This is a genomic window from Mesorhizobium sp. M0894 (assembly GCF_040319725.1).
Classification (GTDB): Bacteria; Pseudomonadota; Alphaproteobacteria; order Rhizobiales; family Rhizobiaceae; genus Mesorhizobium.
Window position 1 is genome coordinate 1 of record NZ_JAMYOG010000030.1, and the last position, 40,928, is coordinate 40,928.

Sequence of the window (40,928 nt, forward strand, 5' to 3'; positions counted from 1 at the left end):
CTCGTATGCCGGCTATGAAGGTGAAGTGATGCGTGGCGCCTTCGCCGGTGTACCGCACGGCCAACTCGAGGCGGCCCGCGCTTTCGGCATGAGCCGTTGGAAAATCTTCGGGCGAATATGGCTCCCGCAGGCGATCAGCCGGGCGCTGCCGACGCTGGCGGGTGAAACCGTTCTCCAGCTGAAAGCAACACCGCTGGTGGCAACGATAACCATGGTCGACATCTATGCCGTAGCCTCGCGGGTGCGCCAGGATCTCTTCGTCACCTACGAACCCTTGCTGCTTCTGGCGTTGGTCTATATGTCCATCACCGGTATCCTGGTGTTCGGCTTCCGCCGGCTCGAGGCACGGATCCCGAGCAAGCTAGGCTAAAGCTGTTAAAGTCGCGAATTCAGGGCAGCTACCATGCAACTCAGTCTCGACCAGGCGACAGGGCTGTGCCGGATGGCCGCACTTGGCGCCGGCGCCAACGAAGAGGCGGCGCAGTCGCTGGCTGCCTCGATCGTCGCGGCCGAGGCTGAAGGACTATCGACCGTCGGGCTGTCGCATTTCATTGATTATCTCGAAGCGCTGGAAGCCGGCCGTATCGACGGCAATGCCGATCCTGTCATCACCAGGCCAGCGCTCGCGGTTTATCTCTCCGATGCCCGCGGCGGACTGGCGCATACCGGTTTCGACCGCACGATCGATGACCTCGCCAAGGCGGCGCGGCTGTTCGGCGTTGCCATCTTTTCGCAGAAGAATGCCTATACGTGCGGCGCGCTCGGCTATTTCACCGGACGGCTGGCCTCGCAGGGATTGGTATCGTTCGCCGCGACCAACGGCCCGGCCGTGCTTGCCGGCTCGGGCTCGGTCAAGCCGGTCTACTGCACCAACCCGATGTCCTTTGCCGCACCGGCCGCGGACGGGGCGCCGCTGGTCATCGACCAGTCGTCGAGCGCCACCGCCTTCGTCAACATCCGCAAGGCGGCCGAGGACGGCAAGAAGATCCCCGAAGGCTGGGCACTGGACGCCAGCGGCAATCCAACCACGGACCCGGCAGCCGCCATGAAAGGCGCCATGCTTGCCTTCGGCGGCCAGCGCGGCGCCAACATCGCGCTGATGGTCGAGGTGCTGGCTGCCGGCCTGTCGGGCGCCAACTGGTCGCTCGATGCGCCATGGTTCGACGGCGGGCAGGACAGTCCGGGGACCGGCCTGTTCGTGCTCGCCGTCGAGCCCAAGCTGCTCGATCCGGACTTCGAGAAACGGATGAAGGACCAGCTCGACCGGTTGCGGCGGCGCTATGGCGTGCATGTGCCGGGGCGTGCCCGGGCCGAGGCCGCGGAGAAGTCGGCGGCGCGCGGCATAAGCGCGCCGAAAGCTGTGGTGCAACGCATTTCCGAATTCGCCGCGCGCTATTCGTCCTGAAGAAATTCGTTTGTCCGATGAGCGGCTGAGGAGGCCGGCCGATCCGGCAGCGCGAGCCTACTTCCCGCAATAATGATCGTTGATGACGTTCGCCGCATTCGCGTCCGGTCCTACCCTGTTGTAGGAGCAGGGTTCGGCGGCTGTCGTGAACAGGTGGTTGTCATAGTAGCGCGGGCCACCGAACAGGAACTCGATGATGTCGCCGTTGGCGGGAACATAGCGTTCGGGTTGAGCTTGGTGGTGATGCCGGTTTCCGGCGAATGCCGAGGCGCCAATGCTGCAGCCTGCTGCTAATGCCAGAGCGAAGATCGCAACGCGTTTTGTCATTGGCAATATCCTTCATTCGGAATCAAACCATACATCTAAAATCGCCGACCGAACAAAGGTTCCTGTTTCGAATGGAGTTACCGCAAAGCCGGGCCTCGGCGGAGTTTTCTGCCGTTTCGAGCGGATCCGGAAAATCATGCTTCAACAATGCCGGGCGACCTATGGTCGCCCTTTGCCTTTGGCGCGAAACGGACTATGAAACGGCTTCAACCAAGCCATCTGGATAGCCCGCCGGAGCCAGCCATGACCGAAATCCTGCAGACCCCAAAGCTCGTCGTCGTGTTCGGCGGCTCCGGCTTTGTCGGTCGTCATGTCGTGCGGGCGCTGGCCAGGCGCGGCTACCGCATCCGGGTCGCCTGCCGTCGGCCCGATCTCGCCGGCCACCTGCAGCCGCTCGGCAATGTCGGGCAGATCCAGCCGGTGCAGGCCAATGTCCGGGTGCGCTGGTCGGTCGACCGCGCCGTGCAAGGCGCGGACCATGTCGTCAATCTGGTGGCGATCGCGCATGAGGCCGGCCGGCAGAAATTCACTGCCGTCCACGAGTTCGGCGCGCGCGCTGTCGCTGAAGCGGCGCGCGCCGTCGGCGCCGGCCTCACCCACATCTCGGCTCTGGGCGCGGATCTCCACGCACAATCGGACTATGCGCGCACCAAGGCGCTTGGCGAAAAGGCCGTTCTTGAGACGGTCCAGGACGCTGTGATCCTGCGGCCATCGATCAATTTCGGGCCGGAGGACGGTTTCTTCAACCGCTTTGCCAACATGGCCCGCTTTTCCCCAGTCCTGCCGCTGATCGGCGGCGGTCAGACGAAATTCCAGCCGGTCTATGTCGGCGACGTCGCCGAAGCGGTGGCGCACTCGGTCGACGGCAAGGTCCAGGGCGGCCATATCTATGAGCTCGGCGGGCCGCAGGTGCTCACTTTCAAGGAATGCATGCAAGAATTGCTTGTTATCATCGAACGCAAGCGGTTTTTGCTGCCTATGCCGTGGTGGCTGGCGAACCTCCAGGCATCAATTCTCGGGCTGCTGCCCAATCCGTTGTTGACCAAGGACCAGGTCCTGCTGTTGCGCCAGCACAATGTCGTGTCGGATGCCGCCGTCAAGGACAACAGGACGCTCGCCGGCCTCGGAATCCAGCCACGGTCGATCGGAACCATCCTGCCCAGCTATCTCTGGCGCTACCGCGCCGCGGGCCAGTTCCAACGCAAGTCCGCCGCATAATACCGGCGCGAATGGACGTTCAGCCGCTTACGAGGCGCGCCGGGTGACTTGCATCGGCAGCCCGCCTTGCGGTTGCGTCGTCAGCTTCTGCACCGGCCAGGGGCGGGTCTCCGCGGTGGTGTCGAAACGGTAGCGCGACAGCATGATCGCCAACGCAATGATCGCCTCCTGCATGGCGAAGCTGGCACCGATGCAGACGCGGGGGCCGGCGCCGAACGGCAAATACTGGAAACGGTCGATCTTTTCGCGATTCCCCGGATGAAAGCGCTCCGGCATGAAAGCGTCCGGCCGGTCCCATAATTTCCTGTGGCGATGGACGACCCACGGCATCACCAGCACCGCGGCGCGTCGCGGTATATAGAGGCCGTTCCAGGTTTCGGGTTCGATCGGTTCGCGGTTGATCGAGGGCGCCGGCGGATAGAGCCTGAGCGCCTCGTCGAAGGCGGCACGGGTCAGCGGCATGGCGTCGAGCCATTTCGTCGGGTCGGGCTCACGCGCCAGCACAGCATCGATCTCGTGCTCGATCTTTTCGCGCTCCCATGGCGCTTCGGCGAGACAGTAGAGCGTCCAGCCGAGCGCCCTGGCTGTAGTCTCGTGGCCGGCGCCGATGAAGGTGATGATGTTGTCCTCGACCTCGGCCCGGGTCAGCCCGCCCGGTCCTTCCGCCTTCAACAGCAGCGTGAGAAAATCCTGCGGCACCGTGTCCGGAGCGCGCCTCAGCCGCGCCTCGCGCATCTGCACCGTGTCGGTGACGATCTTGCGGAAGTAGGCCATGGTCTTGCGGCCGCGGATGCGGGTCAGGCGCGGCAGCCAATCGGGCGCACGCAAAAGGTCGAGCGGATCGACCCGGCCCATCGTCTCGAACAGGCGGTCGATCTCCTTGGCGAAGCTGCCCGGCTCGCCCGATATCTCGCCCGAAAACAGCGTCTCAGCCAGGATGTCGAAGGTGAGCAGCGTCATGTCGTGGGCGATATCCGACGTGCCACCTTGCTCGTAACGGGTGACGAATTCGAGCGTGCGTTTCAGCATCGGCTCGGCGAAGCCGAAAATGTGACGCGGCGTGAATACCGGCGCCATCGCCTTGCGCGAACGCCGCCACACCTCGCCTTCGGCGGTCAGCAGCCCGTCGCGCAGGATCGGCCGCAGGATCTTCTGGCGCACCGTCGCCATCTTGTAGTTCTTGGCGTTGTCGACCAGCACATGGCGGATGAGGCCGGGATCGTTGGCGATGACCAGCGGTCCACCGACGCCGTTCACCGAAATCCAGGGCTCGTTGTAGGTCGCCTCGCCCCACAGTTCGAGCGGATTGCGATAGACGATGCGGATCATCTCCAGCGTCGAAGGCGGCGCGGTGCGCGGCTTCGGCGCCGGCGGGACGAAGGGGACGGGCTGACTGTCCATGGCTTGCTCCGCTGACCCCTCAATGTAGTGGCTGGCAAGGCAAGCGTCCATGTGGCCGGACGACAAGGCGAAGCATCCGCTCTCTGGAATGTGACCGGGGCACCGGAAAGTGCCTGCTTGCTGTGTCCGGCTGTGTGTCTTAGGTGGCAGCACCACAGATGCCACTAACCGGCGGGAGCCTGCCTTGAAGCACCAGTTGAACGTCATCATCGGCAGCACGCGGCCGGGCCGCGCCGGACCCGTTTTCGCAAGGTGGTTGGAAAGTTTTGCGCGCGAACACGGCAAATTCGAGCCATTGCTCACCGATATCGCCGCCTTCAACCTGCCGGTGCTGGACGAGCCGCATCATCCTAGACTCGGCAGATACGAAAACAGCCACACGAAAGCCTGGTCGAAAGCAATCGACGCCGCCGACGCGTTCGTCTTCGTAGCGCCGGAATACAATTATTTCGCAGCCCCCGCGATCGTCAACGCGGTCGACTACCTGCTCAGGGAATGGCGATACAAGCCGGCCGCCATCCTCAGCTACGGCGGTGTCTCCGGTGGCTTACGAGCGGCGCAGGCGGTCAAACCGTTGCTGACCGCGGTCGGCGTCATGCCGATTCCGGAAGGCGTGCCGCTCCCGATGTACCAGAAGCTGCTCGACGAGACCGGCGCCTTCCTGCCCAGCGAGCAGGTGCTCGGCGGAGCCAAGACCATGCTGGACGAGCTGTCCCGCTGGAGCGAAGCGCTGAGGCCGATGCGCGCCAGCTAACAACGCGAACGGCCGGGCTTGCCGATGCCATAACTTGCTCATGCCATAAAGAGATGGAATGCTCCGGGAAATGACCGGGCCGGGGCGGTTCGATTTGCGTCTTCTGTTTGCTGTGCTGCTGATCCTCTCGACGGCCTCCGGTGCCATGGCGGAGCGGCGCGTTGCGCTGGTCATCGCCGAGAACGACTACCGGCTGATCCGGCCGCTCGCCAATCCCGTCAATGACGGCGAGGTCATGGAAACGGTGCTGAGGAAGCTCGGTTTCGAGGTCTTCCTCGAAACCAACCGCGACCTGCGGCGCATGCGCCGGGCGCTCGACGATTTCCGCGAGGATGCTAAAGGCGCCGACGTGGCACTGGTGTTCTTCTCCGGCCACGGCGTCGAGATCGCCGGCGAGAATCGGCTCCTGCCGGTGGATGCAGACGCGTCGTCGCTCGCTACGCTGGAAGGGACCAGCCTGCCGCTGGAGGAGATCCGCGCGGCCGTCGCCGCCACCAGCAAGGTCGGACTGATCGTGCTCGATGCCTGCCGCAGCGATCCGTTTGCTGCCACGGGCGGCGAAGGCCGCGGCGCAACGGCGCTGGTAAAAGAGGTCAGCGACAAGGTCCGGCCGGGTCTTGGCCGCATCGGGCGGGCAGAAAACATCCTGTTTGCCTTCTCGGCGGCGCCCGGCGAGACCGCCTCGGATGGGACCGGCCAGAATTCGCCGTTCACCGCGGCGCTGACGAAATACCTCGGCACCGAGGGTCTTGAGATCCGCTCCGTGCTGACGCTCGTGCAGCAGGAGGTCTACGATCTCTCGCGCGGCAGGCAATTGCCCTATGTCGAGAGCGGCCTGCCGCAGTTGTTCTTTGCCACGACAGCCAAGGAGAAACTGCCGGAGCGCGAACGCTTGTTGCTGGCCATGGCCGAGGTGACGCCCGCGATGCGTGGCGAGGTGGAAAAGATCGCCAGCGACGCCGACATGCCGCTGGCACCGCTCTATGGCGCGTTGATCAGTTCCGATGCCGGCCGCCTCTCCGCGGACAGTCTGAACGCCAGGCTGCGTGAGGCAGCCGACGCCTTCGTCAAGGTGCGGAGCGAAATGCAGACGCTTTCCTCCGACGATCTCAGAGTGGCAGCGTTGCGCCGGCAGGCGGAAGAGCAGCTTTCGCTGGGAGCGTTCGATGCCGCGCGGAAAAAGCTTGCCGAAGCAGCCGAGATCGACAATATCTCGCGCAACGCGCTGAAGGCCAATTTCGTCAGTCGCACGCTTTCCGAAGCCGCGACGCGCTATTTGTCCGGCGGGGCAGCGCGCGCCGACCTCGACTACGCAACAGCCATCAAGGATTATGAATCCGTGCTCACGCTTTATGGCGAAGCCGGACAGGTGGTGCTGTCGCTCGACGACGCCGACCGCTTGATCCGCACGCTGGATGAGCTCGGCAAGCTCTATACCACGGTCGGCAACATCGATGCTGCTGGCCGCGCCTTCGAGGCGCTGCAAGCCGATCTCGAGCGGCGGTCGCGCCACGAAACCGATCCCAACGTGAAGCGCGACTTCGCCGTCAGCCACGTCAAGCTCGGCAACGTGCGGATGGCGCAAGGCAATCTGCCGGCAGCGCTGCAAAACTATGAAACGGCCAAGACCATTCTGCAGGACCTGACCGAGGCAGAGCCGGACAATCTGGAGTGGTTCGGCGACCTCGCCATGACCGACGACAAGATCGGTAACGTGCTGGCGACGCAAGGTGATCTGGCCGGCGCCGCACAGGTCTATCAGGAAAGCCTGTCGATCAAGAAACAGCTCGCTGCCGAAGAGCCCGACCGTGCCGAACTGCAGCGCGACCTGACCATCACCTATGATGAGATCGGCCACCTTGCCCATGTCGCAGGTCAACTGGACAACGCACAGGCGGCCTATCAAGAGAGCCTGAAGGTGCGGCTGGCGCTGGCGGCGGACAGACCGGGAGACGCCGATCGGCAGCGTGACGTCTCGGTCAGCCACGATACGATAGGCGACCTGCTGCGCGAACGCGGCGACGCCGCTGGGGCGCTGACGGCCTACAAGGAAGGCCTGGCGATCGTCAAGCAACTGGCGAAACGCGATCCGGACGACACCGAGCTGAAACGCGACCTGTCCGTCGGCAACGCCAAGGTCGGCAACGCGCTGAGCGACCAGCAGAATTGGCCGGCGGCACTTTCGGCTTATCGTCAGGCACTCTCGCAAGCCAGCGCGCTCGCCGCCGGCGACCCGAACAACACCGATTGGCAGCGCGACCTGTCCGTGTGCCTCGAGAAGGTCGCCGGCGTCCTGGCGATACAGGGCGACCACAAAGGCGCACTGAAAGCCTATCTGGACAGCTACGCGATTGCGGAGAGGCTGGCGAAGCTCGATTCCGCCAATTCCGACTGGCAGCGGGACTTGTCGATAACGCTGTCCGAAGTCGCCACGCTCCGCCTCAGGCAGCGCGACGTCAGGGGAGCCCGGCAAGCCCTTCAGGACAGCCTTGCCATTCGCGAGAAACTTGCCCAGTCAGATCCGGACAACGCCACCTGGCAGCGCGACCTGGTGGTTGCCTATATCGACTACGCCCAAGTCGCAAAGGACCCGAAAGCCATCCTTTCCAAGGCACTCGACATGACGCTGGAGCTCGACCGGACCGGTCGGCTGGCGCCGCGATACAAGTTCATGATCAAGTTTTTGCGTGAGCGGCTGGCCAGGATCGAAGCCAGGCGCCGGTAGCGGGTTCACGCGACGGTCATTCCGTTCGGAAATGCCTGCAAACCTTGGAAAAACCGCCTTTTGCGCCTATATCTACGACATTAGGAATGCGCGATTCGACGCCGATTTTTCGCGCTCTGCACACGGCACCAATCAGACAGGTTTTCATGAGCGACCAGACCGACATCGCCAACGGCGTTGAAGCCGAATACGGCGCCGATTCCATCAAGGTTTTGAAGGGCTTGGACGCCGTTCGCAAGCGGCCGGGCATGTATATCGGCGACACCGACGACGGCTCGGGCCTGCACCACATGGTTTATGAGGTGGTCGACAACGCCATCGACGAAGCACTGGCGGGCCATGCCGACCTGGTGACGGTGACGCTCAATCCGGACGGCTCGGTGACGGTCATCGACAATGGCCGCGGCATTCCGACCGATATCCACACCGGCGAAGGCATTTCGGCGGCCGAAGTGATCATGACGCAGCTGCATGCCGGCGGCAAGTTCGACCAGAACTCCTACAAGGTGTCGGGCGGCCTGCACGGCGTCGGCGTGTCGGTCGTCAACGCACTGTCGGCCTGGCTGAAACTGAAGATCCGCCGCAACGGCCAGATCTACGAGATGAGCTTCACGCATGGCGACGCCGACGCACCGCTGCGCATCACCGGCAGTTATGAACAAGACAAGGTCCCCGGCACCTATGAAGGGCGCAGCGGCAGCGAAATCACGTTCTTGCCGTCGTCCGAGACCTTCACCATGGTCGAGTTCGACTATGGTACGCTGGAGCACCGGCTGCGCGAGCTCGCCTTCCTGAACTCCGGCGTGCGCATCGTTTTGACCGATGCCCGCCATGCCGACATCGTGCGCCATGAACTGCACTATGATGGCGGGCTGGAAGAGTTCGTCCGATATCTCGACCGAACGAAGAAGCCGTTGCTCGACAAGCCGATTTCGATCCGCGCCGAGCGCGACGGCATCACCGTCGAAGTCGCCATGTGGTGGAACGACAGCTACCACGAGAACGTGCTGGCCTTCACCAACAACATCCCGCAACGTGACGGCGGCACGCATCTCGCCGGTTTCCGGGGTGCGCTGACACGCCAGATAACCGGCTATGGCGACTCCTCGGGCCTGACCAAGAAGGAAAAAGTGGCGCTGATCGGCGACGATTGCCGCGAAGGGCTGACCGCGGTGCTGTCGGTCAAGGTTCCCGACCCGAAATTCTCCTCGCAGACCAAGGACAAGCTGGTGTCGTCCGAGGTTCGCCCGGTGGTCGAAGGGCTCGTCAACGAGGCGCTCGGCACCTGGCTCGAGGAGCACCCGACCGAGGGCAAGGCGGTCATCGAGAAGGTCATCCAGGCCGCTGCCGCGCGTGAAGCCGCGCGCAAGGCACGCGACATCACCCGCAAGAGCTCGCTCGGCGTCACCTCGCTGCCCGGCAAGCTGGCCGATTGCCAGGAGCGCGATCCGGCGAAATCCGAGATCTTCATCGTCGAGGGCGACAGCGCCGGCGGCTCGGCCAAGGGCGGCCGTTCGCGCCAGAACCAGGCCATTCTTCCGCTGCGCGGCAAGATCCTCAATGTCGAGCGCGCCCGCTTCGACCGCATGCTCGGCTCCGACATGATCGGCACGCTGATCACTGCGCTCGGCACCTCGATCGGCAAGGACGAGTTCAATGCCGACAAGCTGCGCTACCACAAGATCATCCTGATGACCGACGCCGATGTCGACGGCGCCCACATCCGCACCTTGCTGCTGACCTTCTTCTTCCGGCAGATGCCGGAACTGATCGAACGCGGTCATCTCTACATCGCGCAGCCGCCGCTCTATAAGGTGACGCGCGGGAAGAGCTCGCAATACATCAAGGACGAAGCCGCCTTCGAGGAATTCCTGATCGGCTCCGGGCTGGAAGAAGCGTCGCTTGCGCTCAGCACGGGCGAGGTGCGCGCCGGGCAGGATCTGCGCAGCGCCATCGACGATGCCTTGGCTGTCCGCCAGCTCATCAACGGATTGCATACCCGCTATAACAGAGGCGTGGTCGAGCAGGCGGCGATCGCCGGTGCGCTCAACCCGGAGATCTTTAGCGACCTCGGCCGCGCCAACGCGATGGCCGAACGTGTTGCCCGCCGTCTCGACATCATCGCCGAGGACACCGAGCGCGGCTGGACCGGCCGCATGTCGACCTCGAACGAGGGCATCGGCGGCTATGTCTTCGAGCGCACGGTGCGCAGCGTCAAGGAGTTCGCGCATCTCGATCTGGCACTGATCAATTCGGCCGACGCACGTCAGCTCGACCGCTATGCGCCGCGCCTATCGGAAATCTATGGCGAGCCGCCGGTGCTGCGCCGCAAGGATGTCTCAGAAACCATCTCGGGGCCGCTGGCACTGCTCAATGCCGTGTTTGCCACCGGCCGCAAGGGTCTGACCATGCAGCGCTACAAGGGCCTTGGCGAAATGAACGCCGAGCAGCTCTGGGAAACGACGCTCGACCCGAATGTGCGCTCGCTCTTACAGGTCAAGGTCAATGACGCGACTGACGCGGACTCACTGTTTTCGCGACTGATGGGCGACGAGGTTGAGCCAAGGCGCGAATTCATCCAGGAAAACGCGCTGTCGGTCGCCAATCTGGACATCTGAGCCGCCATCCAGAATACCCAGCCTGCAGGCATGAAGTGCATTGGTGCATCTTGGCGCACCGACGCCGACTGCTGCACCGCAACAAAGATCACCGAGGATCTCCCGGAACGGAAAGTCTTTCAAGGCATTGTAGTTGATCACAATCGCCGCAGGAGGCATTCATGGGACGTGGCATTTTGCTCTGGCTTCTCGGAGTCCCGATTCCGATCATTATTCTGATTCTGCTTTTTGCAAGGTAGGAGGCTTCCATGCCGTCCACCCTAACGACTACCGAGGTTTCCGCACCGACGGAATCCTCATCCCCCGCCGTCAGCTGGGGACCAATCGTCGCCGGCGCCTTTGCTGCGTCGACGCTTACCTTCATCTTGATGCTGCTCGGCTCCGGGCTTGGACTTAGCATGGTGTCGCCATGGTCCGGCTCGGGTGCGTCAGTCACAACTTTCGCCGTTTCCACCGCCGTCTGGCTGATCGTCGTGCAGTGGCTGTCGTCGGCCCTCGGCGGCTACCTCGCCGGACGCCTGCGCACCAAATGGGTCGGCATCCACACCGATGAAGTCTTCTTCCGCGATACCGCTCACGGCTTCCTGGCCTGGGCGCTGGCGACGCTGCTCGTCGCCGGCGTGCTCGGCACGGCGCTTTCGGCCGCGATAGGTACCGGTGTCCAGGCCGCTTCGACTGTGGCATCCGGCGCGGCAATGGGCGCTTCGGCAGGTGCTGCTGCAAACGCTGGTGGCGCCTCGACTGACAACGCCACATCGTATTTCGTCGATACGCTGTTCCGCCCGGCCGATCCGGCAAGGCTCGCTGCCGCCAATCCGGAGAGCGACGCCGCGGCAACGGCGCAGGCATCGCGCATTCTGATCGCGAGTGCCGCAGCAGGCGAAATATCGGCCGACGACAAGACCTATCTGTCGCGGCTGGTGGCCGCCCGCACAGGCCTGTCCGAAGCCGATGCCACCGCTCGCGTCGATGCGGTAATCGCCAAAGCGCAGGAGGCCAAGGTCAAGGCCCAGCAGGCGGCCGACACCGCCAGAAAGGCAGGCGCCACCTTCTCACTGATTGGCGCGCTGTCGCTGGTCGTCGGGGCTTTCATTGCCAGTGCGGCTGCAGCACTTGGCGGCAGGCAGCGCGACGACGAGGAAGCGATTTTCCTGACCAATCGTTGATCGGCGCCTAAGCGAACTCGGTCCGCTTCGAAGATTACCCCGAAGCGGACCTTGCTTTGAGCTGTCGGCGCAGCATTGTCGTGCGTTGCTCGCCACCGACAGCTCAGTCACCCAGCTTGCGGCCGAGATCGACCGCATCGCGCAGCACGGCAAGGTGCGAGCGCGGCACGCCGGACGGTGCGTTGGCCTCGACGCCGCTCGCCGTCAATGACCAGTAGAGAGTGTGCGTGAAGACGCGGCCGAGCGAGCCGCGCAGCTCGACCTGGATGTTTTCCACGCCCGGACCAAAGTTCTCCGTCATCGGCCCGGAGATCGGGTCGCCGGTCAACCAGCCATTGCCTCTGTCGAAAATGTTGGTCCAGCGCATCGCGGCAAACATCGCGCCATGATGCACCGCCCGCTGTGGCTTGCCCGAATGGCTGCGGCCTTCCTGATAGAGCATAGTCCCGCCCGCCGCCCTGTCGGCGATCGGCGGGCATGCCGAGAACAGCCGCTCGGCGATGCCGCGCCTGAACTCGGCAAGATTGTAGGTCACCAGAAACTCGCTGTGGGTCAGTGGACTGCCCAGCGTGACGAAATCGCTGATCTTCCACGGCAGCGGATGATCGGCGTCACTGTCGCGAAGCTGCCGGTAGAGTTCCCATTGGCCGCGCCGGAATGCGGGGAGGTCATCGAGGCGGTCGGGCCAGGCGGAAGCATCGGCGGCCAGCGTCGCCTTATCGACGGCGTGGATCGCCTTCAGCCTCGCTCTGTCGCGAATGGCTTCCAGCTTTCGAGGCCTGAAATCGGCCCATAATATCTGCAACAGATCATAGGCTATGATCGACCCCAGGCTGTGCGAGACCAGCACGATGCGGTCGTAGGCGTCGTCCACCATAAGGCGCTTCAGCAGCTTGAGGCCACGCTCGCGGACCAGCGCGCGCTTCTCGACCGTCGCCGCTTCGGCCCGCACATAGGCGGCGACATCGCCGAAATAGGGCAGGCCAAACTGGTCCACCGACCAGATAACGAACGACGCCAGGACGGTGACAAGCACGCCGGTCGTCCAGGAGATATAGCCTTGCCAGGCCGACGTTGCGAGCGCCAGCGCCGCGCCAAGGACGACGATGGTGGCCAAAAGCGTGACGACATAGAGTTTGCGCACATCGCGCGGAATATCGGCGGGCTTGCGCCAGAGCAGGGTCGTCACCCAGGCAGCAAGGCGGCTCCGGGTCGTGCCCTGGGTGATGTCGGCCCAGTAAAGCTCGTAGAAATCGGTGCGGCGGCCATCGACATCATACGGTGTGGTGATCCGGCGAAGCTCGTGCGAATTGGTCCGGCTGTCGGGCGTGATCCAGCTCTGGTTGATCTTCGCACCCATTGGGTCGGCCGGATCAGCGACATGGGCATAGAACGGAGCACGGGCCGGATCGTGGCTCCAAACGGCCTGGACAAATCCCCTCAACGTGTCCATGGGCCGCTGTTCGCCCATACCGTGCACGACCACCACCGCCTGGCTGCGCTTGCGCGGCACCTTCTCTGCTGCGGTCAGATCGGCGGCCGGCGACGCGGCAGAACCAAGGTCGGGCACCAGCACCTCCACCGATGACGCCGTTAGACAAGACGACGGGTCGCTATCGTAGCTTCAGAACCGGTAACAGCCAAGAAAAAGCCCGGCGCGGAGCCAGGGCTGTATTTCGACGACCGGCAGTGAGTTGGCAAGACGCCGTTTCAGTGATCAATCGCCTTGACGATCTCCTCGGTCATCTTCTTGGCGTCGCCGAGCAGCATCATGGTGCCGTCCTTGTAGAACAGCGTGTTGTCGATGCCGGCATAGCCGGACCCGAGCGAGCGCTTGACGAACAGGCAGGTGCGCGCCTTGTCGACGTCGAGGATCGGCATGCCATAGATCGGCGACGATTTGTCGTCGCGGGCGGACGGATTGGTGACGTCGTTGGCGCCGATGACATAGGCGACATCGGCCTGCGCGAACTCAGAGTTGATGTCCTCCAGCTCGAACACTTCGTCGTAAGGCACGTTGGCTTCCGCCAAGAGCACATTCATGTGGCCGGGCATGCGGCCGGCCACCGGATGGATGGCGTATTTGACGTCGACGCCGTTGGCCTTGAGCTTGTCGGCCATTTCGCGCAGCGCGTGCTGCGCCTGGGCGACGGCCATGCCGTAACCCGGCACGATGATGACCTTTTGCGCATTCATCATCAGATAGGCGGCATCCTCGGCAGAGCCCTGCTTGACGGTGCGCTCGATGCCGTCGTCGGCAGCGGCTGATGTCTCGCCGCCGAAGCCGCCGAGGATGACCGAGATGAAGCTTCGGTTCATGCCTTTGCACATGATGTAGGACAGGATGGCGCCCGATGAGCCGACCAGCGCGCCGGTGATGATCAGCGCCAGATTGCCGAGCGTGAAACCGAGTGCCGCCGCTGCCCAGCCCGAATAGGAATTGAGCATCGATACGACCACCGGCATGTCGGCGCCGCCGATCGGGATGATGAGAAGGACGCCGAGCACCAGCGAGGCGGCAACGATCAGCCAGAACACCAGCTTGGACTCGGTGGTGACGAGCAGCATGATCAGCACAATGAGCGCTATGCCCAGGGCTGCGTTGATGAAGTGACGGCCGCCAATCATGATCGGCTTGCCCGACATGCGGCCGTCGAGCTTCAAGAAGGCGATGACCGAGCCGGTGAAGGTGATGGCGCCGATGGCAACGCCGAGGCTCATCTCGATCAGCGCCTGGGCATGGATATCGGCGACGGTGCCGATGCCGAAACTTTCCGGCGCATAGATGGCGGCGGCCGCCACCATGACCGCGGCAAGACCGACCAGCGAGTGGAAGGCGGCGACCAGCTGCGGCATCGAGGTCATGGCAATGCGCCGTGCCGTGACCGCACCGACCGAGCCGCCGATGGCGAGGCCGAGCACGATCAGCGCAAAGCGGCCGGCGGAAGGGGTGGCCAGCGCCAGCGTCGTGACAATGGCGATGCCCATGCCGATCATGCCGTACATGTTGCCCTGGCGGCTGGTGGTCGGATGCGACAGGCCGCGCAATGCCAGGATGAACAGGATGCCGGAGACCAGATAGAGGAAGGAGGCGAAGTTGGCGTTCATAGCGGCCTACTTTTCCTTCTTCTTGTACATGGCCAGCATGCGCTGGGTGACGAGGAAGCCGCCGAAGATGTTGACCGATACCAGCATCAGCGCAACAAAGCCGAAGCCGGTGGCGATGCCCGAGGCCGAGATGCCGACGGCAAGCAACGCGCCGACGACGATGACGGAGGAAATGGCGTTGGTGACCGCCATTAATGGCGTGTGCAGCGCCGGCGTGACCGACCAGACGACGTAGTAGCCGACGAAGATCGCCAGCACGAAGATGGCGAAGCGGAAGACGAAGGGATCGATCGCGCCGCCGGACAGCGCGTGCGCGGCGTCACCAGCGGCCTCGGTGCCGGGCGCGGTGGCCAGGTTCCGTACCGCAAGGCGGACGGCAGCTGTGGCCTGGTCGAGCTGGTCGAGGGCTTTCTGCAGGGTCTGATCCATCACGCGATCCCTCCGGTGGTCTTGGACTTCCTCGAAGCGGCCGGCCTCTTCGCAGCCGGCTTCGCCGAAGCCTCGGCAACCATCGTCTTGGCCGGAATGGCCGGCGGTTCGACATGTTGGCCCTTTGGCGGCTCCTGCTCAGCCCTGACGAAGGCGGGATGCACGACCTTGCCGGCATCGGTCAGCATGGTTGCCTTGACCAGCTCGTCGTCGCGGTTGATGGCAAGCGTCTTCGTCGCCTTGTCAACCAGCGTCTCGAGGAAGGCATAGAGGTTTCTCGCATAGAGCAGCGAGGCGGAGGCGGCGACGCGACCGGGAACGTTGAGATGGCCGACGATCTTTACCCCGTTGGCGGTGGTCACCACCTGCCCCGGAACGGCGCCCTCGACGTTGCCGCCACGCTCGACCGCAAGGTCGACGATCACCGAGCCGGGTTTCATCGAGGCGACCATTGCCGCAGAAACCAGCTTCGGCGCCGGCCGGCCCGGTATCAGCGCGGTGGTGACGACGATGTCCTGCTTGGCGATGTGCTCGGCGGTCAGCGCCGCCTGCTTGGCCTGATACTCCCTGGACATTTCCTTGGCGTAGCCGCCGGCCGTCTCGGCCGCCTTGAATTCCTCGTCCTCGACCGCCAGGAACTTTGCGCCGAGCGAAGCAACCTGCTCCTTGGCAGCCGGGCGCACATCGGTGGCGGTGACCACGGCGCCGAGGCGGCGCGCGGTGGCGATGGCCTGCAGACCGGCGACGCCGACGCCCATGATGAAGGCCTTCGCCGCCGGTACCGTGCCAGCCGCCGTCATCATCATCGGCAACGCCCGGTCATATTCGGCAGCCGCGTCGATCACCGCCTGATAGCCGGCGAGGTTCGCCTGGCTGGATAGAACGTCCATCGACTGGGCGCGGGTGATGCGCGGCATGAACTCCATGGAAAAAGCAGTAGCACCGGCCCTGGCCAACGCGGCGACGCCGGCATCGTTGCCATAGGGATCCATGATGGCGATCACGGCAGTGCCCGGCCGATAGACTTTCAGCTCGGCATCGCTCGGCCGGCGCACCTTCAGCACGACATCAGCCCTGGAAACATCGCCGGCCTTGCCGATCGCGGCGCCGGCCTTGGCAAACTCCTCGTCGGGAATGCGCGACGCCGCGCCGGCGCCAGCTTCGACGACCACGTCGAAACCCAGCGCCGCCAGCCGCTTCACCGTGTCGGGCGAGGCCGCGACGCGCGGCTCGTTCGCGTCGAGCTCACGAGGGATGAAAACCGTCTGTCCCACCGCATGATCCTTTCGGCCGCAACCCGTTACCGCAAGACGCCGGCCGGCTCCCGGCGGCGTCCTCGACAAAAATTGGAGGAGTTATCGGAGAATAAAGGCGCCGACGGCCAGGATCAGAACGAACAGGATGGTCCCCGAGAAGAAGCCGCCCACAAAGAAGCCGAACGCCATGGCCAGAAGCACTGCGGCGCAAAACAGCGACCCGTATTTGGCCAGCATCAGGAAGCCGGCATAGGTGCGGTCGTGCTCGGCATAGTCCATCTTCGCGCCCAGTTCGACAGGACCGGTCGGCGTGTGTTCAGCCATAGGAATACCCCTTCGAAGACATCTTTCAGGCACATAGCGAAAAGCCGCGTTAAGGGCAATGGCGCTATTGCCGCATCGCCGCATCGCCGCAGCCAACAGTCTCAAGCGAAACTTGAAATCGCTGCGTCAATGATGTGGCGCAACGTGCGCAGCGGCTATGACTGACCCAACCCCTGAAACGAGGCGGGTCGGAGCGCGGCGATACCAATCACAATGGATGGCAGGTCCGCTATTGCCGATGTCGTTAGCTGGCGAGATGCGGGAACAGCCCGAGCAGGCCGACAACGATCAGATAAAGGGCGACGATATAATTGAGCAGCCGCGGCATCACCAGGATCAGCACGCCTGCAATCAGCGAGATAAGCGGGGTAAGGGCGAGTGTCGAAATGGTCATATCGGTTCCTTGGATCGGATCGCTATCGAAGCGATGCTTGGCGGATGCCAGCCTACCACCAGCACCTTGCCCAGAACGCCGAAGCTACCGGAAGGCTCCATGGGCTCGTTCAGGCGGCTTCGCGAAAATACTTGGCGGTAGGCAGGATGGTCAGCGGAGCGAGTTCGCCGGCACCGGGCGCATTGAATAACATACGCTGCTCCATTGGCGTCGAACGGAAGAATGGAAAGCGCGACAGCGACCGTTCGCGAATAGCGCCAACATCAGCACGGTAGAGCACGACCTTGTTATAGACGCCAGGATAGGCACGAGGCTCACTGATCTTCTCGGCGTAGTAGATCCGCTTGTAGAAGCCGGCGTGATCCTCGCGGATGGTCGAAAGGCAATAGGGCGCGTTGAAGTGAAAACATGCCATGCCGGCGAGCCGCAGCGTGAGATAGGGTATTTGCGGATAGACGCGCGACCATTCCGGGTCGGAGGCGAACCGACTGGGGCAGACGAAGCTCATGCCCTCCTCGAGCATCGGCATGACGATGTCACCGAAAGCTTTGGTGGAAGGCGATCTTGGCGTCGACAGCGTTACGTGATGAATACGCAGTGTGCTGACGAGTTCCTGGTCGATGTAGACACCGAACCGGAAGACGTTAGGCACCTCGTCGAGTTCGTCGTGAATGGTGTGGTTCTCGTTATCGGGAACCATATCGTTGGAACGGTACGACTTGTAGCGCAGGCGATAGATGTCCTCGAGATCCTCGCCCTTGTCGCAACGGCGGTATTCCGTCCGCTCCAGCATCGCCGAAACATTCCTGGCGAAACTAGACATAGTTTCGGACGAATTTTCACCGCCCGCGCTCGCCGCATGGCCGAGCGAACTCAACTGGGCACACATGAACTCTATTCCCCGCGATTACCGCCACCAGCCGACACTACGGACGGGTCATGAGATGTAAAGATGAAAATGAGTACGAGCTCGTTTACCGCTCGTTAAGGTTAACAATTAATAAAATTATACTAAAATACGCGGTTTTCAGCGCAAATCAGCGCCGCGGCGCCTTCCTTGCGGTCTGGATGTCTTTGGCGAATGGCCAGACGGTGCTTGACATCGTCTCGATGCCGGACGCGCTGAGTGCCGACCCGAACAGAAAGCCCTGGACCAGGTCCGGCTTGACCTGCAACGCCAGGATCTTGAGCTGTTCGAAGGTCTCGACACCTTCGACGGTAACCGAAAGTCCCAGCGGCCGTGACAGGTTGACGATGCCCTTGAGCAATTCGAGCGACCGGCTGTTCTGGGTAACGTCGATCAGGAACGAGCGATCGATCTTGATCTTGTCGAGCGGCAGTTTGTGGAGATAGCTGAGGCTCGAATAACCGGTACCGAAATCGTCGAGCGCGATGCGAACGCCGAGCCGCTTCAATTCCTCGATATATTGGCGTGTCAGCGACTTGTCATCGAGCAGCGCCGTCTCGGTGACCTCGATCTCGAGGCGGTCGGCCGGCAGACCGGAACCGGCCAGCGCATCGCGAACCTTCTGGATGACATCACGATTGCGGAAATCCTTGGCCGAGAGATTGACCGACACGCTGGTCTGGGCCGGCCATTTGGCGCATTCCGTGCAGGCCGCATGCAGGACGAAAGTGCTGATGTCGGAAATGATGCCCATTTCCTCCGCAAGAGGAATGAAGATACCGGGGGAGATCGGCCCGAGGTCGGGATGATCCCAGCGGCACAGCGCCTCGCAACTGGCGATCCGCATCGTGTTCATCGCGACGATCGGCTGGTAGACGACTCGCAGCTCCTTGTTTTCCACCGCACTGCGCAGATCCGCCTTCATCAGCTGGCGGCTGCGGAAGGCAGCGTCCATGGAGGCCTCGAACAGCCGCCAGCCGTTCTTGCCAAGCTCCTTTGCCTTGTAGAGTGCAAGGTCGGCCTTGACGATCATGGCATCGACGTCGGTATCCCTGACCCGCGAGAGCGCCGCACCTCCGCTGGCCTGGATGCGCAATCCGTGGCCGGCGACATCGACCTCGCCCTGTAGATTGACAAAGATCTCATCAACCTGGCCGGTCAGATGGCTTTCATCTTCGATGCGTTCGAAGAAGATCATGAACTCGTCGCCGCCGAAGCGGCTGACGGTGATACCTGGCCCGGCGATCGCGGCCAGCCGCTCAGCGACGGCGTAGATCAAACCGTCACCGACCGGATGGCCGAGCGTATCATTTACGCTCTTGAAATCGTCGAGGTCGAGCACGACCAGCCCGCAGAGACGGTCTGGATCGCCCGAGGCCATGGCCTCCACGACCAGCTCATGGAAATAGGCGCGATTGGGCAGACCGGTGAGACTGTCGTAGCGCGCCATGAAGCGGATCTTGTCCTCCGCCTCGACGCGGGCGGTCACATCCTCGAAAGTGATGACGCCCAGTTCCTGGCTGCCTTCCCGGGCAGAAAATTCATAGTGCTGGCCGTTGGCGAGCGAGACCAGAACCTTGCGGTCGCGGCCCTCGCGCAGGGCGCGCGTCAGTTGGGCTTCGATGTAGCGGCAATCCTTCGGCGCCAGCATGCCGCCGGCAACGCCGCGCATCAGCAGACCGTGGATCGACCGTCCGAGCAAGGCATCCGGCGATTTGAGCGACATCAGGTGCGCGGCTTCGGCATTGGCCACCGCTACCCGGCCGTCCGGACCGAGCATGACAAGACCATGCGACATGGTGTTGAGGGCGCGGTTGAAACGCTGTGCGATGCGGTTCGCCTTTTTTTCCTCCGAGACGGCGGCAAAAAGCACGTCGCGGACCGTGTCGGCGAATTTGCGAATAGCAAACAGGAATGGGGCGGACAGGAGCCCGAGAAGGATGTGGTAGATATCGCCACGTAAAAGGAACCCCAACGAGATCGGCCACGTCAAGGCAAGCGTCAGGATGGTGACCATGCGCGGGGAGCCATAGTTGCGCCCGGCAATGGAGGTGGCCGTGGCCAGCGTCAGGCAGACGGAGGCGATCTCAGCGAAATTGTCGCGCGCAAAATAGATGCCAAGCAGGCAGAAGGCGCCAAGCGTGAGCCCGTGCAAGGAGCCATAGAGGATGTAGTCGTTCTCGCGCTTGTGCGCCTCTTCCCAGGTCGCCGGCGGGGGCAAGCTGTTGTATTTGCGGAAGTTTCTCATACGGAAGATGCCGACGAGAACCATCGCGATCGCGACAAGCAGATAAAGCGGGTCGCCGCTTTTCCACCAGACAAGGCCGATCAGGAAGGTCTGCGCGACAATGCCGATCGAAAGCGTAACGCCGTCGCGAAACAGAGTTTCCACGAACGGAATGTAAACGTCGACCGGAATCTCGTTTTGTCTTTTCAGATTCACGCCTGGATCCCAACCCTTGGGAACCCAGCAGTGTCACATTGGCCTTAAGAAAGGTTTAGAGAGGCGGTTAGAGACCTGCCGGGATCCCCCGCTGACGCTGCGGAAACAGGGAAACTACCGTTCAGGTAAACAAGGCGTATCACGGTGCGGAATCATTCGGCGGCTTGAAGCTGCGGCCGCAGTGGCGCCGTCGAAAGGCGGTCGAGCAGACGCTGGCGTTCGCCGGCGGCTTTTTCGGCACTGGCCCGCTTGACGTGGCCATAGCCGCGGATGAGCGCCGGCACCGAGACAAGCGCGGCAGCGGCCTCGATCTTGCCCGGTGCCAGCGCGCCGGCGACAAGCTCCAGGTCGGCTTCATAGATGGCAAGAAGCTGCCGCTCCATACGCCTCTCGGCGCTGTAGCCGAACAGGTCGAAAGCGGTGCCGCGCAGGCCCTTCATCGCCGCCAGCAGGCGGAACCCGTTCATCATCCACGGACCAAAGCTCGATTTCTTCGGCTTGCCGTCACTGCCGCGCCTGCCCATGATCGGCGGTGCGAGATGGAATTCGAGCCTGTCGTAACTCTGGAACTGCTTTGCGAGATCTGCGGCAAAGGAGCCGTCGGTATAGAGCCGCGCCACCTCGTATTCGTCCTTGATAGCCATCAGCTTGAACAGGTTCTTTGCGGCAGCTTCGGTCACCACGGTCGAACCGGGCACGACCTTGGTTTCGGCCTTACGCAGCGCTGCCAGTCTGTCGGCATAGCGCTTGCCATAGGCGGCGTTCTGATAGGCGGTCAGGAAGGCGACGCGGCGGGCAATGATGTCGGCCAGCGTCTCGGCAATCGCGGCAGGCTGCGTGGCCTTGCCCGGCTGGGTGAGAAGGCCGCGCACGAAATCCGGCTGGTGGGCGGCGCGGCGACCCCAGCGAAATGCCGCGATATTCATCGCCACCGCCTCGCCGTTGAGCTCGATTGCCTTCTCGACCGCCTCGTCCGACAGCGGCAAGCCGCCATGCTGGAAGGCAAAGCCGAGCATAAACATGTTGGCGCCGAGCGAACTGCCGAACAGCGCGGTGGCGGTGCGGGTGGCATCGAAGAAATGCGCCTTGTCGTCGCCCGCGGCAGTTCTTATCGCTTTCTTCAGCCGCTCGATAGGCAGCGAGAAATCGGCCGAACGGGCGAACTCGCCCGGCATGATCTCGGCGGTGTTGGCGAGGAAGATGGTATGGCCTTCGCGCACCGCGGCCAGCACCTTCTTTGCACCCGAAACGACGAGATCGCAGCCAAGCACGAGATCGGCCTTGCCGGCCGATACGCGAATGGCGTGGATGTCGTCCGGCGTGCGGGCAATACGGACATGGGTGAACACGGAGCCGCCCTTCTGGGCGAGGCCGGCCATGTCGATCATGCCGCAGCCCTTGCCTTCGAGGTGGGCTGCCATGCCGAGCACCGCGCCTATGGTGACGACGCCGGTGCCGCCGACACCGTCGATGATCGCCGCCCAGCCTTGTTCACCGAGTGTAAATTGCGCCGGCGCCGGCACCCCCGCGAGCGGGTCGGCCGTGCCGGCTATGCCTTCGGCTTTCCTGATTTTGGCGCCGTGGACGGTGACGAAGGACGGGCAGAAACCATTGACGCAAGAGAAGTCCTTGTTGCAGCTCGACTGGTCGATCTTGCGCTTGCGGCCGAATTCGGTCTCGACCGGCTGGATCGAGACGCAATTCGACTGCACGCCGCAATCGCCGCAACCTTCGCAGACCAGCTCGTTGATGAAGATGCGCTTGTCGGGATCGGGGAAGGTGCCGCGTTTGCGGCGGCGGCGCTTCTCGGCGGCGCAGGTCTGGTCGTAGAGCAGCACCGAGACGCCCTTGACCGAACGCAACTCGCGCTGGACGAGATCGAGGTCGTCGCGGTGGTGGATGGTGGCGCCGGCGGGAAATTCCACCTTGCCGGTATATTTGTCCGGCTCGTCGGTGACGATGGCGATGCGCTCGACGCCCTCGGCGCGCACCTGCCTGGCGATCATGTCCACCGTCAGGCCGCCCTCGTGCGGCTGCCCGCCGGTCATCGCGACGGCGTCATTGTAGAGGATTTTGTAGGTGATGTTGGCGTCGGTCGACAGCGCGAAGCGGATCGCCAGCACACCCGAGTGGTTGTAGGTCCCATCGCCCAGATTCTGGAAGATGTGCTCGCGCTTCGAGAACGGCGCCTGGCCGACCCACTGCGCGCCCTCGCCGCCCATGGCAGTGAAGCCGACGGTGTTGCGGTCCATCCACAGCGCCATGAAATGACACCCGATTCCGGCGGCGGCGAGCGAGCCGTCCGGCACCTTGGTCGAGGAATTGTGTGGGCAGCCGGAGCAGAAGAAGGGCGTGCGCGAGGCGATGTCTGACGTGTCGGCCAGCATCGCCTGGAACTGGCGCAATTTCGCCACCCGCGCGGCAATTTCTTCCGACGGGCCGATCGTTAGCAAGATCCTCTCGCCGAGTGCGATGGCAATGTCGTTGGGGTCGAGCGCGCCCTTGGCCGGGAACAGCCAGTCGCCGCGTTCGTTTTTCTTGCCGACGATGACCGGCTGCGTGGCGGTGCCGTAAAGGTTCTCGCGCAGTTGCACCTCGATCAGCGAGCGTTTCTCCTCGACGACAACGATGGTGTCTAGGCCGCGAGCAAAGTCGGCGATGTGCTGCAGGTCGAGCGGCCACGGGCAGCCGACCTTGAACAGCCTGATACCGATACGATTGGCGGCCACTTCGTCGATGCCTATGTCTTCGAGCGCCTGCCGAACGTCGAGATAACTCTTGCCGATGGTGACGATGCCAAGCTTCGGGCTGCTGCCGCCTGAATAGACGATCCGGTTCAGCCCGTTGGCGTGGATGAAGGCCGAAGCAGCGGCGCGCTTGTATTCATGCAACCGCTCCTCCTGGCCGAGCATGTCGATCTCGTTACGGATGTTGAGGCCGCCGGGCGGCATGTCGAAGTCCGGGATGACGATATCTAGCCGGTCGAGCGCGGCATCGACCGAGGCCGTCGATTCGATGTTGTCCTTGACGCATTTGATCGCCGCCCAGGTGCCGGCAAAACGCGACATGGCAAAGCCGTAGAGGCCGTAGTCGATGATCTCCTGGACACCGGCAGGATTGAGGATCGGCACCATGGTGTCGACAAACAGGAACTCGGTGGCATGCGCGTTGGTCGAGGATTCGGCCATGTGGTCGTCACCCATCAGGGCCAGCACGCCGCCATGTTTCGACGAGCCGGCGAGATTGGCGTGACGGAACACGTCGCCGGAGCGGTCGACGCCCGGACCCTTGCCGTACCAGACCGAAAAAACGCCGTCACGAGTGCCCTCGCCCAGCAATTCGGCCTGCTGCGAGCCCCAGCAGGCGGTGGCGGCGAGCTCCTCGTTGAGACCGGGCTGGAAGACGATGTCCGACTGCGCGAGCTGGTCCCGGGCCTTCCACAGCTGCATGTCGAGGCCGCCGAGCGGCGAGCCGCGATAGCCGGAGACGAAACCGGCGGTGTTCAGGCCAGCCCGGCGGTCGCGCTCGCGTTGCATCAGAAGCATGCGGATGACTGCTTGGGCACCCGACAGGAAGATGCGCTCCTTTGCCAGGTCGAACTTGTCGTCGAGCGCGACATTGTGCAGCGTCATCAGGCATTTCCTGTGCGGAAGCCGCACCTAGAGGGTGCGCGGCCAACGTCGGAGTCAAGTACCTATAGTCTTTCTTCCCTTGCCGGGGAGGTCAAACAAAATCGAAGCCGCCAGGCGGTCCGCAACAAATCATCAACGCCGCGCCCGCCGGCGTAAGAAACCGCGCGTCGGCTGTTTTCGACAGCAATAAAATTCCGCGCCATCCGATGCCGTCGAAAAATGCGTCAGAGACCTTTCGAACAGTCGGGCTTAGGTTCGTTCGGCAACTTGCCGTCCGGGTGGCCGGCAAGGTCCGGATTGGGCGTATAAAGCTGATCGATGACCAGCGGCCGGTCGGGCAGGACGGACTGGTCCTCCGTCGACATCAGAGTGGTGTCGATCTTCTGGAGGATCGTGCCGTCAGCGTCCTTGATGCTGATCGCGATCGCGTAAGGCTTGTCCTTGACGACGCATTGAAGCGCCGGACTCTCCAGCGTCACCTTGTCGAGCTTCGGCCAGATTTTCTGCTCGACTGCCAGCGGCTCGCCGCCGGCCGGGTTTTGGAAGCTGGCGACCGCGACCTGCCCCTCCCCCATCGGCCGCAACGGCCGCAGCGTAACGAGGTAGGTCGCCCTGGCGAGGCGATAGTTGAACACGAATATCTTGCCTGAAATCTCGAACAATTTGCCATCGCCGTTGTCGTCCGTGCCCGTCTCGCGACAGGCGCCGAGCGCTGCAGCCACAATCAGCGCAACCCCGACAACGATCGAGCGCGAAAACAGCCTAGCCATTCTGGACCTCGCCATTGTGGACCTCGTTCGCCGCCGTCCGGCGGCGATAGTGACGGTTTGCCTTCTGGCGGTTGCCGCATACCGCCATGTCGCACCAAAGGCGGCTGGAATTGCGGCTTCGGTCGACAAACAGCCAGCTGCAGTTGGGACAAATCCTCAGCCTGGCGATGGTGTCGCCGCGCAGCAGCGACAGCGCCGAGACCGCCAATGCCGCCTCAAAGGCGATCGGCGTCGCCGGGTCGCCGAACGGTTTTCCAAGCGTCCCGATTTCGGTGCGGCCATGGGCGAGGCCGTCGGCGCAGGCTTCCAGGAATTCAGGCATGTCGGCGGTGGCGATCGCACCTTTCGACACCGCGCGGCGAAACAGCCGATCGGTGGTTTCGCGGATCGACAGTACCACCGGCGCGATCTTGTCCGGCGACGGGGCCTCCAGCCGCCTGCCGCCGAGCTCGGCGGCGCGAAAGCCGCTGGCGGCTTCGGCAAAGCGGGCAATCTCGGCGGGATCGTCGAAACGGTCGAAGGTCTTCTCCGGATGGTGCCGCAGCACAACGGTGTTCGCCGTGTCGAGCGCAAGCATGCCGCCGGTGAAGCGGTGCGGAGTCCAGGATACCGTCATGCGATGAAATCTAACCGATAAATCGCATTTGACAAGTTAGATTCCGAGTGCAACGCTCTTCACGGCTGCGAGCGCCGCGGCTTGTAGCACTTTGATTTTGTGCATGATCCCAGCGAAAGTCGATTTCCGATTATTCGGAGCCATGCACCGAGGATTTTGCATGCTCTATTTCTTCCAGCAGGTTCTGAACGGGCTGCATTCGGGCGCGCTCTACGCACTGCTTGCCTTCGGCTATGTGCTGACTAACGGCATCCTGCACCGCACCAATCTTGCCTATGGCGCGCTGTTCGCCTTTTGCGGGCAAACGATGATCCTCACCGCGGCATTCGGCTATCAGGCACTGTGGCTGACGCTGCTTGCATCGGTCGCGCTCGGCATAGTTGCGGCGTTTCTCTACGCGGCGCTGATCAGCCACGTTCTGTCACGAAGCATCTTCGAACCCTTGGCCGACCGCTCGCCCAATGCGATCGTGGTGACAACGCTCGGTATATTGCTGGTCTTGTCGGAAGCCAGCCGCATCGCCGCCAACACCCACGATCTGTGGTTGCCACCGATGCTGGCCCAGACCATCGTCTTCGCGCAGAGTGCCAGCTTCAAGGCGACGTTGACGCTGATCCAGTTGCTCGATTGCGCTGCCGTGCTGGCGGCCATTGCGCTGGCTGCGTGGGGCTTCACACATTCGAGCTTCGGCCGCAGTTGGCGCGCCGTTTCCGACGATCCCAAGGCTGCTGCGATGTGCGGTGTCGATGTCCGCGCGGTGTTTCGGCGTGCGGTGCTTTTCGGCGGCCTTTGCGCTGCGCTGGCCGGCGTGCTCGCCGGCTTCTACTACGGCAACATCAGCTTCGGCACCGGCCTGGTCTACGGGTTGAAGATCCTGTTCGTGACGGCAGTAGGCGGCTATCTTTCGCCGCTGCGGGCGGCACTGGGCGCCGCCGCTTTCGGCATGGCCGAATCGCTATGGGCCGGCTATTTCCCGCTCGAATGGCGCGATGCCTGGATGTACCTGTTCCTCGTCGCCATGCTTGTGCTGATCGGCGCCGGCCGCGACCAACAGAAGATCGCCTGAGCCGCACCCGACTTTGGTTGGTGAAAGAGCCGCATGTCCTTGGACATGCAAAGGACGCGGCAGCTTTTTTGCCGGTCGTCACCTCACAACTGTGTTTATGCGGGCAGGCCCGTGTTGACCCGCCGAACCACGCACTGCATACCGTTGGTCCACAGCGGCGCAACGGACAGGGAACCGCCGCGCTCTGACACAAGGGAGGAATGCATGGCAGGGCTTCTCGCTCTTTCCAGAACCATTGACCGTTTGAACGAATTCATCGGCAAATGGGTATCGTGGCTGATCCTGCTCGCAATTCTGGTAAGCGCCGCTAACGCCGTCATCCGCAAGCTGTTCGACATGTCCTCGAACGCCTGGCTGGAATTGCAGTGGTATCTGTTCGGCGCCGCCTTCATGCTGGCCGCCGCCTACACGCTGAAGCAGAACGACCATATCCGCATCGACATCGTCTACGGCATGTTCTCGCGCCGCGTGCAGCACTGGATCGACCTTTTCGGTCACGTCTTCTTCCTGATGCCGTTCGTGACATTGATGGTGGTCTATTTCGTTCCCTATGTGTCGCTGTCGTATCGCAGCGGCGAGATGTCGAACAATTCCGGCGGGCTGATCATCTGGCCGGCGAAGGCGATCCTGCTGGTCGGCTTTTTCCTGCTTGCGCTGCAGGGCATTTCCGAAATCATCAAGAAAATCGCCATCATGCGCGGTCATATGGACGATCCCACTCCATTCATATCGGTGCATGAACAGGCCGAGCTAGAAGCCAAGGCGCTCGTCGAAGAGGTGCGCTCGTGATCGAGTTCATCGCCCAGAACATGGCGCCGATCATGTTCGCCTCGCTGATCTTCTTCCTGCTGATCGGCTACCCCGTCGCCTTCTCGCTTGCCGCCAACGGCCTGATGTTCTTCTTCATCGGCGTGCTGCTGTCGCCCTATTCGGGCGGCTCGATCAACCTCGCCTGGCCGTTGCTGCACGCGTTGCCGGACAATTTCTACGGCAGCCGGGTGATGTCGAACGACACGCTGCTGGCGATCCCGTTCTTCACCTTCATGGGCATCGTGCTCGAACGATCCGGCATGGCCGAAGACCTGCTCGACACGATCGGCCAGTTGTTCGGACCGGTTCGTGGTGGCCTGGCCTATGCCGTGATTTTCGTCGGCGCGCTGCTGGCCGCGACGACCGGCGTGGTGGCGGCTTCCGTCATTGCCATGGGGCTGATTTCGCTGCCGATCATGCTGCGCTACGGCTACGACCGGCGGCTGGCATCCGGCGTCATCGCAGCATCGGGCACGCTCGCCCAGATCATCCCGCCGTCACTGGTGCTGATCGTGCTGGCCGACCAGCTCGGCCGCTCGGTCGGCGATATGTACAAGGGGGCGCTGATCCCCGGGCTCATTTTGACCGGCATCTACATGCTCTACATCCTGCTCATGTCGATCGTCCGGCCGAAGTCGATGCCAGCACTGCCGCTGGAGGCCCGCACGCTCGGTCACGGTGTGCTGTCGCTGCTGGCGGCGCTGCTGGCGGCGGTGGTGGTTTCCTATGCCGCGTATCGCTACCTCGCGCCAAACCATGGCGGCAATGCCGATATCCTCGGCGCCACCATCGGCGTGATCTTCATCTATGTCGTGGCGATCATCGACCAGCGCCTGAAGATCAACCTGATGTCGAGGTTGGCACAGCAGGTGATCATCGTGCTGATCCCGCCGCTGGCGCTGATCTTCCTGGTGCTGGGTACCATTTTCCTCGGCATCGCCACGCCGACGGAGGGCGGCGCCATGGGCGCCGTCGGCGCGCTGGCGATGGCGGCGATGAAGGGGCGGCTGTCGCTCGACGTGGTCAAGCAGGCGCTGGCCTCAACGACGCGGCTGTCGTCCTTCGTGCTGTTCATCCTGATCGGCGCGCGGGTGTTCTCGCTGACCTTCTACGGCGTCAATGGCCACATCTGGGTCGAGCACCTGTTGACGTCCCTGCCGGGCGGTGAAGTCGGTTTCCTGATTGGCGTCAACATCCTCGTCTTCGTGCTCGCCTTCTTCCTCGATTTCTTCGAGCTCGCCTTCATCATCGTGCCGCTTTTGGCGCCGGCGGCCGACAAGCTCGGCATCGACCTGATCTGGTTCGGCGTGCTGCTCGGGGTTAACATGCAGACCAGCTTCATGCATCCACCGTTCGGCTTCGCGCTGTTTTATCTGCGCTCGGTCGCCGCACGCGTGCCCTATCTCGACCGGCTCACCGGCAAACAGATCGCGCCCGTCACCACCGGGCAGATCTATTGGGGCGCAGTGCCGTTCGTCTGTATCCAGGTGATCATGATCGGCCTGACCATCGCCTTCCCGCAGATGGTGATGCACTACAAAGGCGCCGTCGTCGATCCAGCGACGATCGACATCAAGGTGCCGGAGATGCCCAGCCTGTCGCCGCTCGGCACGCCGCCGGCCGGTGGCAGCACGGCACCCGCTGCGCCCGGCGCGCAGGACCTGTCGCAGCCGCCAAGCTTCGACGAAAAGCCGCCCGCGAAACCGGCGGCACCGGCAACCGATCTGTCGCAACCACCGAGTTTCAATTGACGAAGGCCCGGCAGCCATGAAGGCGGTGCGACTGGAGCGAGTGGGCGGCCTCGCCGTGTGCGAGGTCGAGAAACCGACTGCCGGACCGGACGAGCTGCTGGTGCGGATCGAGGCGTGCGGCGTCTGCGGCACCGACCGGCATCTTTTCCATGGCGAATTCCCGTGCACGCCGCCGGTGACTCTCGGCCATGAATTCTCCGGCATCGTCGAGGCGATCGGACCTGCCGTATCCGGCTTTGCCGTCGGCGACCGCGTCACCGGCGATCCCAACATCGCCTGCGGCCGGTGCGCGCATTGCCAGGCCGGCCGGGTCAACCTCTGCGGCAATCTGCGTGCCATCGGCATCCATCGCGATGGCGGCTTTGCCGAATATCTTGCCCTGCCGCAGAAACAGGCTTTCGTCCTGCCAGGCGATCTGACGCCGACGCATGGTGCGTTCTGCGAGCCGCTCGGCTGCTGCCTGCATGGCGTGGACCTTGCCGCGATCAGACCAGGTTCGTCGGTTGCCGTGCTCGGCGGCGGCGTGATCGGCCTGCTCACCGTTCAACTGGCAAAGCTCGCCGGTGCGACGACCATCATCCTGTCGACGCGCCAGGCCTCGCGGCGCGCCCTTGCCGAGGAACTTGGCGCAACGGCGACGGTCGATCCCAGCGCTTCCGACATCACCGACGCGATCGTCGGCCGGTCGGGTTTGATGCCGGGCGGCGTCGACGTGGTGTTCGAATGCGCCGGCGTGAAAGACACCGTCGAGCAGGCGATGCGGCTGGCCAAGGCGGGCGGCACAATTGTCGTCGTCGGCGTCATGCCGCAAGGCATGAAAGCGGCGTTCGAACCGTTCGACCTGCTGTTCCGCGAGTTGAAGGTCCTGGGCTCCTTCCTCAATCCCTTTACCCATCGCCGGGCCGCCGATCTCATCGCCTCGGGTGCGATCGAGGTAGACCGGCTGATATCGCGACAAGTCGACCTCGACGAGGCGGTGGCGATCATTGCCAACCCGTCGGCACCAGGTGAGGTCAAGGTCCTGGTAGTGCCTCAGGGCTGATCGATCGGGCCAGTTGCCACCGGCGGGGCGACCGGTTACAGAAACTACGCCGAAAAAGACATTGCCGGTTCGGTAGTCCGGCTCTTCCCGTCCTGAGCACGATGCTCGGGGAAGCCTGTTCGCCACATTACTTGTGGGAGAACCCGCGGCCGGCAAGCGAGGCGAAACTCGCGAGCCGGTCGGGTCACGTCCGGATTTTCGGATGTAGCGGTCCCGCCGGTTTGCGCTCTTCGGTCGAAGCCTGTCCGCATTCAACCCGTGGCAGGAGACGCATCATGAAACAGAACCACATAAATCTCGTCACCACCGAAGTTGCCGGCCTTGCCCGCTTCTTCACCAGCCATTTCGGCTTTGAATTTGTCGCCGTGCGCGGCAAGGACGCCTTCGCGGTTCTGCGTGGCATCGATGGCTTCATCCTCAATCTGATGAAGCCGGGGAAAGGCGAGCCCGCCAGCTATCCGGACGGCTTTCACGTTGGCTTCTTCGTCGGCAAGCCGGAGTTTGTGCATGCAAAGCGAGCCGGGCTTGCCGATGCCGGCCTGCAACCGGGCGAGGTCCAGCAGCTAATGCGCGGCCGCATCCAGTCGACGACGTTCTATTGCCATGCGCCGGGTGGAGTACTGGTCGAAGTCAGTGCGTCCGAAGGCTGACAGGGAAGGACCGCGGGGCGTGGCTCGCGGTCCTTTGACGAGATCCATCAAACGCCTGGAGCGGAATGCATTCAAACCAAACGGGACATCCGCTTTGTTTTAGCCCTTTTCTGCGACGCCGAGTGGAGCCACTCGGCGTCGCAGAATATTCTAGAGCTTGCCGTTGCGCTGCTGGACCATCATGAAGGTGTCGTAATTGTACTCGGCCACCTGCGCCCAGAGATAATGCTCCTTGCGGAACGCCTTGATCGAGTCCCAGATCTTCTTGAACGGCGCGTTCGAGGCTTCCATCTCGGCATAGACTTCGTTGGCCTTTTCGAAACAGGCGGCCATGATCTCCTGGCTGAACGGGCTCAACTTGGCGCCGCCGGCAACCAGCCGCTTCACCGCCGCCGGGTTGAGGTAGTCGTATTTCTGCAGCATGTTGGCGTCGGCCGCTTGGGCGGCAGTGTGCACCAGCGACTTGTAAGCCGGCGAAAGTTCGTCGTATTTCGCCTTGTTGAACATCAGATGGACGGTCGGTCCACCTTCCCACCAGCCGGGATAGTAGTAATAGGGCGCAACCTTGTAGAAGCCGAGCTTCTCGTCGTCGTAGGGGCCAACCCATTCGGCGGCGTCGATCGTGCCTTTTTCCAGCGCCGGATAAATGTCGCCACCGGCGATCTGCTGCGGAACTACGCCGAGCCTTTGCACCACTTTGCCGGCAAAACCACCGATACGCATCTTGAGGCCGGAAAGGTCGGCGACCGTTTTGATCTCCTTGCGGAACCAGCCGCCCATCTGCACGCCGGTATTGCCGCCCGGCAGCCCGAACAGACCCTGCGTCGCCAGGAACTCGTTGAACAGATCGATGCCGCCGCCATGATAGTGCCAGGCGTTTATGCCGCGCGCGTTGAGCGAAAACGGAACCGCCGCCCCCAGCGCCCAAGTCGGGTCCTTGCCCCAGTAATAGTATGCCACCGTATGGCAGGCCTCGACGGTGCCGGCAGTGGTGGCGTCGGCGGCCTGCAGGCCGGGAACGAGTTCGCCGGCGGCGAAGACCTGGACCTGGAAGTTGCCGTCGGTCGCCTCCGACAGCATCTTGGAAAACACTTCGGCGCCACCATAGATCGTATCGAGCGACTTCGGGAAGGACGACGCCAGCCGCCAGGTCACTTTCGGGTTGGACTGGGCGATGGCCGGCGCAGCAAGTGTCGCGGCAGCGGCCGCGGCGCCGAAACCGGTGGTGCCGGCCTTGCGGATGAACGAACGACGATCCATGAAGTTCCTCCCTTTTGGATCAACTGACCGACATTCGGGACGCTTCGGGGCCCGGATCGGCTTCGAGCCCGACAATACACAGGCAAGGAGTCGAGTCCAGCGTGGCAGCCCGGTTTGAGTGGCGCATTTCGGGGAAATTCACGGCGTTGGGGCAGATCTTGCAACTATAGTCTAAGGTCGATTAACTGGCCTACGCGACACGCCGAAACTTGCCATGGAAATGCGCCTTCGGATCGCCTATTTTGCAGGCAGATAATTCGTTGCACCCGATGGGATCCGGACCAAATGCACCAGCCGCTCGTCGCCATATCGACCGACGTCCGCCAGTTCGACAATTACATCTGGCATGCCGCGCCACATCAATATCTTGAAGCGGCGCTTTCGGGTGCAGGCGTGTTCCCGCTGCTGGTACCGTCCTTCGGCGACCGGCTCGACTTCGATGAACTGCTTTCCGCCGTCGACGGCGTCATGGTCACCGGTTCGAAGTCCAACGTTCATCCCTCGCTCTATGGCGGTGACGCCAGCGAAGCCAATGGTCCTTACGACTCCGCCCGCGACGCGACGACGTTGCCACTGATCCGCCGGGCGGTGGAGCGCGGGGTACCGCTGCTCGCCATCTGCCGCGGAATCCAGGAGATGAATGTGGCACTGGGCGGCACGCTGGCGACCGAAATCCAGGAACGCGTCGGTTCGCTCGACCATCGTGCGCCGGCAAGCGACAATCAGGACGAACGCTTCGCCATCCGCCAGAGCGTGTCGATAAAACCCGGCAGCTGCCTGGCCGGGGTCTTCGGCGCCGGCGACATCCTGGTCAATTCGGTGCATCGCCAGGCCATCGATCGGCTTGGCCCGAAGCTGCAGGTCGAAGCGGTCGCCGCCGACGGCACTGTCGAGGCGGTTTCGGTCAAGGACGCCCGCGCCTTCGCTGTTGGCGTGCAGTGGCATCCAGAGTACTGGGTCGAATCTGACGACATCTCGGCAAAGATTTTCCGCGCCTTCGGCGACGCTGTACGTCTGCATCAGGCGGCGAAATCGGGCGCGCGCGCAGCGGCAGAATAGCGCTCGTCAGTTGCCGGCCGACGCCAGCGATAGCAGCGGCAGCGCCGGCGCGTAGGATTCGTAACCGTCGCCATCGGCGACTGAGAACATGACGATTGGATCGGTGCCGTTGGCGCTGAATGTGACCGTGCCGTCATTCTGCTCTCGCCAGAACTTCGCCTGCTCGACACCGGGCAACACCCGGCGGCAATTCGCGGCGACCGTCAACAGCGACAAGCCTTGCGAAATCTCGGCGCCACGGCTGACCGCACAAGACGCCTCGTCACCATGGGCTACCAGCCGGTAGTTGCCGGATGAAGGTGGTGACTCACTGGCTGCACGGCTTTCACCGCTACCGGCATAAAACAGCTGGACGCTGCCGAACAGCACAGCAACCGCCATCAATGCAGGAAGCGTTTTCATCCTGTTTCTCCGCGCATTTCAAGCGCGCCGCGTTCGAAGAGATCAGGAGGCGCGCTTCATCTTGCTGTCATGTGCTGTCAGGCGGACAGACACTAGGAAGGGACCAGAATGATTCCGAAGGGTTAAGCTGAAGTTAATAGATATGGCAGCCCGCTTACGGCCTTGCCTTGACATTTGCCGTCTCCGGCACCGGCGTCAGTGCCTTGCGCTGCGAAAACCACGAGACCAGATTGTCGACGCATAGGTCCGCCATGGCGCGGCGGGTGTGCTGCGAGGCGGAGCCGACATGTGGCAAAAGCGAGGTGTTGGGCGCGGCAAGCAACGCCGCTGGCACATTCGGCTCGTCGGCAAAGACGTCTAGCCCGGCAGCGGCGATGCTGCCGCTGGCAAGTGCGGCGGCAAGGGCTGGCTCATCGACCGTGCTGCCCCGGCCGATATTGACGAAGACGCCGTTCGGCCCAAGAGCCGAGAGGATTTCGGCATTGACTGCCCTTTCCGTCGCGGCCCCGCCGGGCGCCACCGAGATCAGTGTGTCGACCGCCTCGGCGAGACCTTTCAGCGTCGGGTGATAGTCATAGGACAGGCCTTCGACGCGGCGCCGGTTGTGGTAGGCGATGGGCAGCCCGAAAGCGTCGAGCCGGCGGGCAATGGCGAGGCCGATGCGGCCCATGCCAAAGATACCGACATGGCGCCCGCGCAGGGTCAGCCGGCTCAGCGGATAGTTGCCTTTGCGCAGCCAACTTCCGTCGCGCAGCCAGGCCTCGGCGCGCGGCAGTTCGCGGATGGTGTTGATCAGCAAGCCGAGCGCCGTATCGGCGACCTCTTCGGTCAGCACATCCGGGGTGTTGGTGACCATGATGCCGCGCTGTACGGCGTGGCGGACATCGACAGAATCATAGCCGACGCCGAAATTGGCGATGATCTCGAGCTTTGGCAGCGCGTCCATCAACGCGGCGCTTATGCCGCCGAAGGCGGCTATGCCGCGCACCGTACGGCGCATGTCGTCGGTGACCAGCGACGGATCGGCGCCTTCGATCCGGACGCGGCTGAACGCCCCGTCGATGCGGCCGACCGCATGGTCGTTGAACTGGCCCGGCACCAGAATGGCGACAGCTTGCTGTTCGGTTTTTGTCATGTACGTTCCACCGGTTTGCCGGTCGACTGGCGCACATGCAGTTCCGGCTTGATCAGTTCCTGCGACGGCCGCACCGTCTGTCCGTTGAGTTTGTCGAGCAGCGCGCTGGCGGCGCGGCGGCCAACCTCGCGCTGGCCGTTCCAGACCGTGGTCAGTGCCGGCGTCGCGATCGCCGCTTCCTCGAGGTCGTCATAGCCGGTAACGGAGATGTCGATGCCCGGCACCAGCCCCGCGCGCGCAATGCCGTTCATCAGGCCGATGGCGACGAGGTCGTTCCAGCAGCAGGCCGCGGTAGGCCTGTCTTTCAGCGCCAAGAACTGCCCGGCAGCCTCGAAGCCGGCCTGCTTGGTGCGCGGGCCGGCGATACGCCATGACGGCCTGACCTCGAGCCCTGCCGCCTCCATGGCGTTGACATATCCCTGATAACGGTCGCGGCCGGTCGACGTCTGGTCGGTACCGCCGATCATGGCGATGCGCTTGTGGCCAAGCGAGATCAGATGATTGGTAGCAAGCCCGGTGCCATAGGCATCGTCGCCGCGAAACACCGGCACGTCGGCACCTTCGACGGTGCGTGCAATCAGCACTGCCGGGAGACCGTTCTCCTCGGCCATGATTATGTCTTCGGGCGGTGTGCCGATGGCCGGCGACATGATGACGCCGTCAGCGCCGAGCTGCAGAAGCGTGTCGATGAAGGTGCGCTGTTTCTCGAGTTGGTCGTAGTGGTTCGACAGGATGAAGGTCTGCCGGCTGCGGTCGAGTTCGCTCTCGATCGAACGCAGTATCTCGGCAAAGAACGGGTTCATGATGTCGTGGACGACGACGCCGACAATGCCCGAGCGTGAGGTGCGAAGGCTGGCGGCGCGGCGGTTGTAGATATAGCCGATGGCGCGTGCATGTTCCTTGATACGGTCGCGGGTGCCGCCGGCGACCAGCGGGCTGTCGCGCAAGGCCAGCGAGACCGTGGCCGTGGACACGCCGAGCGCATCCGCGATGGTCGAAAGCTTGATCTTCTGTGCCAGCGCCCTGCGCTCCCGAAGCAATTTAAACTGTTTAAAGGCCGGCTCTTATGCCATCGATCCCGAGCAAATCAAAGTTTTTTTGCCAGCGCTTCCGCCTCCGCGTCCAGCGTCGCGCGGTTGTGCAAGCGAAGCCGGTGCTCGCGGTGGACGATGTAGAGGCCGCTGGCGACGATGACGGTGGCACCGACCAGGGTCCAGCGGTCGGGAAACTGGTTGAAGACGATCCGGCCGGAGATGATCATCCAGATCATCTGCGAATAGGGATAGGGAGCCAGGGCCGTGGTGGTGGCAAGGCGATAGGCCTGCACAAGAAGCCAATGGCCGATGGCGCCGAAGACGCCAAGCATCAGCAATATGAACCAGTGCCAGCCATCCTGCGGCAGCGAAAGCGAAAACGGCAGTGTCGGCAGCAGCAGCACGGCCGGCGCCAGCGCCGAAAACAGGATGAGACTTTCCGAGGTTTCCGTCGCCGACATACGGCGCGTCATGATGACGTAGAAACTGTTCGATAGCATCGAGCCGAGCGCAAAGAGATGGCCGACGCCAAAAACCCCGATGCCCGGCCGGGTGATGATGAGGACGCCGACAAAGCCGCTCATGATCGCCAGCCAGCGCCGCCAGCCGGCCCATTCGCCGAGCAACGGACCGGCAAGCGCGGTGATCACCATCGGGCCGAAGAAGTAGATCGAGGTGGTTTCCGCCAGCTGCAGCGTCCGCAGCGCCAGAATGTTGAACATGGTCGATCCGAACAGGAGCAGACCGCGCGTGAGATGCGCCGGCAGGTTGGCGGGACGAAAACGCAACGGCTCACGCCATCCGCGCAGAAAGACGCCGACAAGCAGGACATGGACCGCGAAGCGGGTCCAGGCGACGATCAGCGCCGAGACGCCAGCCAGCACAAGGTACTTGCTGCTGGTGTCGAGGAAGGTGAAAAACACATAGACGGAAAGCATGCACAGGATCGCCGCCGGCGACGTCGCGCTTTCGTCTTGTCTTGGGGGAGCATTCAATTTCAGGCCGGACGGGAAGCAAGGCAGTCCCTCACCAATGCGGGAATTGTCGCCAGCGGGCAAGCCAAAAGAGGCTGGCACACCGACAGGCGACGACAGGCTCAGTTTTGTTCCTGGTGGCCGGAGAGTCAGGTGTGCATGCGGGCACCCTTGGTGATCTTGTCGACGAGCTTCTTTTCGGCGCGAAGCGCGATGCCGACCACCTTGGCATCCTCCGGCGCAAATTCGGCAAAGACGGCACGGTTGGCCAGATCGTACCCAGTCGAAAACATTTCCTCGACATAGAGCGAAACCGTCACACCACGCTCCAGCGCCCGCCGCTGGATCGTTCCGAGCGCCTGGCCGTCTGCCGAAAGCACGATGACCGGCTGGATCGATAGCGGGTTGTAGATATTGCCGGCGCGGTCACGGTAGGGCTCGCCGATGAGGTCGGGAAACTGCGCGACGATGCCGCTGGTCAGAAAGGCGGTGACGTTGAGCTTCTGCCAGACGGGAAGATCGTCCCTGAGCACGATTGCAAATTTCGTATCGAACATGCGACAGTTTCCAATCCGAAAGGGGGCCAATCCGAGGCTGCGAGTGAAGCGATGCCGCACGGTCTAGACGGGGAAGCCTTTCAGGGTCTTGGACGTTTGTGCGTGGATGCAGCCGAGAACTGCATCGTATCGGCACCCGGTACTGCCGGCATGGAACGCATCGAGGCCCGGTTCCACGGCAACGCCTTCGATCTCCATCGCCACGACACCTATGCAATCGGGGTGACGCTTTATGGCATACAGAGCTTCCGCTATCGCGGCGCGACGCATCAGAGCCTGCCTGGCCAGATCATTATCCTTCATCCCGACGAAATGCACGATGGCGGCGCCGGCACAGAAGACGGATTGCGTTACAGAATGCTGTATTTGGAGCCGTCCCTGATGCTCGATTGCCTCGGCGGCGGGTCACTGCCGTTTGTCGGGGATGCCGTGATGACAGACCGCGATTTCCGCGCGACGCTGCTTTCGGCGCTCGGGCCGCTGGATCAGGAACTGGACGAGCTGTTTGTGGTCGATTTCATGACGCAGCTGATGCAAAGCCTGGCCCGGCACGCCGGTCGGCCGGCGAAACCGATAGCGAAAACTGCGTGGCGTGCCGCCAGTCTGGCGCGCGACTATCTGGAGGAAAATGTCGCGCGGATTGTACGTTCGGATGAATTGGAGGCGATCACCGGATTGGACCGTTATGCCCTGTCGCGGCATTTCCGCGCCACCTTCTCCACCAGCCCGCACCGGTTCCTGTTGATGCGCCGGCTTCAACGAGCCCGTCGGATGATCGAATGCGACGAGCCGCTGGCGCAAATCGCCATCGCAGCCGGCTTCAGTGACCAAAGCCATTTCAATCGGCATTTCAAGAAGGCGTTCGGCGTCACACCCGGACGCTGGTCGGCACTGACGCGGCGGCCGTCAGCGGCGAACGCGTGACCTATTCAAGGATCTTGTCCTCGATATCCAGTTCGTCATCGGGGAGCACCATTTCGCCGTTCGAAAGATTCGCTTCGACACGGGCAAGCAGCTTGAACAGCGATTTCTGATCCTTCTTGTCGAGACCCTTCAATGCCTGCTTTTCGGTCTTCTTCACCGATTTCTCGATGGCGTGGATGATTTCGCGGCCGGTGTCGGTGAGGAAAATATGCGCCTGGCGGGCATCGGCGGAGGAGGCCCGCTTTTCCAGAAAACCCTGCGCCTGCAGCCGGTTGATGGTCTTGGTGATGGTCGGCGGACGCACGCCGAGGCGGCCGGCAAGATTGCCGGGCGTCTGCCCGTCCTCGCGGTCGAGCGCCAGCATGATCTGGTCCTGACCGGCATAGAAGCCATGCGCCAGAAGCCGGGCGGCGAGCGCCGTGCGCGCCAGCCGCGCCGCCGAATGCAGCCGGCTCATTGTTGCAGTCTTGTCCGCCTTGGCCATGCTCATCCCTCCTCGGCCGAACCGGTGCGGACAGCATAGAAGCAGGCCGCCGATTGGCAATGACGATCGAAAACATTCCGGCTCGGAAAATAGCTTTGCCGGCAAGCATCGCGGTGTTCGCCGTGGCTAATGCCAGATGTTTATTTCAGTTAGATGACAAACGACTTTCCGCGACGGCTGGATGGCGACGTGACGAGGTGTCCTCAACCGGCCCTCACCGCGACCACCATCAAGGCCTGATAGGCGTCCGCCATTTCCCGCAGCGCTGCCTGCGACGGCGGCCCGGCCTGGCGGGCAATGCCGTCCCGCATGTTCGATGTATCGCGTTTGCCGGGGCGATCGTTATAGGGCGCGACGGTGGCGAATATCTGCTCGCTCAAGCTGTCGGGGAAGAACATCTGGCCGGTCATTGCCGAGCGGTCGTCGGGGAAGATCTTGAAATGGATGTGGGTGGTGCGGCCGCGATACCAGCCGGGATAGATGGTGGCGAAAGAAGCGATGCCGCTTCCATCGCTTCTCTGCCAGCCGCGCAGAAAGCTCTGGCCGGACGTGTCGATATCCTGCCCGTCGCCCTGTCCGGGATAGCCGGAATAGGCGCCCTGGGCGTCGCAATGCCAGATATCGACGCGTGCGCCGGGAAGCGGCCGGCAGGCGGCGTCGACGATTTGCAGCCGCACATTGAGGGCGACGCCCTTCTTGCCCTCGGTGATATCGGCGCGTTCGAGCTTCGGGTCGAAATAGAACGGTCCTTCGGTGACCTCGGGCGTCATGGTGCAGACGCCGGCACCGGCTTCGAACAAAGCAAGCCCGGCATAGGGCGAGACCTGCCCGGCCCTTGCGCCGGCGGGCAGGAATATGCCGCCCGTGATGACCGCTACAAGACCGAGAGCCTGCCGCCGGCTTAATGGCAAGGACTTGTCGGACATCTGGCGCCTCCTCAGTGCGAACAACCCCTCGCCCTATCTAGGCCCCACCGCCAGCCCGCGCCAATGAACGTTCGGCAATGTGAGGAAAGTTCGGCAATACCGGCCTCTTTGGCCCATCGGTTTGCCTCGTGCAAAAGCCGAGCACACATCCTATATGGAGCCGACAATCCCTATTCGAGGCACAATATGAGCGACGCACAGACGCAGATCCCCGTTACCGTCCTTACCGGCTATCTCGGCGCCGGCAAGACGACACTGCTCAACCGCATCCTTTCGGAAAACCATGGCAAGCGCTACGCCGTCATCGTCAATGAGTTCGGCGAGATCGGCATCGACAACGAGTTGATCGTGGAATCCGACGAGGAAATCTACGAGATGAACAATGGCTGCATCTGCTGCACCGTGCGCGGCGACCTGATCCGCGTCGTCGAAGGTCTGATGCGCAGGCCCGGCCGCTTCGACGCCATCGTCGTCGAGACCACAGGCCTCGCCGATCCCGTGCCGGTAGCGCAAACCTTCTTCATGGACGACGATGTGCGTTCCAAGACCAGGCTCGATGCGGTGGTGGCGCTGGTCGACGCCAAGCACCTGCCGCTGCGCCTCAAGGATTCCCGCGAGGCCGAGGACCAGATCGCCTTTGCCGATGTCGTCGTGCTCAACAAGACCGACCTGGTCACCCCCGAAGAGCTGAGCAAGGTGGAGGCGACGATCCGCGCCATCAACCCGGCGGCACGCATCCATCGCACCACACGCGCCGGCGTGGCGCTGTCCGAGGTGCTCGATCGCGGTGCGTTCGACCTGTCCCGGGCGCTGGAGAACGATCCGCACTTCCTCGAGGCGCATGACGATCACGACCATCATGATCATGATCACCATGATCACGAGGGCCATGATCATCACGATCATGACGGGCATGACCATCATCACGCGCACCCTTCCGACATCCATGATGTGACGGTGCAGTCGGTGTCGCTGCGCGGCGGCGAGATGGACCCGAAAAAGTTCTTCCCGTGGATCGAGAAGGTCACCCAAATGGAAGGCCCGAACATCCTGCGGCTGAAAGGTATCATCGCGCTGAAAGGCGATGACGAGCGCTATGTCATCCAGGGCGTGCACATGATCATCGAAGGCGACCACCAACGCGCCTGGAAGGACGGCGAGAAGCACGAGAGCCGGCTGGTGTTCATCGGCCGCGCACTCGACGCCGAGCGGCTAAAGACAAGCTTCCAGGCCTGCCACGCCGCTTGATTTAGCTGCCCTTTCCCCCTTCTCCCCCTGTGGGCCTGTTGCGTAATTCGCTGATTGTGATTCTCTGAGGTGGACGGTCTGAGGGAATCGCGATGGCAGTGAAGCAGACGGGC

At 63.0% G+C, this 40,928-nt stretch carries 36 protein-coding genes; 15 read left to right on the forward strand and 21 right to left on the reverse strand.

Going from position 1 to position 40,928, the window contains the following annotated elements:
- Window positions 1–370, forward strand: a 370-nt coding sequence (locus tag NKH91_RS30485; protein WP_352495200.1) for an ABC transporter permease subunit, incomplete at its 5' end; no start/stop codon positions are given.
- A gap of 33 nt (window positions 371–403) precedes the next feature.
- On the forward strand, window positions 404–1,405 hold the full coding sequence (locus NKH91_RS30490; protein WP_352591783.1) for an Ldh family oxidoreductase: 1,002 nt from the start codon (window positions 404–406) through the stop codon (window positions 1,403–1,405).
- A gap of 57 nt (window positions 1,406–1,462) precedes the next feature.
- On the opposite strand, the gene NKH91_RS30495 is transcribed toward NKH91_RS30490, so the two are convergent.
- Entirely contained in the window at window positions 1,463–1,732 is a 270-nt protein-coding gene (locus tag NKH91_RS30495; protein ID WP_352484389.1) for a hypothetical protein, read from the reverse strand.
- Between the two features lie 243 nt (window positions 1,733–1,975).
- Here NKH91_RS30495 and NKH91_RS30500 point away from each other — a divergent pair, with 243 nt between their 5' ends.
- Complete coding sequence (locus NKH91_RS30500) at window positions 1,976–2,950, forward strand: complex I NDUFA9 subunit family protein (protein ID WP_023718032.1); 975 nt, start codon at window positions 1,976–1,978, stop codon at window positions 2,948–2,950.
- Window positions 2,951–2,977: 27 nt separating this feature from the next.
- Here NKH91_RS30500 and NKH91_RS30505 read toward each other — a convergent pair whose 3' ends face one another.
- Window positions 2,978–4,351 (reverse strand): cytochrome P450, encoded by a 1,374-nt coding sequence (locus tag NKH91_RS30505; RefSeq protein ID WP_023718033.1) that lies wholly within the window; start codon window positions 4,349–4,351, stop codon window positions 2,978–2,980.
- 184 nt (window positions 4,352–4,535) lie between these two features.
- On the opposite strand from NKH91_RS30505, the gene NKH91_RS30510 reads away from it, so the two are divergent.
- The 4 genes from NKH91_RS30510 (at window position 4,536) to NKH91_RS30525 (ending at window position 11,614) form a co-directional block, all read left to right on the forward strand.
- The gene (locus NKH91_RS30510) at window positions 4,536–5,105 is read left to right on the forward strand and encodes an NADPH-dependent FMN reductase (protein WP_352849154.1); all 570 of its coding nucleotides are present in this window, start codon (window positions 4,536–4,538) and stop codon (window positions 5,103–5,105) included.
- A 58-nt stretch (window positions 5,106–5,163) separates the two neighbouring features.
- Window positions 5,164–7,830, forward strand: coding sequence for a caspase family protein (locus NKH91_RS30515; protein WP_352849157.1), 2,667 nt, complete (start codon window positions 5,164–5,166; stop codon window positions 7,828–7,830).
- Window positions 7,831–7,976: 146 nt separating this feature from the next.
- Window positions 7,977–10,448, forward strand: a complete 2,472-nt coding sequence (gene gyrB, locus NKH91_RS30520) for a DNA topoisomerase (ATP-hydrolyzing) subunit B (RefSeq protein WP_352849160.1) — start codon at window positions 7,977–7,979, stop codon at window positions 10,446–10,448.
- Window positions 10,449–10,696: 248 nt separating this feature from the next.
- Window positions 10,697–11,614, forward strand: a complete 918-nt coding sequence (locus NKH91_RS30525; RefSeq protein WP_023718037.1) for a hypothetical protein — start codon at window positions 10,697–10,699, stop codon at window positions 11,612–11,614.
- A 103-nt stretch (window positions 11,615–11,717) separates the two neighbouring features.
- Here NKH91_RS30525 and NKH91_RS30530 read toward each other — a convergent pair whose 3' ends face one another.
- From NKH91_RS30530 to NKH91_RS30580, 11 genes are all read right to left on the reverse strand, one after another.
- Complete coding sequence (locus tag NKH91_RS30530) at window positions 11,718–13,184, reverse strand: hypothetical protein (protein ID WP_352849163.1); 1,467 nt, start codon at window positions 13,182–13,184, stop codon at window positions 11,718–11,720.
- A gap of 140 nt (window positions 13,185–13,324) precedes the next feature.
- Window positions 13,325–14,722 carry an NAD(P)(+) transhydrogenase (Re/Si-specific) subunit beta gene (locus tag NKH91_RS30535; RefSeq protein WP_023718039.1) on the reverse strand — a complete coding sequence of 466 codons (1,398 nt, stop codon included), beginning with the start codon at window positions 14,720–14,722 and terminating at the stop codon, window positions 13,325–13,327.
- A gap of 6 nt (window positions 14,723–14,728) precedes the next feature.
- Entirely contained in the window at window positions 14,729–15,151 is a 423-nt protein-coding gene (locus NKH91_RS30540) for an NAD(P) transhydrogenase subunit alpha part 2 (RefSeq protein ID WP_502899045.1), read from the reverse strand.
- Window positions 15,151–16,425, reverse strand: a complete 1,275-nt coding sequence (locus tag NKH91_RS30545) for a Re/Si-specific NAD(P)(+) transhydrogenase subunit alpha (protein ID WP_352547931.1) — start codon at window positions 16,423–16,425, stop codon at window positions 15,151–15,153. Before NKH91_RS30545 ends, NKH91_RS30540 begins: the two co-directional genes overlap by 1 nt.
- Window positions 16,426–16,506: 81 nt before the next feature.
- The gene (locus tag NKH91_RS30550) at window positions 16,507–16,731 is read right to left on the reverse strand and encodes an aa3-type cytochrome c oxidase subunit IV (protein ID WP_023718042.1); all 225 of its coding nucleotides are present in this window, start codon (window positions 16,729–16,731) and stop codon (window positions 16,507–16,509) included.
- A 244-nt stretch (window positions 16,732–16,975) separates the two neighbouring features.
- Window positions 16,976–17,125, reverse strand: coding sequence for a DUF3096 domain-containing protein (locus NKH91_RS30555; RefSeq protein WP_023718043.1), 150 nt, complete (start codon window positions 17,123–17,125; stop codon window positions 16,976–16,978).
- A 109-nt stretch (window positions 17,126–17,234) separates the two neighbouring features.
- Window positions 17,235–17,918, reverse strand: a complete 684-nt coding sequence (locus tag NKH91_RS30560) for an N-acyl amino acid synthase FeeM domain-containing protein (protein ID WP_245278538.1) — start codon at window positions 17,916–17,918, stop codon at window positions 17,235–17,237.
- A gap of 244 nt (window positions 17,919–18,162) precedes the next feature.
- Entirely contained in the window at window positions 18,163–20,475 is a 2,313-nt protein-coding gene (locus NKH91_RS30565; RefSeq protein WP_023718046.1) for a putative bifunctional diguanylate cyclase/phosphodiesterase, read from the reverse strand.
- A gap of 152 nt (window positions 20,476–20,627) precedes the next feature.
- Window positions 20,628–24,107, reverse strand: a complete 3,480-nt coding sequence (locus NKH91_RS30570; RefSeq protein ID WP_352547932.1) for an indolepyruvate ferredoxin oxidoreductase family protein — start codon at window positions 24,105–24,107, stop codon at window positions 20,628–20,630.
- A 224-nt stretch (window positions 24,108–24,331) separates the two neighbouring features.
- A complete protein-coding gene (locus NKH91_RS30575) occupies window positions 24,332–24,877 on the reverse strand; it encodes a hypothetical protein (RefSeq protein WP_023718048.1) in 546 nt (181 codons plus the stop codon).
- A complete protein-coding gene (locus NKH91_RS30580) occupies window positions 24,870–25,493 on the reverse strand; it encodes a CGNR zinc finger domain-containing protein (RefSeq protein WP_023718049.1) in 624 nt (207 codons plus the stop codon). The genes NKH91_RS30575 and NKH91_RS30580 overlap by 8 nt, the downstream gene beginning before the upstream one ends.
- Before the next feature lie 160 nt (window positions 25,494–25,653).
- On the opposite strand from NKH91_RS30580, the gene NKH91_RS30585 reads away from it, so the two are divergent.
- The 5 genes from NKH91_RS30585 (at window position 25,654) to NKH91_RS30605 (ending at window position 30,812) form a co-directional block, all read left to right on the forward strand.
- Window positions 25,654–26,559, forward strand: a complete 906-nt coding sequence (locus NKH91_RS30585) for a branched-chain amino acid ABC transporter permease (RefSeq protein ID WP_023718050.1) — start codon at window positions 25,654–25,656, stop codon at window positions 26,557–26,559.
- Window positions 26,560–26,763: 204 nt separating this feature from the next.
- Entirely contained in the window at window positions 26,764–27,348 is a 585-nt protein-coding gene (locus NKH91_RS30590; protein ID WP_023718051.1) for a TRAP transporter small permease subunit, read from the forward strand.
- Complete coding sequence (locus NKH91_RS30595; RefSeq protein ID WP_031193698.1) at window positions 27,348–29,120, forward strand: TRAP transporter large permease; 1,773 nt, start codon at window positions 27,348–27,350, stop codon at window positions 29,118–29,120. The genes NKH91_RS30590 and NKH91_RS30595 overlap by 1 nt, the downstream gene beginning before the upstream one ends.
- Window positions 29,121–29,136: 16 nt before the next feature.
- On the forward strand, window positions 29,137–30,162 hold the full coding sequence (locus tag NKH91_RS30600) for a zinc-dependent alcohol dehydrogenase family protein (RefSeq protein ID WP_023718053.1): 1,026 nt from the start codon (window positions 29,137–29,139) through the stop codon (window positions 30,160–30,162).
- 275 nt (window positions 30,163–30,437) lie between these two features.
- Window positions 30,438–30,812, forward strand: coding sequence for a VOC family protein (locus tag NKH91_RS30605; RefSeq protein ID WP_352849168.1), 375 nt, complete (start codon window positions 30,438–30,440; stop codon window positions 30,810–30,812).
- 150 nt (window positions 30,813–30,962) lie between these two features.
- Here NKH91_RS30605 and NKH91_RS30610 read toward each other — a convergent pair whose 3' ends face one another.
- On the reverse strand, window positions 30,963–32,072 hold the full coding sequence (locus tag NKH91_RS30610) for a TRAP transporter substrate-binding protein (RefSeq protein WP_023718055.1): 1,110 nt from the start codon (window positions 32,070–32,072) through the stop codon (window positions 30,963–30,965).
- A 285-nt stretch (window positions 32,073–32,357) separates the two neighbouring features.
- On the opposite strand from NKH91_RS30610, the gene NKH91_RS30615 reads away from it, so the two are divergent.
- Window positions 32,358–33,131 carry a gamma-glutamyl-gamma-aminobutyrate hydrolase family protein gene (locus NKH91_RS30615; protein ID WP_352849170.1) on the forward strand — a complete coding sequence of 258 codons (774 nt, stop codon included), beginning with the start codon at window positions 32,358–32,360 and terminating at the stop codon, window positions 33,129–33,131.
- A gap of 6 nt (window positions 33,132–33,137) precedes the next feature.
- Here the strand turns inward: NKH91_RS30615 and NKH91_RS30620 are convergent, their stop codons facing one another.
- The 5 genes from NKH91_RS30620 to NKH91_RS30640 form a co-directional block, all read right to left on the reverse strand.
- On the reverse strand, window positions 33,138–33,533 hold the full coding sequence (locus NKH91_RS30620) for a hypothetical protein (protein WP_352484378.1): 396 nt from the start codon (window positions 33,531–33,533) through the stop codon (window positions 33,138–33,140).
- A gap of 154 nt (window positions 33,534–33,687) precedes the next feature.
- On the reverse strand, window positions 33,688–34,668 hold the full coding sequence (locus tag NKH91_RS30625; RefSeq protein ID WP_023718057.1) for a 2-hydroxyacid dehydrogenase: 981 nt from the start codon (window positions 34,666–34,668) through the stop codon (window positions 33,688–33,690).
- Window positions 34,665–35,687, reverse strand: a complete 1,023-nt coding sequence (locus tag NKH91_RS30630; RefSeq protein WP_352849181.1) for a LacI family DNA-binding transcriptional regulator — start codon at window positions 35,685–35,687, stop codon at window positions 34,665–34,667. The genes NKH91_RS30625 and NKH91_RS30630 overlap by 4 nt, the downstream gene beginning before the upstream one ends.
- A gap of 68 nt (window positions 35,688–35,755) precedes the next feature.
- Entirely contained in the window at window positions 35,756–36,640 is an 885-nt protein-coding gene (locus tag NKH91_RS30635; protein ID WP_352849172.1) for a DMT family transporter, read from the reverse strand.
- A gap of 185 nt (window positions 36,641–36,825) precedes the next feature.
- On the reverse strand, window positions 36,826–37,233 hold the full coding sequence (locus NKH91_RS30640) for a DUF2000 family protein (RefSeq protein ID WP_023718059.1): 408 nt from the start codon (window positions 37,231–37,233) through the stop codon (window positions 36,826–36,828).
- 51 nt (window positions 37,234–37,284) lie between these two features.
- On the opposite strand from NKH91_RS30640, the gene NKH91_RS30645 reads away from it, so the two are divergent.
- A complete protein-coding gene (locus NKH91_RS30645) occupies window positions 37,285–38,157 on the forward strand; it encodes an AraC family transcriptional regulator (protein WP_352849174.1) in 873 nt (290 codons plus the stop codon).
- 1 nt (window position 38,158) lies between these two features.
- On the opposite strand, the gene NKH91_RS30650 is transcribed toward NKH91_RS30645, so the two are convergent.
- Both NKH91_RS30650 and NKH91_RS30655 read right to left on the reverse strand, forming a co-directional pair.
- Window positions 38,159–38,641, reverse strand: coding sequence for a MarR family winged helix-turn-helix transcriptional regulator (locus NKH91_RS30650; RefSeq protein ID WP_023718061.1), 483 nt, complete (start codon window positions 38,639–38,641; stop codon window positions 38,159–38,161).
- Window positions 38,642–38,844: 203 nt separating this feature from the next.
- Window positions 38,845–39,567 (reverse strand): intradiol ring-cleavage dioxygenase, encoded by a 723-nt coding sequence (locus NKH91_RS30655; protein WP_352849176.1) that lies wholly within the window; start codon window positions 39,565–39,567, stop codon window positions 38,845–38,847.
- Between the two features lie 186 nt (window positions 39,568–39,753).
- On the opposite strand from NKH91_RS30655, the gene NKH91_RS30660 reads away from it, so the two are divergent.
- Window positions 39,754–40,815 carry a CobW family GTP-binding protein gene (locus NKH91_RS30660; protein WP_352849179.1) on the forward strand — a complete coding sequence of 354 codons (1,062 nt, stop codon included), beginning with the start codon at window positions 39,754–39,756 and terminating at the stop codon, window positions 40,813–40,815.
- Window positions 40,816–40,928 lie beyond the last annotated feature (113 nt).

Bases quoted from the DNA above. Each gene is read 5' to 3' on its own strand.
- NKH91_RS30490 (WP_352591783.1), top strand. From the start codon at position 404: ATGCAACTCAGTCTCGACCAGGCGACAGGGCTGTGCCGGATGGCCGCA.
- NKH91_RS30495 (WP_352484389.1), bottom strand. From the start codon at position 1,732: ATGACAAAACGCGTTGCGATCTTCGCTCTGGCATTAGCAGCAGGCTGC.
- NKH91_RS30500 (WP_023718032.1), top strand. From the start codon at position 1,976: ATGACCGAAATCCTGCAGACCCCAAAGCTCGTCGTCGTGTTCGGCGGC.
- NKH91_RS30505 (WP_023718033.1), bottom strand. From the start codon at position 4,351: ATGGACAGTCAGCCCGTCCCCTTCGTCCCGCCGGCGCCGAAGCCGCGC.
- NKH91_RS30515 (WP_352849157.1), top strand. From the start codon at position 5,164: ATGCTCCGGGAAATGACCGGGCCGGGGCGGTTCGATTTGCGTCTTCTG.
- gyrB (WP_352849160.1), top strand. From the start codon at position 7,977: ATGAGCGACCAGACCGACATCGCCAACGGCGTTGAAGCCGAATACGGC.
- NKH91_RS30525 (WP_023718037.1), top strand. From the start codon at position 10,697: ATGCCGTCCACCCTAACGACTACCGAGGTTTCCGCACCGACGGAATCC.
- NKH91_RS30535 (WP_023718039.1), bottom strand. From the start codon at position 14,722: ATGAACGCCAACTTCGCCTCCTTCCTCTATCTGGTCTCCGGCATCCTG.
- NKH91_RS30540 (WP_502899045.1), bottom strand. From the start codon at position 15,151: ATGGATCAGACCCTGCAGAAAGCCCTCGACCAGCTCGACCAGGCCACA.
- NKH91_RS30550 (WP_023718042.1), bottom strand. From the start codon at position 16,731: ATGGCTGAACACACGCCGACCGGTCCTGTCGAACTGGGCGCGAAGATG.
- NKH91_RS30555 (WP_023718043.1), bottom strand. From the start codon at position 17,125: ATGACCATTTCGACACTCGCCCTTACCCCGCTTATCTCGCTGATTGCA.
- NKH91_RS30560 (WP_245278538.1), bottom strand. From the start codon at position 17,918: ATGCTGGAGCGGACGGAATACCGCCGTTGCGACAAGGGCGAGGATCTC.
- NKH91_RS30570 (WP_352547932.1), bottom strand. From the start codon at position 24,107: ATGACGCTGCACAATGTCGCGCTCGACGACAAGTTCGACCTGGCAAAG.
- NKH91_RS30575 (WP_023718048.1), bottom strand. From the start codon at position 24,877: ATGGCTAGGCTGTTTTCGCGCTCGATCGTTGTCGGGGTTGCGCTGATT.
- NKH91_RS30580 (WP_023718049.1), bottom strand. From the start codon at position 25,493: ATGACGGTATCCTGGACTCCGCACCGCTTCACCGGCGGCATGCTTGCG.
- NKH91_RS30585 (WP_023718050.1), top strand. From the start codon at position 25,654: ATGCTCTATTTCTTCCAGCAGGTTCTGAACGGGCTGCATTCGGGCGCG.
- NKH91_RS30590 (WP_023718051.1), top strand. From the start codon at position 26,764: ATGGCAGGGCTTCTCGCTCTTTCCAGAACCATTGACCGTTTGAACGAA.
- NKH91_RS30600 (WP_023718053.1), top strand. From the start codon at position 29,137: ATGAAGGCGGTGCGACTGGAGCGAGTGGGCGGCCTCGCCGTGTGCGAG.
- NKH91_RS30605 (WP_352849168.1), top strand. From the start codon at position 30,438: ATGAAACAGAACCACATAAATCTCGTCACCACCGAAGTTGCCGGCCTT.
- NKH91_RS30610 (WP_023718055.1), bottom strand. From the start codon at position 32,072: ATGGATCGTCGTTCGTTCATCCGCAAGGCCGGCACCACCGGTTTCGGC.
- NKH91_RS30615 (WP_352849170.1), top strand. From the start codon at position 32,358: ATGCACCAGCCGCTCGTCGCCATATCGACCGACGTCCGCCAGTTCGAC.
- NKH91_RS30620 (WP_352484378.1), bottom strand. From the start codon at position 33,533: ATGAAAACGCTTCCTGCATTGATGGCGGTTGCTGTGCTGTTCGGCAGC.
- NKH91_RS30625 (WP_023718057.1), bottom strand. From the start codon at position 34,668: ATGACAAAAACCGAACAGCAAGCTGTCGCCATTCTGGTGCCGGGCCAG.
- NKH91_RS30635 (WP_352849172.1), bottom strand. From the start codon at position 36,640: ATGCTTTCCGTCTATGTGTTTTTCACCTTCCTCGACACCAGCAGCAAG.
- NKH91_RS30640 (WP_023718059.1), bottom strand. From the start codon at position 37,233: ATGTTCGATACGAAATTTGCAATCGTGCTCAGGGACGATCTTCCCGTC.
- NKH91_RS30645 (WP_352849174.1), top strand. From the start codon at position 37,285: ATGCCGCACGGTCTAGACGGGGAAGCCTTTCAGGGTCTTGGACGTTTG.
- NKH91_RS30650 (WP_023718061.1), bottom strand. From the start codon at position 38,641: ATGGCCAAGGCGGACAAGACTGCAACAATGAGCCGGCTGCATTCGGCG.
- NKH91_RS30655 (WP_352849176.1), bottom strand. From the start codon at position 39,567: ATGTCCGACAAGTCCTTGCCATTAAGCCGGCGGCAGGCTCTCGGTCTT.
- NKH91_RS30660 (WP_352849179.1), top strand. From the start codon at position 39,754: ATGAGCGACGCACAGACGCAGATCCCCGTTACCGTCCTTACCGGCTAT.